This is a genomic window from Streptomyces sp. NPDC006655 (assembly GCF_040703965.1).
In the GTDB taxonomy this organism is placed as follows: Bacteria; Actinomycetota; Actinomycetes; order Streptomycetales; family Streptomycetaceae; genus Streptomyces.
Genome location: NZ_JBEYJU010000052.1, coordinates 1 through 57387, shown reverse-complemented (window position 1 = coordinate 57387; position 57387 = coordinate 1). Strand labels below are relative to the sequence as shown.

The window sequence follows — 57387 nt, the reverse complement described above, 5'->3', positions numbered from 1 at the left end:
TCGTCAGCGTTCTTGAAGGCGGCGAGCCCACCGTCATCACCAACGCCGAGGGTGCCCGGACCACGCCGTCCGTCGTCGCCTTCGCGAAGAACGGCGAGGTTCTGGTCGGCGAGGTCGCCAAGCGTCAGGCGGTCACCAACGTGGACCGGACCATCCGGTCCGTGAAGCGTCACATGGGCACCGACTGGAAGATCCAGCTGGACGGGAAGGACTTCAACCCCCAGCAGATCTCCGCGTTCATCCTGCAGAAGCTCAAGCGGGACGCCGAGGCCTACCTGGGCGAGAAGGTGACCGACGCGGTCATCACCGTCCCGGCCTACTTCAACGACTCCGAGCGCCAGGCGACGAAGGAGGCCGGCGAGATCGCGGGCCTGAACGTCCTGCGCATCGTCAACGAGCCGACCGCCGCCGCGCTGGCGTACGGCCTCGACAAGGACGACCAGACGATCCTCGTCTTCGACCTCGGTGGCGGCACCTTCGACGTGTCCCTCCTGGAGATCGGCGACGGCGTCGTCGAGGTGAAGGCCACCAACGGCGACAACCACCTCGGTGGTGACGACTGGGACCAGCGCGTCGTCGACTACCTGGTCAAGCAGTTCGCGGCCGGCCACGGCGTGGACCTGGGCAAGGACAAGATGGCCCTCCAGCGCCTCCGCGAGGCCGCCGAGAAGGCCAAGATCGAGCTGTCCTCCTCCACCGAGACCTCGATCAACCTGCCCTACATCACCGCCTCCGCCGAGGGCCCCCTGCACCTCGACGAGAAGCTCACCCGCGCCCAGTTCCAGCAGCTGACCGCGGACCTCCTGGAGCGCTGCAAGACCCCGTTCCACAACGTCATCAAGGACGCCGGCATCCAGCTCGGCGAGATCGACCACGTCGTCCTCGTCGGCGGTTCCACCCGCATGCCCGCCGTCGCCGAGCTCGTCAAGGAGCTGACCGGCGGCAAGGAGGCCAACAAGGGTGTGAACCCGGACGAGGTCGTCGCCATCGGCGCCTCGCTCCAGGCCGGTGTCCTCAAGGGTGAGGTCAAGGACGTCCTGCTCCTCGACGTGACCCCGCTGTCCCTCGGCATCGAGACCAAGGGCGGCATCATGACCAAGCTCATCGAGCGGAACACGACGATCCCGACCAAGCGGTCCGAGATCTTCACCACCGCCGAGGACAACCAGCCCTCCGTGCAGATCCAGGTCTACCAGGGCGAGCGCGAGATCGCGGCGTACAACAAGAAGCTCGGCATGTTCGAGCTGACCGGTCTGCCGCCGGCCCCGCGCGGTGTCCCGCAGATCGAGGTCTCCTTCGACATCGACGCCAACGGCATCATGCACGTGACCGCGAAGGACCTGGGCACGGGCAAGGAGCAGAAGATGACCGTCACCGGCGGCTCCTCGCTGCCGAAGGACGAGGTCGACCGGATGCGCCAGGAGGCCGAGCAGTACGCGGAGGAGGACCACCGCCGCCGCGAGGCCGCCGAGACCCGCAACCAGGGCGAGCAGCTCGTCTACCAGACCGAGAAGTTCCTCAAGGACAACGAGGACAAGGTCCCGGGCGAGATCAAGACGGAGGTCGAGGAGTCCCTCACCGAGCTGAAGGAGAAGCTCAAGGGCGAGGACACCGCCGAGATCCGTACCGCCACCGAGAAGGTCGCGGCCGTCTCCCAGAAGCTGGGCCAGGCCATGTACGCCGACGCCCAGGCCGCCGGTGCCGCGGCCGGCGGTGCCCCCGCCGGTGACGCAGCCGACGACGTGGTGGACGCCGAGATCGTCGACGACGAGCGCAAGGACGGTGCCGCGTGACGGAGGAGACCCCGGGCTTCGAGGAGAAGCCCGACGTCCCCTCCGGCGCCACCCCCGACGACGCCGAGCCGAAGGCCGCTCCCGCAGAGGGTGCGGCCCCGGCCGGGGACGCAAGCGCACAGTTGGCCGGCCTGACGGCACAGCTGGACCAGGTACGCACCGCGCTCTCCGAGCGCACCGCGGACCTCCAGCGTCTGCAGGCCGAGTACCAGAACTACCGCCGCCGCGTGGAGCGGGACCGGATCACGGTCCGGGAGATCGCCATCGCGAACCTCCTGACCGAACTCCTGCCCGTGCTCGACGACATCGGCCGCGCCCGGGAACACGGCGAGCTGGTCGGCGGTTTCAAGTCGGTGGCCGAGTCGCTGGAGACGGTCGCGGCGAAGATGGGCCTCCAGCAGTTCGGCAAGGAGGGCGAGCCCTTCGACCCGACGATCCACGAGGCGCTGATGCACAGTTACGCGCCGGACGTCACCGAGACGACGTGCGTGGCGATTCTGCAGCCCGGGTATCGCATCGGGGAGCGCACCATCCGCCCCGCGCGGGTGGCGGTCGCCGAACCGCAGCCGGGGGCGACGCCGGCGAAGGCCGAAGGAGCCGACGAGGCCCCGGCGGCCGGGGACGAGAAGAAGGACAACGGCCCTGAGGAGGGCTGACGTCGTAGCCATCGAAGTCGTGGACATTGACTGGAAGGAGGGGCGTCGGGGATGAGCACCAAGGACTTCATCGAGAAGGACTACTACAAGGTCCTCGGCGTCCCCAAGGACGCCACCGAGGCCGAGATCAAGAAGGCGTACCGGAAGCTCGCCCGCGAGTTCCACCCGGACGCCAACAAGGGCAACGCCAAGGCCGAGGAGCGCTTCAAGGAGATCTCCGAGGCGAACGACGTCCTCGGCGACCCCAAGAAGCGCAAGGAGTACGACGAGGCACGCGCCCTCTTCGGCAACGGCGGCTTCCGCCCCGGCCCGGGCGCGGGCGGCGGCAGCTTCAACTTCGACCTGGGCGACCTCTTCGGGGGTGGCGCCCAGGGCGGGGGCGGCTTCGGCGGCGGCGGCTTCAGTGACGTCCTGGGGGGCCTGTTCAACCGGGGCGGGGGCGCGGGCACGCGTACCCAGCCGAGGCGCGGCCAGGACATCGAGTCCGAGGTCACGCTCAGTTTCACGGAGGCCATCGAGGGCGCCACGGTCCCGCTGCGGATGTCCTCGCAGGCCCCCTGCAAGGCCTGTTCGGGCACCGGCGACGCGAACGGCACCCCCCGGGTGTGCCCGACCTGCGTCGGCACCGGACAGGTGGCGCGGGGATCCGGCGGCGGCTTCTCGCTCACCGACCCCTGCCCGGACTGCAAGGGTCGCGGCCTGATCGCGGAGAACCCCTGCCCCGACTGCAAGGGCAGCGGACGCGCCAAGTCGTCCCGGACCATGCAGGTCCGCATCCCCGCCGGGGTGACCGACGGCCAGCGCATCCGGCTGCGCGGCAAGGGCGCGCCGGGCGAGCGCGGCGGCCCGGCCGGTGACCTCTACGTCATGGTGCACGTCGACACCCACCCGGTGTTCGGCCGCAAGGAGGACAACCTGACGGTGACCGTCCCGGTGACCTTCACCGAGGCGGCCCTCGGCGGCGAGGTCAGGGTCCCGACCCTGGGCGGACCGCCGGTCACCCTGAAGCTGCCCCCGGGCACGCCCAACGGCCGCACCATGCGCGCCCGTGGCAAGGGCGCGGTCCGCAAGGACGGCACCCGCGGCGACCTCCTGGTCACCGTCGAGGTGAGTGTCCCCAAGGACCTGTCGGGGAAGGCTCGTGACGCGCTGGAGGCGTATCGCGAGGCGACCGCGGGCGAGGACCCGCGGGCCGAGCTGTTCGAGGCCGCGAAGGGAGCATGACGAGATGGACGGCCGTCGACGCAGTGACAGTTTTCGGGGACCTTATGAACTGACCGAGGAGACCCCGGTCTACGTCATCTCGGTGGCGGCCCAGCTCTCCGGGCTGCACCCGCAGACGCTGCGCCAGTACGACCGCCTCGGCCTGGTCTCCCCGGACCGCACGGCCGGGCGGGGCCGCCGTTACTCGGCCCGCGACATCGAACTGCTCCGCCAGGTGCAGGCGTTGTCGCAGGACGAGGGCATCAACCTGGCCGGCATCAAGCGCATCATCGAACTGGAGAACCAGGTCGTCGCGCTCCAGCAGCGCGTCGCCGAGCTCCAGGCGGCGGTGGACGGTGCGGCGGCCGCGATGCAGCAGCGGGAAGCGGCGGTGCACGCCTCGTACCGCCGTGACCTGGTGCCGTACCAGGAGGTGCAGCAGACCAGCGCGCTGGTGGTGTGGCGCCCGAAGAAGGCCAAGGACTGACCGCGACGCGCGTACGAAGGGGCCCGGAGGTGACCGCACCTCCGGGCCCCTTCGTGTCTTCCTGCGGCCGGCTGGCTGGCTTCGTTCGATCCTTTGGTCGTATCCGGGTGCGGGGGCGGCCGGTGCTGATCTTTGCCCGCCCGTGAACTCCCTTTGGATGGAGGGGGCGTAGAGAGCGGCTGGAGGCGGTTCCGCATAGTCTTCACAGGGTCAGCGGAGCGTGGTGTTGCGCACTCGTTAAGTAGTTTTGCTTGACGTCAGGTGTGGCGTACGCGTTGTCTTTTGAGACATCTGGGTCCTCAAGTGGCCCCGTGTCCGGAACGCACCTGAAGTGAGCCCCCGTATGCGTCGTATAGCCATGTTCGTGGCCGCGTCCACGATGACCCTCTCGCTCGCCGGCTGCGGCGTGCTCAACGCGACGGGATCGTCTGCCACCGCGACACCGACCAAGGGCAACGACATCACGGTGGGTGTGCTGATGCCGGACAAGATCAACACCCGGTACACCACCTTCGACTACCCGATCATGAAGTCGAAGATCGCCGAGCTCACGAACAACCAGGGCAAGGTCGACTACGAGAACGCCGCGTCCTCCGCCTCCGCGCAGGCGAAGCAGATGCAGAAGATGATCGACGACAAGGTCGACGTGATCATCCTGGACTCGGTCGACTCGCACGCCATCGCCGGCACGGTGAAGAAGGCCAAGGACGCCGGCATCCCGGTCATCGCCTACGACCGTCTCGCCGAGGGCCCCATCGACGCCTACGTCTCCTTCGACAACGAGCTCGTCGGCGAGGTGCAGGCCCGTACCCTCCTGGAGGGCCTCGGCTCGAACGTCGACACCTCCAACAAGGTCATCATGGTCAACGGCTCGCCGACCGACCCCAACGCCAAGCAGTTCAAGACCGGCGCCATGTCCGAGCTGAGCGGCAAGGTGACGATCGCGGACTCGTACGACACCAAGGACTGGGACCCGGTCATCGCCCAGCAGGAGGTCACCAGGGCGATCAACGCGATCGGCAAGGACAACATCGCCGCCGTCTACTCCGCCAACGACGCCATGGCGGCCGGCGTCGTCAAGGCCCTCAAGGCGGCCGGCATCACCAACATGCCGCCGATCACCGGCCAGGACGCGGACCTCGACGCCATCCACCGGATCCTCAGCGGCGACCAGTACATGACCGTCTACAAGCCGTACCCGGACGAGGCCGAGGCCGCCGCCGAGATGGCCGTCTACAAGGTGCAGGGCAAGGACATCCAGTTCGACGCGCTCACCCAGGACACCGTCGACAGCCCCACCACGAAGGGCATCCCGGCCCAGCTGGTGCAGGTCAACGCCGTCACGAAGAGCAAGATCAAGGACACCGTCGTCGCGGACGGCATCTACAAGATCTCGCAGATCTGCACCGCCGCGTACAAGACGGCGTGCGCCCAGGCCGGCCTCAAGTAGCGCTGCCGCGCTCGCGCCGGTCGGCAGCCGTCAACCCGCGCGCCACCGGCCGCAGGTGAACCGCGAAGGACCCCGGCCCCGCGAACCCGCGTCCGGTGGACGGTCGGGGAGTTCGTCGCGGCGGCGCGTGGGCGAGGGGCCCGCGGCGCGGTTGACCTGGTCGGGCGCGCCGCGGGCCGGAGCGGCCCGCCCGGCAACGCGCCACCCCCGTGGACGCGTTGCCGGGGCCCCGAGCCGAGCGGGGGAGCCGGATCGAGGCCCCGTCGGGTGCCGTCGGCACCCGGGGGAAGCGATCTCCACGATGCCGCCCGCACCCCCTGTCCACCACCGTCATCTTGTTGCAACGGGGTCCCCGGAGGCAGGCGGATAGTGGGGCATAACGTCGCATGACGGCGCCGGGTGTGCGAGGAGCCGTGTTGCGGAGCCGGTCAGGACCGCTCATAGTTGCGCTGCGGAAGAGGCAGCAAACCGGGGGTGGAATGGGCGATGGCCGGGCACGGGACGGAGGAGCATCCACACGGAGCCGACCGACTGTGCGCCGCCGGGGATCGCGTGTACTCCCGGGCCGTGCGCCGGGGCCGGGTGGCACGCACGGATGCCGACGCGGTGCCCTGTCTGCTGGAACTGGCGCTGCTGCACCCTGACCCCGACGACATGGCCTGGCTGGTGCCGACCTCCCCGCAGGAGGTCATGACCCGGCTGCTGCGCGGGGTCTACGACGAGGTGACGGACAGCCAGCGGCGCGTGGGCTCGGCGGTGGCGGCGTTCGAGTGGTACGCCGGGCTGGGGCGGCACCTGCCGGCCCTGACGGCCGCCGCCGACGGTACGGCGGCGATCCGCGTCCTCGACGGGCTGTCACGGATCCAGGCGGCCATGGACGAGGCGACGGAGGCCTGCACGACCGAGGTGCTCACCGTGCAGCCCGGCGGCATCCGCCGGGAGTCGGAGCTGACCGAGGGCCTGCACCGGGCGCTCGCCCTGCGCGGCCGCGGCGTGCGGATGCGCGACCTCTACACCCATGTCGCCCGGCACGGCCAGGGACTGCTCAACTACCTGGAGCTGATGGGCGACGCGGTGGAGGCCCGCACCCTCGACGAGGTCATCGACCGGCTGATCCTCTTCGACCGCACGGTCGCCTTCATCCCCGCGAACGCGGACCGCACGATGGCCCTGGAACTGCGCCACCCGGCCCTGGTCGAGTACTTCGGCACGGTCTTCGAACGCCTGTGGCGCCTGGCGATCCCGCTCACCGCCGCACTGCCCGACACCGGCATCGAGGGCATCTCGCACCGGGAGCAGTCCATCGCGGCGCTGCTCGCCGAGGGCCACCAGGATGCGGTGATCGCGGAACGCCTGGGCATCAGCGTCCGCACCTGCCGGGCCCACATCGCCCGTCTCTCGGAGACGCTGGGCGCGGCCAGCCGTACCCAACTGGGCGTGCGGATCGCGCAGGTGGGCCTGGACCGGCCGCCGGGCGGGGCGAGCGGGGGGCCGGACGCGGCGGGTGGGGCGCCGACCGCGATCAGGCTTCCCGGTCGAGGATCCCCGAGCGTCCGATGAGATAGCCGAGCTGGGCGCGGCTCTCGCTGCCGAGGGTCACGGCCAGCTTGGCGATGTGGTCGCGGGCGGTGCGCACGTTCATGCCGAGGCGTTCCGCGATGACGGCGTCGGTGTGGCCCTCCACGAGGAGGGCGGCGATCGCCCGCTGGCGCGGGGTGACGCCGTTGACGGTGGGGCGGTGCGCCACGTCCGGGTAGATGGGGGTGGCCAGCCGCCACAGCCGGTCGAAGGTGGTGACGAAGTACGTGAGCAGCGCCGGATGCCGGACCTCCAGGGCGAGCGAGCCCTCGGGGTCGGCGGGCACGAAGGCGACCGTGCGGTCGATGACGATCAGCCGGTCGGGCAGTTCGTCCAGGCCGCGGGCCTCGAAGTCGCCCCGTACCTCCTCGAAGACGCCGTACACCTCCGGCACATGGCGCAGGGTGTGCTGGTAGAGGGCGCGGATGCGGGCGCCCCGGTCGAGGAGCGCCTGGTCGCGGTTGCGGGCGGCCGCGGCGGCGGCCCGGCCGCGGGCGCCGGTGAGACCGGCGTGCGACTGGATGCAGAGCACCTCCCGACCCGCCTCGGCCATGGCGTCGGTGATGGCCTGGTTGATGCGGCGGGTGCCGGTGTGCAGGCGCAGCGTCGGGGTGCCGCTGTCCGCCGGGCTCGGCGCGTGGACCTTCGTCAGCGGCTCGAACAGCGCCACGAGCCGCTCCTCGCGCCGCCGTTCGTCGGCGATGCGGGCGGCGGCGGAGCGCAGCAGCCGGTGCAGGGCCGCGCCCGGGGGCTCGGGCTCCAGCCGGTCCAGGTCGTCGAGGGCCGGGTGGAGGAGGCCGAAGTCGGTCAGACACGGCGCGTCGGCGGCGTCCCGGGCACTCACGTACCCGACGCGCAGCGCGCGCTCGTACAGCTTCGCGCCGGCCGGGCACAACTCCTCGACCCCGTGCTCGCAGTGGGTCACCGGGTACCGTCCGCATGCGCGTGCGCGGTATGACGGGCGGCCGTCATCGCCCGCCGCCCTCCTCGGGGAGCTTGCTCTCCAGGATCCCCGACTGGGCGATCAGATAACCGAGTTGGGCGCGGCTGCCGCTGCCGAGCACCTGGGCCAGCTTGGCGATGTGGGCCCGGCAGGTGCGGACGTTCATGCCGAGCCGACGGGCGATGGCCTCGTCGACGTGGCCCTCGACGAGCAGCTTCGCGATCGAGTGCTGGATGTCGGTGATGCCGTCGGGAGCCGTCTCGTAGGGGGCGCCGGCGCTCAGCGGCACGGCCCGGGTCCACATGAACTCGAACACCTTGATGAGGTAGCGGACCAGACCGGGGTGGCGCAGTTCCAGAGCGACCTGCTGGTCCTCACGCGTGGGGATGAAGGCGACCGTCTCGTCACAGATGATCAGCCGCTCCACCAGCTCGTCTATGGAGCGGTACTCCACCTTGCCGTCGGCGAGCTGGGCCCCGTAGGCCAGCTTCTCCTGGCTGTAGCGGGCGGTGTGCTGGTACAGCGTCCGGATCCGCACGCCCCGGTCGATGAGGGGTCGGTCGCGTTCCAGCCCGCGCAGCATGCTGGCCTCGGAGATCCGGTCGCTGGGCTGGACGGTCAGCATCTCCGTGTGGCACTGGGCCGTTGCCAGGTTGAGCGCGGCGTTGATGCGCTCGCCGCCCTCCAGCACCGTGATGGAGCCTCCGCCCGTGGCCGGCTGGCCGCCGATGGACAGGAAGGGTTCGAAGACGCCGGCGATGTCGTTGGCCAGCCGACGGCGTTCGGTGATCTCCCGTTCCAGGGGGTTGAGGCGCTGGGCCAGGGCGATCGCCGGCGGCACCGGCCGCAGCAGGTTCGGGTCGTCGGGGTCGGGGTGCAGCAGGGCGGAGTCCACCAGGCAGGGCGCGGGTTCCGCGTCCGCGCGCGCGATGCCTCCGGCGCGCAGCGCGGCCGCATACAGGCGACTACCCTCCGTACACAGCTCGTTCATGGCATGGGGATGTGTCCCTTTTGAGTTGTTTGTTACCAAAACTCCACCCCCCAGGGTCCTGAACATGCAGGAACATGATGCACCGATTGTGTGGCCATGACGTGCCCGAATGAGCCATCGTCGTACCTGACGGGGGAAAAGGGGACCTTCAAGTGAGGACGAAGCCGAAGATGCGTAACAGACTGCTTCGCTCGGTACTTGTCGCCGCCTTGTCCGCCGTCGCAGCCTTCGGGGCGCTCAGTGGTTTTTCGGCCGCCGGCAAGAGTGAGGTACGTGCGAACAGCAGCTGGCCGGCGGTTGCCGTGAACTCCGAGACTGTCGGCGCTACTGATTCCGTGACCGATGGAGCCGGGAGCTGACGTGACCACCCCACCCGACGACCGATCCTTCCGCCGTGAGATGGCGACCGCGTACCGATCCGGCTGGCACTTCATCGACCTGGTCACCGCCATCCCCCACAGCGGTGACTCACTGATGGTGACCGTCTTCGGTGAGCCGGTCGTCGTCACGCGGGACGAGGACGAGGACGTGCGGGCGTACCGGTGCCTGCGCAAGCCGCGGGGTGCGCCACAGCCCGTGCGCTGTGCCGTCCGGTACGGAATGATTTTCGTGAACCTGGACCAACGGGACCACCGGCTGGCTGAGCCGGAGGTGCCGGACGTGAGGACCATCTCGGCCACCCCCCGCAGTGCCTGACGCGATTCCCCCGTCGTAAAAAGATCGCTCAGGTACTTCCCCCCGCAGCGGCGTCACCGTGACCTGAACACGGTGACGCCGCTGCAGTTTTGTGGGGACATTTCCTGGTGTCCGCCGTTTCCTGTCGCCCGTCACGGTGGCTGAAACCCGCCGGTGACCCCGTCTCTCCCCGCACCGTCACCGGAAGACCTCCCGCTCGCACCTTGAGTGGAATAGACTCAAGTTTGTGTACGTTGGCTGAGTCAGTACCGGGATCAGCATGGGGACGTAGGAGGAGAACGCGAACGTGGACGCCGAGCTGACCAACAGGAGCCGGGACGCGATCAACGCGGCCAGCAGCCGGGCCGTGACCGAGGGGCACCCGGACCTCACCCCTGCCCACCTGCTGCTGGCTCTGCTCCAGGGGCAGGACAACGAGAACATCACCGACCTGCTCGCCGCGGTCGACGCCGACCAGGCCGCTGTCCGTGCGGGCGCCGAGCGGGCCATCGCCGCGCTGCCAAGCGTGACCGGCTCCACGGTCGCGCCCCCGCAGCCCAACCGCGAACTGCTCGCGGTCATCGCCGACGCCGGCGAACGCGCCAAGGACCTCGGCGACGACTACCTCTCCACCGAGCACCTGCTCATCGGCATCGCCGCGAAGGGCGGCGCGGCCGGCGAGGTGCTCGACCGGCAGGGCGCCACCGCGAAGAAGCTGGCCGACGCCTTCCAGAAGGCGCGCGGCGGACGCCGGGTGACCACCGCCGACCCCGAGGGCCAGTACAAGGCGCTGGAGAAGTTCGGCACGGACTTCACGGCCGCCGCCCGGGACGGCAAGCTCGACCCGGTCATCGGCCGGGACACCGAGATCCGCCGCGTCGTCCAGGTGCTGTCCCGCCGCACCAAGAACAACCCCGTGCTCATCGGCGAACCCGGCGTCGGCAAGACCGCCGTGGTCGAGGGGCTCGCGCAGCGGATCGTGAAGGGGGACGTGCCGGAGTCCCTCAAGGACAAGCGGCTGGTGGCGCTGGACCTCGGAGCCATGGTCGCCGGGGCCAAGTACCGCGGCGAGTTCGAGGAGCGGCTGAAGACCGTCCTCGCCGAGATCAAGGACTCCGACGGCCAGATCATCACCTTCATCGACGAGCTGCACACCGTCGTCGGCGCCGGTGCGGGCGGCGACTCCGCCATGGACGCCGGCAACATGCTCAAGCCGATGCTGGCCCGTGGCGAACTGCGCATGGTCGGCGCCACCACCCTCGACGAGTACCGCGAACGCATCGAGAAGGACCCGGCGTTGGAGCGCCGCTTCCAGCAGGTGCTGGTCGCCGAGCCGACCGTCGAGGACACCATCGCCATCCTCCGTGGCCTGAAGGGCCGTTACGAGGCCCACCACAAGGTGCAGATCGCGGACTCGGCGCTGGTCGCCGCCGCGACCCTGTCCGACCGCTACATCACCTCCCGCTTCCTCCCCGACAAGGCGATCGACCTCGTGGACGAGGCCGCCTCCCGGCTCCGCATGGAGATCGACTCGTCCCCCGTCGAGATCGACGAACTCCAGCGCTCCGTCGACCGGTTGAAGATGGAGGAGCTCGCCCTGGAGAAGGAGACCGACCCGGCCTCCGTGGAACGCCTGGAGAAGCTGCGCCGCGACCTCGCCGACAAGGAGGAGGACCTGCGCGGCCTCAACGCCCGCTGGGAGCGCGAGAAGCAGTCCCTGAACCGGGTCGGCGAGCTGAAGGAGAAGCTCGACGCGCTGCGCGGCACCGCGGAACGCGCCCAGCGCGACGGCGACTTCGACACCGCCTCCAAGCTGCTGTACGGCGAGATCCCGCAGCTGGAGAAGGAGCTGGAGGCCGCCTCCGAGGCCGAGGAGGAGACGGCCAAGGACACCATGGTCAAGGACGAGGTCGGCTCCGACGACATCGCCGACGTGGTCGCCGCCTGGACCGGCATCCCGGCCGGCCGCCTGCTGGAGGGCGAGACCCAGAAGCTGCTCCGCATGGAGGACGAGCTGGGCCGCCGCCTGATCGGCCAGACCGAGGCCGTACGCGCGGTCTCCGACGCCGTCCGCCGCTCCCGCGCCGGCATCGCCGACCCCGACCGCCCCACCGGCTCCTTCCTCTTCCTCGGCCCGACCGGCGTCGGCAAGACCGAACTCGCCAAGGCGCTCGCCGACTTCCTCTTCGACGACGAGCGGGCGATGGTCCGCATCGACATGTCGGAGTACGGCGAGAAGCACAGCGTGGCCCGGCTGGTCGGCGCCCCGCCCGGATACGTCGGCTACGAGGAGGGCGGCCAGCTCACCGAGGCGGTCCGCCGCCGCCCGTACACCGTGGTCCTCCTGGACGAGGTGGAGAAGGCCCACCCCGAGGTCTTCGACATCCTCCTCCAGGTCCTCGACGACGGCCGCCTCACCGACGGCCAGGGCCGCACCGTCGACTTCCGCAACACCATCCTGGTCCTCACCTCGAACCTGGGCAGCCAGTACCTGGTCGACCCGGCGCTCAGCCCGGAGGAGAAGAAGGAGCAGGTCCTGGAGACGGTCCGCAGGTCCTTCAAGCCGGAGTTCCTGAACCGCCTGGACGACCTGGTGGTCTTCTCGGCCCTGGAGAAGGACGAGCTGGCCCGGATCGCCCAGCTCCAGATCGACCGCCTGGCACGCCGCCTCGCCGACCGCCGCCTCGCCCTGGAGGTCACGCCCGAGGCCCTGGCCTGGCTCGCCGACGAGGGCAACGACCCGGCGTACGGCGCCCGCCCGCTGCGCCGCCTGGTCCAGACCGCCATCGGCGACCGCCTGGCCAAGGAGATCCTCTCCGGCGAGGTCAAGGACGGCGACACGATCCGCGTGGACGCCTTCGGAGAGGGCCTCCTGGTGGGTCCGGCGACCGCCGAAGGCACGGCCGGGACGCCCGGCCGGGACACCGGAAAGACGCTCTGAGCTGAATTCCGCCAACGGGAGGTGAACCCGCCGGGGCGGGGGTTGCCACCCCCCTCCCCGGATGGGGGAGGATGGCGGGATCCGCATGAAGGGAAAAACACGGTGAGCATCGACCCGTCCTCGATTCCGAACTTCGGGGGCCAGCCCGAGCCGCAGCCCCAAGGACCGGCGGGCCCCGTCGTCCCGGATCAGGATCTTGTGAAGCAGCTCCTCGACCAGATGGAGCTCAAGTACGTCGTCGACGACGAGGGCGACCTCGCGGCGCCGTGGGAGCAGTTCCGTACGTACTTCATGTTCCGCGGTGAGGACGAGCAGGCGGTCTTCTCGGTGCGGACGTTCTACGACCGGCCGCACAAGATCGACGAGAAGCCGCAGCTCCTGGAGTCCATCGACGACTGGAACCGGCGGACCCTGTGGCCCAAGGTCTACACCCACACCCACGACGACGGCACCGTCCGTCTCATCGGTGAGGCGCAGATGCTGATCGGCACCGGCGTCGACATCAACCACTTCGTCTCGTCCACGGTCAGCTGGGTGCGGGCCGCCATCGAGTTCGACAAGTGGCTCGTCGAGCAGCTCGGCCTGGAGGAGGACGTCGACGGGGCCGAGAAGCCGGAAGACGGCGACGAGTAACCAGCGGACCTACAGCGGTGTGTGCGCGTACACGACGAGGTACGCGCCGTAGCCGAACGAGAGCCCGGCCAGGGCCGTGACCACCACCGTCGCGTGCCAGGGCCGGGCTCTCGCCGTGCGGACCAGCGCCCGTGCCGGCGGCAGCAGCAGCGGGAAGGCCGGGAGCAGGAAGCGCGGCTTCGACTCGAAGAAGCCCGAGCCGCCGAGCGTGATCAGGAGGAGCACGGCGGTGTAGGCGAGCAGCGGGAGCGGCGGGCGGTCCAGGGCCAGCAGGGCGTACAGGAGCACCCCGGCCGCCACGATCAGCAGGGCCATCGAGAAGACGAAGCGGTCGCCGTGCAGGAGCAGCGCGCGGGCGAAGCGCAGGGAGCCCCGGCCCAGGTCGAAGCGCGAGCCCCACCGGCGCTGCACCTCGAAGTAGCCGCCGAGCGGGTCGCCGGTGCGGCCGCCCACCCACAGGACGTAGGCCGCCCACCCGACCGGGGCGAGCGCCGCGCCCGTCCACAGCCTGTGGGTGACCCGGCCGCGGCGGCGGTGGAACTCGCAGCCGGCGGCGACGAGCACGGCCGCGGCGACCGCGAAGCCGTTGGGCCGGGACAGGCCGGCGAGGGCGGCCAGCGCGCCCGCCCACAGCCAGTTGCCGCCCAGCACCGCGTACAGGGACCAGGCGGCGAACGCGGTCAGCACCGGCTCCGTGTACGCCATCGACAGCACCACGGAGTGCGGGAGCAGGGCCCACAGCACGACCAGGGCGGTGCCGACCGCGCGGCCGTGCAGCCGGGTGCCCACCGCGTAGACGCCGGCCGCGGCGACGGCCGCCGCGGTCCAGGAGACCAGCAGCGCGGCCCCCGCCCCGCTGAGCGGGGTCACCGCCGTGAGGGTGCGGATCAGCGCCGGGTAGAGCGGGAAGAACGCCAGGTCGCTGTGGACGACACCGGACCCGAAGTGCAGGGTGCGGCCGTAGCCGTGGGCGGCGATGCCCAGGTACCAGGCCGAGTCCCAGGACCGGCCGAGGAGGGTCAGCGGATGCCCGCCGCCCGCCCACGCCACCAGCGCGAGCACGGCCATACCGGTGAGCCGGACCGCCGCGAACAGTCCCACGGCGACCCCGCCCGCCGTGACGAGGGACAGCCGGGTACCGGGCCGCTGGGCGACGGGCGGGGCGAGGGCGGTGCTGACGTGGCTCACATTCGCACCCTGCCGGGGGATCGCGGTGATGTGCGAGAAATGTGCGCCCGATGGGGTAGCGGCGCCCCTTCCGGACGGCTGCTAGCGTCCGGTTGCGTGGACGAGGGTGGGGACGTGGGTGTGGACGACAGCGTGAACGACGGCGTGAACGACAGCGTGTACGTGGGCAACGCGGGCAAGGACGCGGTACTGGACCGAGGGTGGCTCCTCGGGCACTTCAAGGACCCCGGCGATCCGCGCCACAGCGAGGCCGTGGAGATCAAATGGGGGGTGCACCCCCGCGGCGAGGAGCGGGCGCGGTGGGTGGAGGGCGAGCAGCGCACCGCCCTCCTGATACTCGTCAGCGGCCGCTTCCGCGTCGAGCTCCCCGGCCGCAGCGTGGTGCTGGCGGAGCAGGGCGACTACGTCGTGTGGGGGCGCGGGGTGGACCACTCCTGGCACGCGGAGGAGGACTCGGTGCTCCTGACGGTGCGCTGGCCGTCGGTACCCGGCTACGCGGTGCCGGAGGGTACGGCGTAGCAGCGTGCACGCCCGGAGCCCGAGGCAGAGGCCTGGTGACGAAGGTATGGCCGGCACGCCGGGCGCCGGCTACGACAGGTGCCGCAGCCGTTCCGCCGCCTCCTTGAGTACCTCCGTGCGCTTGCAGAACGCGAATCGTACGAACGGGGCGCCCGCCTTGCGGTGGTCGTAGAAGACCGCGTTGGGGATGGCGACGACCCCGGCGTGTTCCGGCAGGGCGCGGCAGAAGGCGAAGCCGTCGGTTTCTCCCAGGGGCGGATGTCGGTGGTGACGAAGTAGGTGCCGGCGGGCTGGAAGACCTTGAAGCCGGCGTCCGTCAGACCCGCCGCCAGCAGGTCCCGCTTGGCCAGCATGTCCTCGCGGAAGGCGGTGAAGTAGCTGTCGGCGAGGGCCGGCGCCTCGGCGACGGCGTACTGGAAGGGGCCGGAGGAGACGTACGTCAGGAACTGCTTCGCGGAGCGGACCGCCGAGACCAGCCCGCGGCCGCCGTCACCCAGCCGACACCTCGTCGGCCTACCTATTCCTATGTCGTGCGACAGGCCCCGTTGCGGATCCCCGGCACCGGCGGTGAGCGGGCCGCGCAACCTGCCCGGACCGGTCCCCCGACCGTACCGACGGGCTCGGTAACGCGGCACTGTCCGTCGTATCCTGACCACACACGGGAAGGAGCCGTCCATGAGCGTCGACGCGATCGTGCACACCGAGTTCCCCAAGGGGTACACGGTCCTGTTCGGGGCCGACGGAAAGGTGATCATAACCCCGCAGAGCGAAGAGCACTCCAGCACCATCAGGTCGATGCAGATCGACTCCGCTCTCGCCCTCGGCCGTCACGCGAAGGTCACCTCCGACGTCTACATCGACTTCCCCGCCGACGAGAACTCCGCCCCCGATCTGGCGATCCTGCGCGAGGACGCACGCAAGGAAGGCAAGCGCTACAGCTTCGAGGACGTCCTGCTGATCTCCGAGGTCGTCTCGACATCTTCCGCACGCAAGGACTACGACGACTGCACCGCGAAGTACGGCCGCTACGGAATCCCGATCTACCTGGTCGTGGACCCCTACGCCCAGGAAGTCGTCCTTCACACCCAGCCGACCGCCACCGGTTACATCGCGGCACACACCCACGCGTACGGCACGGGCAAGCTCCCCATCCCCCTGGCCGACGGCCGCACCTTCACCCTCGACCTCGACGAACTCCCGCGCCCGGAGCCCGAGGGGGACACCCGCTGACGAGGGACTCCCCGCCGGCCAGGCCCGTGCCGTCGGCACCGCCGTCGCCGGACGTGGTTGTTCCTGGTCGGGGCAGCAGCCGGCTGGGATGGCCTGGTCTCTCGTCGATCGGGCTCGGCCAGGGGGCGTGCCGTTCTGTGCCGTGAGTCCGTGCGACGAAGTCCGATTCGCCGCAAGGATGTTCGGAGCCGCGTTTGCTGGGGGCGCCAACCACCACGTACTGCCCTGGGGTAGCGGGCCCGCTCGTCCTCGGCCGAGTTGCCGGCCCCGGTTCGGCGATAGCGTGGCACGGCAACGGCTGCTGAAGACAGGTGGACGAGATTTCATGCGGATGCGGTTCGAACCCGAGGCCGAGGAGGAGTTCGAGGCGGCGCGTGGGCTGCTGGTCGACCGCCTGGTTCGGTGGGCCGGGGAGCAGGGGCTGCCGGTGGACGGGTACATGGCCGAGGCGGCGCTGGACTACCGGCACCTGGCGACTGCCGACGGCCGACTGGGGCTGTGGGAGTCGCGCCATGTGGAGGAGCTACTGCTCTCCTGGCTTCCCCAGCAGGTCACCGAGCTTCCCGGGGAGGAACGCACCGACGCGCCGGGCACACTGCGCACACTACTGCGCTATCTGCACGCCGCGCAGTTGGCGGACCCGCGCGGCCCCTCACTCCAGGATTCCCTTGCCGCGGTCGACAGGGTCGCGGAGCAGCATCTGGCGGCGATGACGGACCGCACTCGCTGGGGATTGGCGAAGTTCTGGGCGATGACGGCCGCGGAGCAGGGCGTGGACGTCCAGGACGAGGCGGCGTTTCAGCGCTTCGCGGACCGGGCGCAACGCGGGGAGGTCGCCTACGATCAGCAGGCTCTCGCCGCGATCATGGAACGGCGGCTGACCGGCCGCGTGCTGTCCGGCGTGGCCCGGGCCGAGCCGCAGCTGCCCGTGATGCTTCCCCCGGACGACGAACTGCGCCGACGGGCCGAGGCGTCGACGGCCGTCTCGCAGTTGCGCGGACTCGCCGAATGGGTGGGGCAGGGCGGCTGCCCGGTGACGGCGACGGGACGGCTGCGGCTGGCGGAGGCCCGCGAACTGGTGGACGTACTCGGCACCGGCGACAAGGCCGAGGCGGTGCGCTCCTCTGCCGACCTGCCGCGGCTGGGACTGCTGGTGGAGTGGGCGAAGAAGGCACGGCTGGTCCGGGTGGCCAAGGGGCGGTTGTACGCGGTGGCCAAGGCCCGGCCGGTGCTGGCCGACCCGCTCCAGCTGTGGCTGCGCGCCTTCGACGCGAGCTTCGAGCTGCGGCAGGCCCTGATCGGGGCACGCAGCGGCCGGCACATCGAGTCGATGCTCTTCGACGTCTACGAGGGAGTCCTGGATGACGTGCTGAACACGCTCTACAGCCTGCCGTACCCGATGCCCTGGCCGCGGCTGCGCGACACCGTACACCTGGCCTATCGGAGCTCCTTCCAGCTCGACGCCGGGTCGGACCTTCAGCACCGGATGTGGTTCGAGCACGCCGACCGGGACCTGCACGTGGTGCTCGACCTGCTGGACGACCTGGGCGCGATCGAGCGTGACCGTGGGATGGCCGATCCGGTGTTCCTCGACATCGATCCCTCCGATGCCGGTCCCGAACTGCTCGCGGACATGCCGCCGGAGCTCGCGGAGCTGCTGGGCGTCGCGGGGGCGGCAACGGACCCGGCGGCGCGGGAGCGTGCCGATGCCCGGCGGGAGGAGCTGACCGCCGGGCCGGTCGAGCTCATCCGTCTCACCGAGCTCGGTACCCGGGCCGTACGACAGCGGCTGCTGGCGGCCGGCAGGGACGCACCGTTGGTCGGTGAACTGGCCCAGGCGCCGGCGGCCGGCCTGCTGGGGGTGCTGGCCGAGGAGTACGACCCGGACGCCGCCCGCACGGAGCTGGCCGGCTGGATCACGTCCCGCGGCGAGCGGGAAGGTGCCCTGCGGCAACTGACCGACGCCGTAAGGACCATGACCTTCCGCACGCGCGCGCAGGCGATGCTCGACGTGCTGCTGGCGGCGTTGCCGGACGGTGAGGGCGAGCTGCTGCTGCGCACGCTGCGGCGAGACCCACAGTTGGCGCCGCTGGCGCTGAACGCGCTGGCGCACCGTGAGTTGCTGTCCCCAGAGGACATGACCGATGGAGAGTCTCTGCTGGTGCTCGCCGAGAGCCTGCTTCAGTTCGTGGAGTTGGCGGGCGGCGGAGAGGGCGCCGAGGAGACGCTGCGCGCCCAGGGCTCCCAGGCCAGGGACGCGGTTGCCGCCGCGTTGCACTCCGCGCACCCGGACCGGGTCGGACTCGACGAGCTCAGGCAGCTGGCGGCCCGGGCACTGGGTACCCACGGCGCCCGCGTCGGCCGCGCCCGGAAGGCACGGCGCTCCTCAGGCAAGAGCGGCCGCAGGCGGCGCCGCTGACCGGGCAACACCGCCTGCCCCCGGGCGCCGGGTGTGCCGGCACTGGCACGGAGCCGGGCGGAGGGAAACCGATGGGTCCCGGCGTCGTACGTCCTCGGTGGCGCGTTACCGTCGGGGTCGTGGTTGAGGGATGGGGCGAGGACGGGCTGCGGGCCCTGCGTGGCGCGCTGCACGCGCAGGACGGAGTGGCGTTGCCTGCGGCGTTGCGTCGTGGACCCGTGCGTGAGGTGCTGCAGCTGGCCGGCGATGGTGTGGCCGGGGCAGCGGCGCAGGGCCTGCCGGGGGCTGCGGAGATGGCGGCCTTGTTTCTCGGCGCGCTCCAGGAGCGCGGCTTCCGGGGCGATGAGGAACTGGGGACCGGTTGCGGGCGGCCACGGGAGACGCGGCGATCCCCTTCCTGCGCCCGCTCGCGGTCGATCTGGAGATGCTCGCCATGCTGCTGGAGGGCGACCAGGCCGAGTCCGGTGGCCGGATCGATCTGTCCACCGGGGAGTGCCGGCCTGCTTTCACCGATGAGCTGGGGCCTGGGCCCGAGGCCGAGGAGGACGACGATCCCGAGCGATGGCTGTACGAGCCGGCTCTGGGTTCCCGGGCCGGTTACCGGGACATGGAGCTGTTCATCGAAGAGGTCGAGGACGCCGCCCTTGCCGACCGGCTGCGGATCGCATCGGTGGGCGGGGAGCCTTCCGGCGCTTCAAGGACGTCCTCGCCGGTGACGAGCGCTCCTGGAGCCGGTACCACCGGTTCCGCGATGAGCGACAGCGCGGCCGGGGGACCGGTGGATCGCCGCGGTTCACCGGTCAGCTCTCGTAGTGGTAGCGGCACTGTGCGATCAGGACGGCGTCCTCGGTGGCCTTGTAGATCAGTCTGTGCTCGTCGTTGATACGGCGCGACCAGTAGCCCTGGAATCCGTGCTTGAGCGGTTCCGGTTTACCGATCCCCTCGTTGCCGTTCCGGGCGATGTCCGCGATGAGCGTGTTGATGCGCTTCAGGATCTTCCGGTCCTGTAGCTGCCACCACAGGTAGTCCTCCCAGGCGCGGGAGGAGAAGGTGATCTTCAACTCGGGGCCCTCATTCGTCGGTCGCCAGCTCGCGTACGGTGCCGCCGCCGTTCTCCAGCTCGTCGATGGAGGCGAGCAGGCGTCGGGCGTTGGCTGGGCTTCGCAGCAGGTACGCGGTCTCCTTCAGGGACTCGTAGTCCTCAAGGGAGACGATGACGACCGGCTCATGTCCGGCCCGGGTGATGACGACCTCCTCGCGGTCGTCGGTGACGGAGTTGAGCACCTCGGCGTACCGCGCGCGGGACTCGGAATATGTCATGGTCTTCACGATCAACCCTCCTTCGACGTACAAGAAATTGTACGTCTCGCTCTGTGGTGCGACAAGCGCAGGTACGACGGTCGGGAGCATGCGGCCTCCAATGCGGACGTTCCGGGCGGGTGGGGCGGGGCGGGCGACGGAGAATGCGAGGACCGACCTGCGGCAGCGGTCGGTGCGCGAGGGCTTTGCGAACCCTTTCCGCCGCATCCAGCAGCACCTCGGTGCGTGCGCAGAATGCGATCCGGACGCAGGGGGCGCCCGCTGCGGCAGGGAGCTTTTTGTCCGGCGCGCGGCGACGGCATCGACGTCACCGACAACGGCAGGTGCGCCGAGAAGGGGCCTGGGGTCGCCGACGCGGTGGCCGTCGCGAAGACGATCAGGATCTCGTCGTACTGCACCCGGTCGGTCGCCGCGGACGGGACACCCGGCACCCGGACCTGGCGGAAGTGGGACGGCCGCGGTTCGGGGCCGTACGCCACCGGGGACGGCCGCGCTGTGACGTTCACCGCCGCCACCGGGTGGCGGGGGTACAAGGGGATCTTCTGAGTGCTGACGAAAAACGCGCCACGGGGCTGGTCGACCTCGAACCCGGCTGCCCGCAGGCCGTTGCCGAGCAGGTCACGCTTGCGGCGGAGGCCGACGCCGAGTACGTCAGGTACTGCCCCGCCGTCAGGACGAGGGAGCCGAGCGGGCCGTTTGCCGTGCCCCGGCCCGCACCGTGTTCACGCACCCGCTCGCGTGCCGCGCGGCAGGCCCCGCCGAGGGAGGCCGGCGAGGTCGGTGGACCGGGCAGTCGCTCCACCCGGTCGTGCAGCTCCGCGTCAGCAGTCGCGCTCGTCCGTTCCCCGCGCCGCTCTACGACCTGCGACATCTACGCGCTGCGCCGTGATTCAGGCCGGGACCCTTGCCGGTGCGGCTGTCGGCCGTTACCCGGCCAGCGTCTTGAGCCGGATGGCGGCCTCCTCCAGCACCCCCGTGCGCTTGCAGAAGGCGAACCGTACGAAGGGCGCACCCTGCTCGCGGTGGTCGTAGAAGACCGCGTTGGGGATCGCGACCACCCCGCAGCGCTCGGGCAGCGCACGGCAGAAGGCGAAGCCGTCGCTTTCACCGAGGGGGCGGATGTCGGTGGTGATGAAGTACGTGCCGGCCGGGCGGAAGACCTTGAAGCCCGCCCGCTCCAGGCCGCCCGCGAGCAGATCCCGCTTGGCCAGCATGTCCGCGCGGAAGTCCGCGAAGTACGAGTCGGGCAGGCGCAGGGCCTCGGCCACGGCGTACTGGAAGGGCCCGGAGGCGACGTACGTCAGGAACTGCTTGGCCGAGCGGACCGCGGCCACCAGTTCCGGCGTCGAGGTCACCCAGCCGACCTTCCAGCCGGTGAAGGAGAAGGTCTTGCCGGCCGACCCGATGGTGACCGTGCGCCCGCGCATGCCGGGGAGGGTGGCGAGGGGGATGTGTTCCGCCTCGTCGTAGACCAGGTGCTCGTACACCTCGTCCGTCACCACCAGCAGGTCCCGCTCCACCGCCAGTTCGGCGATCGCGGTCAGCTCGGCGCGGGTGAGGACCGTGCCGGTCGGGTTGTGCGGGGTGTTGACCAGGAGGACCCGGGTGCGCGGGGTGACGGCGGCGCGCAGCTCGTCGAGGTCGAGGCGGAACGCGCCGCCGTCCGGGCGGAGCGTGACCGGCACCCGGGTGCCGCCGGCCATCGCGATGCAGGCCGCGTAGGAGTCGTAGTACGGCTCCAGGGCGACGACCTCGTCACCGGGCTCCACGAGGGCCAGCAGAGCGGCGGCGATCGCCTCCGTCGCCCCCGCCGTGACGAGCACCTCGGCGTCCGGGTCGTACGACAGTCCGTACCGGCGCTCCTGGTGCGCGGCGATCGCGCCGCGCAGCTCGGGGACGCCGGGGCCCGGCGGGTACTGGTTGCCGCGCCCCTCGCGCAGCGCGCGCACGGCGGCCTCCCTGACCTCCTCGGGACCGTCGGTGTCCGGGAACCCCTGGCCCAGGTTGATGGACCCGGTGCGCAGCGCCAGGGCGGACATCTCGGCGAAGATCGTGGTCCCGAACTCGGCGAGCCGGCGGTTCAGGAGCGGGCGTTCACTGGAGGTCATGCCGGTCATCCTGCGCCCAAGCTCTGGAGTTCCTCAACTCTGCTTTGGCTGGTGAGACGGCCGGGCATCCCAGGTTCACGCCGCGCTTCCGCGGCGGCCGGGGCGCCCACGGGGGTCGCCCCAGGGGGAAGAAAGCAGGTGACGCCATGGGCACCGTAGTCATCGTGGTGGTGGCCGCGATCGTCTGCCTGGCGATCGTCCGGGGGGCGGTCCGCAGGGGCGGGGCGGGCAAGGGGGCGGCGCGCGGCGGGGGCGGGTCCTCCGCGTACGACGGCTCGCGCAGCTGGTGGGCGGGGGACAGCGGGTCGTCCTCGTCGTCGCACGGCGGGCACAGCGGGCACGGGGGGCACGGCGGCGGGCACGGGGGGCATTCCTGCGGGGGTGGGCACTCCTCGTGCGGCGGTCACTCCTCCTGTGGAGGCGGCTCCTCGTGCGGAGGCGGGGGCGGCTGCGGCGGAGGCAACTGACCCGGGGAACCGGGAGGGGGACGGGGGAGGGGGAAACGGGGGACCGGGGCGTCCGGCGGGAGGGCGGGGGAGCCCTCCGCGGGCGCCCTGGCGCGCGCCGGGCGGAACATGGCGCACGACTGGTTGAACAGTTGAGCTGTGGAGCCCTCTGAGGGATGGAAACCCCACGAAGTTGGGTAAAAACGCTGTGGCAGCGGCACAGTTCATGATTCCCTCTAAATCACCAAAGCAGCGCCTCGGGCGTCCTGACGACACCCCTTCCCCGGCTGGGCCGGCCGGGCCGATCTCCCGGTGTCGACCGAGGTGCGCCGGACCACACTCCCCGTCTTTTGCGTGTTAGCGGAGCCGATCCATGCTCACGACCCTGAACACCTCCTACACCGATACGCGCGCGGCCGACCTCGCCTGGGCCCTGGGGCGTGAGCCGCTGCCCGCCCTGGCCACCCTCGACCTGGAACTGACGAGGGCGAAGCTGCAGCTGAGACTGCTCGGCGCGTCCCACCAGGTGCTCCTGGAGGAGGAGCGGGGCGGCTGTTCGGAGACGGTGGCGTGCATCCCGGGGTCCAGCACCCCCCTGCCGCTCGGAGTCGCCAAGCGCATCGGCGACTGGGAGTACGAGTTCGCGGCCCGCGTCGAGGTGCTGTCACCCGGCTCCTTCGCCGGCCGTGCCCAGGAACTGCTCGCGCTCGTCTCCGAGCACCCGCACGGCCTCGCCGGGGTCTTCCCGGGCAGCCCGCACGCGTTCACCGCGATGCTGGCGCAGCGGTACGAGGGGCAGGTGCACTGGCGGACCTGGCACGCCTACCCGCAGGACGGCCAGCTGGTGGCGACCCGGACCAGGGTCGGCGTCCGGGCTCCGGTGCCGCAGTCCATCGGTCGATGACATAAACCAACTGGGCGTCAAAGCCCGCGAGTTCCACACGTGTGGGTGACGAAGCGTACCGAGCGAGTGACGTAACGTCGCAGAGTGATCGAACCGCACGCACCCGCCCCTCCCGGCGCACCGCCGCCCTGGGGCACCCCCGCGCCGCTGCCCGTGCGGCCGGGGACGGGCCGCCTGCTGGTGCTGGCGTGCGTCTTCGTCTGCGCGGCCTGCGGGCTGGTGTACGAACTCGAACTCGTCGCCCTCGCCTCGTACCTGATCGGCGACTCGGTCACCCAGGCGTCCGTCGTGCTGTCCGTCATGGTCTTCGCGATGGGGATCGGCTCGCTCGGCGCGAAGCGGCTGCGCTGGCACGCGGCGGCCGGGTTCGCCGCGGTGGAGGCCGTGCTGGCGCTGGTCGGCGGGTGCAGCGCCATGGCGTTGTACGCCGTCTTCGCCTGGACCGGCGGCTGGGGCGGCCTGTGGACGGCCGGCCCACGCTGCCTGCTGGTCGCGTTCTCCCTCGTCATCGGGCTGCTCATCGGCGCCGAGGTGCCGCTGCTGATGGAGCTCATCCAGCGGATCCGCCGGCAGGACGCGGGCGGCGCGGTGGCCGACCTGTTCGCGGCGGACTACGTCGGCGCGCTGGTCGGCGGGCTGGCCTTCCCGTTCCTGCTGCTGCCGGTGCTCGGCCAGCTGACGGGCACCCTGCTCACCGGCACGGTCAACGTGGTGGCCGGGGCCTCCCTGGTCCTCGGCCTGTTCCGCCGCGACCTGTCCCGGCGGGCCCGCTGGACCCTGGTCGTCGCCAACCTCACCGTCCTCGGCGTCCTCGCCTCAGCCGCCGTCCTCGTCGACGACTTCGAACGGGCGGCACGGCACGCCGTCTACGGCGACGACGTCCGGGTCGCCCTCCAGACCGACGTCCAGGAGATCGTCCTCGCCGGCGGCACCCACGGGCGGCCCCTCGACCTCTTCCTCGACGGCCGGCTGCGGGTCGGCGGCCGGGACGAACGCCGGTACCACGAGGCGCTCGTCCACCCCGCGATGAACGGCCCGCACGCGCGCGTGCTGATCCTCGGCGGCGGTGACGGCATGGCCGCCCGGGAGGTGCTCCGCGAACCCGGCGTCCGGCGGGTCGACGTGGTGGAACTCGACGCCGGGCTGATCCGCCTGGCCCGCCACGACCCGGCCCTCGCCGCACTCAACGGCCACGCCTACGACGACCCCCGCGTCCACGTGGCCACCGCCGACGCCTTCCGCTGGCTGCGCGAGACACCGCGCTACGGCTACGACGTCGTCATCGCCGACCTGCCCGACCCCGGCATCACCGCCAGCGCCAAGCTGTACTCCGAGGAGTTCTACGGACTGGCCCGCCGCGTCCTCACCCCCGGCGGGCGCCTGGTCGTGCACGCCGGTCCGGTGCAGGCGCGCCCCCGCACCTTCTGGACGGTCGCGGCCACCCTGCGGGCCGCGGGCCTGGTCCCGGCCCCCTACCGCGTCCTCGGCCACGACGCGGGCTTCACCCCGGGCCCCGACCGCTCCGCGGGCGAGTCCAGGGCCCCGCACGACTGGGGTTTCCTCCTGGCGACCGCCGACGGCCGCGAACCCCGCCTGCGACTCCCCCCCGACGCGCCCCCCTTGCGAACCCTGACCCAACGCTCCCTGACCCAGGACGCCCTCCCCACCCCGACGACCTCCCTGCCACCCTCCACACTGGTGGATCCGGGCTATTGAACGGGGTCGGGCGCGGGGCCCGGTACTGGGAGAGGGACACTGGGACGACTGGGACGCGTGGTGCGGGGAAGTGTTCCGTCAACGTGGCGTCGGCCTGCCCCGGCGACGTGCCGTGCGTCGGGGAGGGTGTGGGGAGCCGACTCCTGGGTACGCTCAGACGCCATGGAGCACCAGGTGTACGTACCGGCCCCGAGCGCTCGGCTCAGGGAGGCGCTGGCCGACCCCGCACGGGTCGCCCGGGCGGTCCCCGGCCTCCAGCAGGACGCGGGCGCAGCCCCCGGCACGGGCCGCCTCAAGGTCCGGATCGGCAGCCACTCGATCACCTACCGGGGTGCCCTGCGCGTCACCCCCCACGACGACGGCTCCTACGCGGTCGACGGCGACGCCACCGAGGCGCGCGGCACGGGCACGGTGAAGCTGGCGCTCACCCTGCGCCTCGCGGACGTGGCGGAGGGCTGCGAGGTCACGGTGACCGGCACCGCCTCCGTCGGCGGCCGGGCCGCGGAACTGGCCGCGGAGGCGGTGGAGTCGGCGGCGGCGAGGCTGCTGAGCCGCTTCGTGGAGGGACTGGGGGAGGCGGAGCCCGAGGCCCCGGCCGGACCGGCGCGGTCCGTCCTCGATGTGGAGGTCCCCCCCTCGCCCCTGGCTCCCGAAGAGCCCGAAGTTTCCGAAGCCCCCGAACCCGGGGAATCGGCGGAGCCGGTGGAAGTGCCGATCGAGGAACCCCTCCCCGAGATCTTCGCCGAGGCGGCCCACGCCCGCCGGACGATGATCGGCCGCAGCGCGGAGGAGGTCGACCACGCACCCCCGAGAGGGCGGTACGCCCCGGTCCCGGTCCCGCAGACGGTGGCAGGGAGTTCGGCCCTGCGCTGGGCGGCCCCGGCGGCGGCACTGGCGCTGGCGTCGGCGATCGTGGTGACGAGGGCACTGCGCAAACGCCGGTGAATCAAGGCGGCCCGAAAGGGGCGCGGGGAACTGCGCGAGCAACCCCCACCCTCCCGCACTCGAAAGCCCACCCCCGCCCCCCAGTACTGTCATCCCGTGAGTAACGAAGACATCACGCTGACCGCAGGCGACGCGGAAGTCCGCATCCACCCCCGCAACGGCGGCCGCATCGCCGGCCTCAAGATCGGCTCCCTGGAACTCCTCCGCCAAGGCGACCGCTTCGGCTGCTTCCCGATGGTCCCCTGGTGCGGCCGGATCCGGGACGGCCGCTTCCTCGACGGCGCCACGCCCGTCCAGATGCCCCTCAACTCCCCGCCGCACGCCATCCACGGCACCGCCCGCGACGGCGCCTGGCGCACCGCGCGCGTCTCGGCGGACGAGGCCGTCATCACGTACGAACTCGTCGCCCCCTGGCCGCACCCCGCCCGCGTCACCCACGCCGTGCAGCTCACCGAGGACTCGCTGACGCTGACGATGGGCGTCGAGACGTACGACAACTCCTTCCCGGCGCAGATCGGCTGGCACCCCTGGTTCAACCGGAACCTCGGCGGCCAGGACGCCCAGGTCGACTTCGCCCCCGCCTGGCAGGAGGAGCGCGGCGCCGACCACCTGCCCACCGGCAACCGCATCGACCCGAAGCCCGGCCCCTGGGACGACTGCTTCGGCATGCCCGACGGCGTCGACGTCACCCTCACCTGGCCGGGGCAGCTGGCGCTCGAGGTCGCCTCCCGCGAGCAGTGGGTCGTCGTCTACGACGAGCAGGAGGCCGCCGTGTGCGTGGAGCCGCAGACCGGACCGCCGAACGGGCTCAACACGCTGCCGAGGCTCGTCACCCCGCTGGAGCCGCTGGAAGCGGCGACCACCTGGACGTGGACGCGGCTCTAAGCTGGTCGGCATGAGCGACGTACGTGCTGAGCTGCTGCAACAGATCAAGGACAAGGCCGTGGTGCGCGGCCGGGTGACCCTGTCGTCGGGGCTGGAGGCCGACTACTACGTCGACCTCCGCCGCGTCACCCTCGACGGTGAGGCGGCCCCGCTGGTCGGCCAGGTGCTGCTGGACCTGACCGCGGACCTGGAGTTCGACGCCGTCGGCGGGCTCACCATGGGCGCCGACCCGGTCGCCGGCGCCATGCTGCACGCGGCCGCCGCCCGGGGCCGTCGGCTGGACGCCTTCGTCGTGCGCAAGGCGGCCAAGGCGCACGGCATGCAGCGCCGGGTCGAGGGTCCGGAGATCAAGGGCCGGCGCGTCCTGGTCGTCGAGGACACCTCCACCACCGGCGGCTCCCCGCTCACCGCCGTCGAGGCCGTGCGCGAGGCCGGCGCCGAGGTGGTCGCCGTCGCCACCATCGTCGACCGGGCGACGGGCGCCGCCGAGAAGATCCAGGAGGGCGCCGGTGTGCCGTACCTCTTCGCCTTCTCGAAGGACGAACTGGGACTGGACTGACACGCCGGTTGACGCGTGGGATTGACCCGGATTTGACCGGCGCCGGGAGCATCGGTTCAGGTCTGGAAAGATGGGGCCGACGATGACGTCGCCCCCACACAGGTCTAGGTCAGGGCCGTAGAGAAACAGCATTACCCGACCCGCACACCCAAGGAGCGGACAGATGCCCATCGCAACCCCCGAGGTCTACAACGAGATGCTCGACCGGGCGAAGGCAGGCAAGTTCGCCTACCCGGCCATCAACGTCACCTCGACCCAGACCCTGCACGCGGCGCTGCGCGGCTTCGCGGAGGCGGAGAGCGACGGCATCGTCCAGATCTCGACCGGCGGCGCGGAGTTCCTGGGCGGCCAGTACAAGAAGGACATGGTCTCCGGCGCGGTCGCGCTCGCCGAGTTCGCGCACATCGTCGCCGAGAAGTACCCCGTCAACATCGCGCTGCACACCGACCACTGCCCGAAGGACAAGCTCGACGGGTACGTACGCCCGCTGCTCGCGATCTCCGAGGAGCGCGTGAAGAACGGCCGCAACCCGCTCTTCCAGTCGCACATGTGGGACGGCTCGGCCGAGACCCTCGCCGACAACCTCGCGATCGCGCAGGAGCTGCTGGAGCAGGCCCGCCGCGCCAACATCATCCTCGAGGTCGAGATCACCCCGACCGGTGGCGAGGAGGACGGCGTCTCCCACGAGATCAACGACTCCCTGTACACCACGGTCGACGACGCGATCCGCACGGCGGAGGCGCTCGGTCTCGGCGAGAAGGGCCGCTACCTGCTCGCCGCCTCCTTCGGCAACGTGCACGGCGTGTACAAGCCGGGCAACGTCGTGCTCCGCCCCGACCTGCTCAAGGAGCTGAACGACGGCGTGGCCGCGAAGTTCGGCAAGCAGTCGCCGTTCGACTTCGTCTTCCACGGCGGTTCCGGCTCCACCGAGCAGGAGATCCTGACCGCGCTGGAGAACGGCGTCGTGAAGATGAACCTCGACACCGACACCCAGTACGCCTTCACCCGCCCGGTCGCCGACCACATGTTCAAGAACTACGACGGCGTCCTGAAGGTCGACGGCGAGGTCGGCTCCAAGAAGACCTACGACCCGCGCACCTGGGGCAAGCTGGCCGAGGCGGGCATGGCCGCCCGGGTCGTCGAGGCCACGCAGAACCTGCGCTCCGCGGGCAACAAGATCAAGTAAACGGTGATCCAGGGGACCCGGCGCCTGTCTACGGCGCCGGGTCCGCTGTATACCTGGACCCATGCCCGACGTCCGGCTCGCCTCCCCGCAGGGCAAGTGGATCCTGCTCACCACGGTCCTCGGCTCCAGCATGGCCCTGCTGGACTCCACGGTCGTCAACGTCGCCCTGCCCCGCATCGGCGAGGACCTGGACGCGAGCCTGTCCGCGCTCCAGTGGACGGTCAACGCGTACATGCTGACGCTGGCCGGGCTCATCCTGCTCGGCGGCTCGCTCGGCGACCGGTACGGCCGCCGGAAGGTGTTCGTGACGGGCGTGGTCTGGTTCGCCGCCGCGTCCCTGATGTGCGGTCTGGCCCCCACCGACGCCGTGCTGATCGGCGCCCGTGCCTTCCAGGGCGTCGGCGGCGCGCTGCTGACCCCCGGCTCGCTCGCCCTCATCCAGGCCTCCTTCCACCCCGACGACCGGGCGCGGGCGGTCGGCCTGTGGTCGGGCTTCGGCGGTATCGGTGCGGCCGTCGGCCCGTTCCTGGGCGGCTGGCTGGTGGACGGCCCCGGCTGGCGCTGGGTCTTCCTCCTGAACGTCCCGCTGGCCCTGCTCTGCGTCCCGGTGGCCCTGCGCCATGTCCCGGAGTCCTCTGGGGGCACCTCCCGCTCGGAGAGTGGGGGACAGCGTGTGCACGGCCGCTTCGACGTCCTTGGCGCGGTGCTGGGCGCGCTCGCGCTCGGCCTGGTGACGTACGCGCTGATCGAGGGCGGGGTGACCGGCGTCGTGGTGGCCGTCGCGGGGGTCGGGACCGGGGTGGCGTTCGTACGGGTCGAGAAGCGCCGCCAGGACCCGATGCTGCCGCTGGACATCTTTTCCTCCCGCCAGTTCACGGCGGTCAACATCGTCACCCTGTGCGTGTACGCGGCCTTCAGCGGCTTCTTCTTCCTGACCGCGCTGCAGCTCCAGGTGGTGGCGGGTTACTCGGCCCTCGCCGCCGGTACGGCCCTGCTGCCGTCGACGGTCCTGATGCTGTTCCTCTCCGCCCGCTCGGGCGCCCTCGCGGACCGGATCGGCCCCCGGATCCCGCTCACCGTGGGCCCGCTGCTCTGCGCCGCGGCGATGCTGCTGATGCTCCGGGTGGGCGAGCACGCGAACTACCTGACGGACGTCCTGCCCGCGGTCCTCGTCATGGGCGCCGGCATGGTCACCCTGGTCGCCCCGCTCACCGCGACGGTCCTCGCCTCCGTGGACACCGCCCGCGCGGGCATCGCCAGCGGCATCAACAACGCGGCGGCCCGGGCGGCGGGACTGATCGCGGTGGCGGGACTGCCCCTGCTCGCCGGGATGGGCCCGGAGGCGTACCGGTCGGCGACCGCCTTCGACGCGGCCTTCGGCCGCGCGATGCCGATCTGCGCGGCCGTCCTGGTGCTGGGCTCCGTCCTGGCCTTCACCCTGGTACGCCGTCCCACCCCGGGCTGCCGCCGCCCGGAGTGCCGCACCCACGGCAACATCACGACCCCGCCGCTGGAGGCGGAGGGACTCACCTGACCGCGGTGCCCGCGGCCGCCTCCGACGCGCGGCGGCGAATCCCTCAGACTGGACCCATGAGCATCCACGAAAACCTCCTCGGCGGCCCGCCCCCCACCCACCTCCCCGACGAGCCCGCCCCGCGCGAGCTGCTGGCCCAGGGCACCGCTCCCGCGGACGTCGCCGCGAAGTACCCCACCTCCTCGCTCGCCTGGGCCCGGCTGGCCGACGACGCGTTCGAGCGCGGCTCGGTCGTCGAGTCGTACGCCTACGCCCGTACCGGCTACCACCGCGGCCTGGACGCGCTGCGGCGCAACGGCTGGAAGGGGCACGGCCCGGTGCCGTGGGAGCACGAGCCCAACCGCGGCTTCCTGCGGGCCCTGCACGCGCTCGCCCGCGCCGCGCAGGCGATCGGCGAGCAGGAGGAGTACGAGCGCTGCTCGCAGTTCCTGAAGGACTCCTCCCCGACCGCGGCGCAGACCCTCGGCTGAGTCATCCGTTCGGCGGTGTGGCCCGTCCCGCAGGGGGCGGGCCTTGCCGAGTGCGGGGTACGTTGCGCAAGATGCGGGTGGGGACCGGGGCCCCCGTGTCGGCATCGGCAGGGGCGGACCGCTACCCGGAGTACAACAGGAGACAGCGATGTCCCAAGAGGCTCTCGCAACGAACGAGCCCGAGACCCCGCATCTCGACTTCGCCGGCACGACGCCGTACGAGGACTACGTCAAGGCGGACGTGCTCACCCACCTCCAGCACACCCTCTCCGACGACCCCGGAGAGATGGTCTTCCTGGTCACGACCCAGGTCATGGAGCTGTGGTTCACCGTCATCGTCCACGAGTGGGAGACCGCAGCGGCGGCCCTGCGCGGCGACGACGTCCCCACCGCGATCGCCGCGCTGAAGCGTTCCACCCGTGAGCTGGAGGCGCTGAACGCCTCCTGGAAGCCGCTCGGCCAGCTCACCCCCGCCCAGTTCAACTCCTACCGCTCCGCCCTCGGCGAGGGCTCCGGCTTCCAGTCGGCGATGTACCGGCGGATGGAGTTCCTGCTCGGCGAGAAGTCCGCGTCCATGCTCGTCCCGCACCGCGGCGCGCCCCGCGTCCACGCGGAACTGGAGAAGGCCCTGCACGAGCCGAGCCTGTACGACGAGGCGGTACGGCTGCTCGCGCGCCGCGGCCACGCCGTCCCGGACGCGGTGCTGCACCGTGACGTCTCCGCGCGCTACGAGGCCGACGACGCCGTGGAGGCGGCCTGGACCGCCGTCTACTCCGGCTCCGAGGACGCCGAACTCGCCCGGCTCGGCGAGGCGTTGACCGACGTGGCCGAACTCGTCTGGCGCTGGCGCAACGACCACCTGGTCGCCACCCGCCGCGCGATGGGCGCCAAGCCCGGCACCGGCGGTTCGGCCGGCGTCGCCTGGCTGGAGAAGCGCGCCCGCAAGAACGTGTTCCCGGAGCTGTGGACGGCGAGGTCCCATGTCTGAGCTCGCGCTGAGGGCGGAAAAGCTGGACGCGGCGGACGAGTTGGCCGGGGTGCGCGAGCGCTTCGTCCTCGACACCGGGTCCGAGCACGCGGCCGGCGCCGCGGGCGTCTACCTCGACGGCAACTCCCTGGGCGCCCTGCCCGCGCACGTCCCCGGCCGGGTCGAGGACGTCGTACGACGGCAGTGGGGCGAACTGCGCATCCGGTCCTGGGACGAGAGCGGCTGGTGGACGGCGCCGGAGCGGATCGGCGACCGGATCGCCCCGCTGGTGGGCGCCGAAGCCGGGCAGATCGTGGTCGGCGACTCGACAAGTGTCAACGTGTTCAAGGCACTTGTGGGTGCGGTGCGGCTCGCGGGGGAGCGCCGTGACGAGATTCTCGTCGACGCGACCACCTTCCCCACCGACGGCTACATCGCCGAGTCCGCCGCCCGCCTGACGGGCCGCGTGCTGCGTCCGGTGACCCCGGCCGGGGTGCGCGACGCCCTCGGCGACCGCACCGCCGCCGTCCTCCTGAACCACGTGGACTACCGCACCGGCCGGCTGCACGACCTCCCGGCCCTCACCGCCGCGATCCACGCGGCCGGCGCCGTGGCCGTCTGGGACCTGTGCCACAGCGCGGGCGCGCTGCCGGTCGGCCTCGACGAGCACGGGGTGGACCTGGCGGTCGGCTGCACCTACAAGTACCTGAACGGCGGCCCGGGTTCACCGGCGTACCTGTACGTGCGGCGAGAGTTGCAGGACCGCTTCGACTCCCCGCTGCCGGGCTGGAACTCGCACGCCGAGCCGTTCGGCATGAGCCCGTCCTACGCACCCGCGCCGGGCGCGCTGCGCGGGCGGGTCGGCACCCCGGACATCCTCTCCATGCTGGCCCTGGAGGCGGCGCTGGAGGTCTGGGACGGGGTCGCGGTGGACGCCGTACGGGCCAAGTCCCTCGCCCTGACGGACTTCTTCCTGGAGTGCGTCGAGGCGTACCTGCCGGCGGGCCGCGTCGAGTGTCTGACCCCGGTGGCGCACGAGGAGCGCGGCAGCCAGATCGCGCTGCGCTGCGCCGACGCCGGGGACGTGATGGCACGGCTGATCGAGCGGGGTGTGGTCGGGGACTTCCGGCACCCCGACGTCCTCCGCTTCGGGTTCACCCCGCTGTACGTCGGCTTCGCCGACGTGGAGCGGGCGGCGCGGGTGCTGGGGCAGGTCGTCTGACGTACTGCGCGGGCTGAGCGGGTCGACATGGGGATACGGCGACCCGTGTCGCGGGGCCGGGACGGTACAGATCCGTTTAATCCTCACCGTGCGTGACATCCACGTGTCCGCGCACGTCATCGGCCTGATACCGTCCCGGCCAACGGCCGATCTCCCTCCCGGTCCGCCAACATCAATACGCCGCTGAGAGGTTGGAGCATGCCGGACGACGCCGCAGCAGAACGGGCCGCAGCCGAGGAGGAGTCGGCCTTCTCGCACCCGCACGTCGAGCCCGACGCCACAGCGGCCTACGGCGACCACCCCGACCAGGTGATCGACTTCTACGCCCCGCGCGCCGGCGGGCCGTCGGCCCCCCTGATCGTGGTCCTGCACGGCGGCGCCTGGCGGGCACCGTACGACCGCCGCCACGTCACCCCGTTCGCCGACTACCTGGCCCGGCGCGGCTTCGCCGTGGCCAACGTCGAGTACCGGCGCGGCGCGACGCTGCCCGCGCAGGGCGGTACGGCACCGGTCGCCGGGCGCTGGCCGGACACCTTCGACGACGTCGCCGCGGCCCTGGACGCGCTGCCCGCCCTGGCCCGCGAGGCGCTGCCGCAGGCGGACCTGCGCCGTACCGTCCTCACCGGCCACTCGGCGGGCGGGCACCTGGCCCTGTGGGCGGCGGCGCGGCACGTGCTGCCCGCCGACGCCCCGTGGCGCACCTCCGCCCCCGCTCCGCTCCGCGGGGTCGTGGCGCTGGCCCCGATCGCCGACTTCGCGATGGCGGAGAAGCTGGACGTCTGCGGCAACGCCGCGCTGCAACTCCTGGGAGGCGAAGCGAAGTTCGCTGACCGTCAGGGGTACGCGGACCCGGCGCTGCTCCTCCCCACCGGCATCGCGACCACCCTGGTCCAGGGCCGCACCGACACGGTCGTCCCCCAGGCGGTCGCCGAGTCCTACGCGGACGCGGCGGCCAGGGCGGGCGAGGTGGTGGGGCTGACGCTGCTGGAGGAGGTCGGGCACTTCCCGCTGATCGACCCGGCGGCGGACGCGTGCGCGGTGGTGACGGAGGAGATCGCCCAACTGGCCTACTGAACACGGGTGGGGTACCCCTCGGGGGCCGCCCCGGAGATACCCGTAGTACCTGAGAGCTACGCCGAGGAAGAGCTCCCGAGCGGGACGCGAACGACACACCCCGCTCCGTAACTTCCCGATCAGACCAGCCCGATACCCGGGCGAACTGAACGGGGAGGTCCGCGATGGGGAACGTGACGGGGAAGCTCACGCCCCGACGGGCACGGCGGAGGCAGGGCGTCGGCTATGTGCTCGGCTCGCTCCGCGACCGCGGGCAGCTGCGGAGCCGGGTGAGTGCCCTTCCGGTTCGGCCAGCTGCGGGCACGCGTGCCGCCAAGGGCGGCACAGGGGGGCGCAGCGGCACCCCGCGAGCGCGGGCGAGCGTAATCCCCCTCGCCGACGCATCGCCGACCAGCGAGCCCTACTCCACGGACTCCGGTTCGCCCCCGCGCTCGCCACCCGCGCCCGCACCCGTGCCTGCGCCCGCACCCGTGCCTGCGCCCGCACCCGTGCCTGCGCCCGCACCCGTGCCTGCGCCCGCACCCGCGTCCGCACCCCTCTCCAGAACCCGCCGCACCCTCCTCGCCGCCCTCCTCACCACCGCCGTGGTCCTCCCCCTCTCCGCGGCCGCCACCCCCCACATCCCCGCCCCACCCCCCGCCACGCTCCCCAACCCCCTCACCCCGACCGCCCTCGCCACCGTCTACGCGGCCAACCGCGCCGACGCGGCCGAGGCCGCCCGCATGGCCGCCGCCCACGGCGACACCTCGCGCGCCGCCGCCGACCGGGCCCTCGCCTCCCCGTCCCGTCACCTCCTCCACTTCGACGCCAGAGGCACCGGCCAGGTCACCGAGGTCCTCGGCGACCTGGCGCAGGCCACCCGTATCGCCGTCCTGGTCCCCGGCTCCGACACCACCCTGGACACCTACGCCCGCTTCCACACCGCCGCCGACTCCCTGTACCGGCGCCTGACCCACGAGCAGCCGCGCGCCCGCACCGCCGTCGTCGCCTGGCTCGGCTACCGCACCCCCGCCACGATCAGCACCACGGTCCTCACCCCCGGCCGGGCCGGCCAAGCGGCCCCGCACCTGCGGGAGTTCGTCCACGAGCTCGGCACCCTCACCGCCCGCCCCCGTCCCCGCCCTGACTCGAAGCCGCCGGCCGTCTCCCTCCTCTGCCACTCCTACGGCACGGTCGTCTGCGCCCGCGCCGCCCCCACCCTCACCGGTCTCGGCGTCACCGACATCGCCCTGGTCGGCAGCCCGGGCACCGGCGCCGACTCGGCCGCGGCCCTGCACACGTCGGCCCGCGTGTGGGCGGCCCGAGGCGCCGACGACTGGATCGCCGACGTGCCGCACGTGCGTGCCGGCCTCTTCGGCACGGACGTCGGCTTCGGCACCGACCCCGTGTCCCCGGCCTTCGGAGCCCGCGTCTTCGCGGCAGGACCCGGCGGTCACAGCGACTACTTCACCCCGGGCTCGGCCTCCCTGGCCAACCTCGCCCGGATCGTCCTCGGCGAGACTACGGAGGTCACCCGTGCGTAAGCCCCGGAAACCCGACGACCCACACCCCCAGCACGCGGTACGGCACGCCCCGCACGCCGCCCCGTACCTCCCGGGTGCCGTACGGCGGCTCGCCCACCGCGTGGACGCGGCCACCCCACCCGACCGGGACCGTGCCGTGGACGCCCTGCGCGCCTTCGCGGTGCTCGGTGTGGTGCTCGGCCACTGGCTGGTGACCGCGCTGGTGGCGGACGGCGGGGGGGCTGGGCACCAGCAGCCCCCTCCAGCACCTGCCCGTACTGGCCCCGGTCTCCTGGCTGTTCCAGACGCTCGCCGTGTTCTTCCTCGTCGGCGGTCATGTGGCGACCCGCAGTCACGCCACCGCCCAGGCGAACGGGACCCCTTACCGCCGCTGGCTGCGCTCCCGCCTCGCCCGCCTGTGCAAACCGGTCGCCGCCCTCCTCGCCCTGTGGACGGTCACGACCACCGCCTTCCTGGTGTCCGGCACCGACCTCGCCACCGTCCACACCCTTGTCAAACTCGCCCTGTCCCCGCTCTGGTTCCTCGTGGTGTTCGCGGCCCTGACAGCGGCCACCCCCCTGGTCGCCCGGCTCAACCCGCTGTGGCCGCTGGCCGTCGTACTCCATGTGGACCTGCTCCGCTTCGGTTTCGGCGCCCCGGCCGGGATCGGCTGGGTGAACCTGGCGGCGGGCTGGCTGGTGCCGTACACGCTGGGCGCCGCCTGGACCCGCGGCGAACTGGACCGCCCGCGTGCCGGTTGGGTACTGCTCATAGGCGGTACGGCGGCGACGGCCGTGCTGGTCGGCTTCGCCGGCTATCCGGCGGCGATGGTCGGCGTCCCGGGCGCCGCCGTCTCCAACCTCGACCCGCCCACCCTCGCCGCCGTAACCTTCGGCCTGGCGCAGTGCGGCCTCGCCCTGCTCCTGCGCGAGCGGCTGCGCCGTACGATGCGCCGTCCGCTCGCCTGGGTGGCGGTGGCCTTCGTGAACCTGTCCGCGATGACGATCTTCCTCTGGCACCAGACGGCCCTGATGGCGACCACGGCCACCGGTCTGCTGCTGGGCAGGCTCCCCGGTCTGCACACACCTCCGGACCATTTCGGCTGGGTCGGCGACCGTCTGCTGTGGCTCCCGGTGTTCGCCCTGGCGCTCGCCGTCTGCTGGGCGGCGTTCCACACGTACGAGCGCCCCGGCCCCGGCCCCCGCCCCCGCAAGCGACCCGGCCGTCCTCGTGTGGCCCGCACCCGCACCCTCGCCCACACCCGCGTCGCCCCGACCGGCGTCGTCATCCCTTCGCGCGTCGTGCGGACCCGCCGCTCGTCCGATCGGGCGACACCGACGGAGGCCCGCCGTGTCTAGGCTGACCGCTGTGACGGATACGGGGACCCGGCAGGCGGAGCGGCTCGACCACGTGCCGCGCTGGCTGCGGACACTCCATGACGACCTGTGGACCCTCCGGGCCGACCCGCTGCCCGCCTCCGGGTGGCCGCGCCGGCTGCCGCACGGTGTGCTGTGCGTGGCGGCGGTCGGCATCACGATCGGCGGCGTCGCGCAGCTCCAGCACGACGGGCACCTGGGCGCCGGTCTCGCCTCCTTGCTCGGCCTCGCCCCGGGCGCCGCCGTGCTCCTCGCGATGTGGCGGCCCGTCCCTGCCTGGTGGCTGTCGACGGGCGCCATGCTGGTGGCCGCCGTCACGCTGCACGGCCGGCTGGGCACGACACCGGTGGTGCTGTTCACCTGGCCCTGGACCGTGGCCGGGATGATCGCGCAGCTGCTGGTCCTGCTGCTGCTCACGCTGCGCGTCCGCGCCCGGGCGGCCGCCGAGGCACTGGGTCTGACCGTTCTGGTCACCTGGCTGCTCGACGGCGTCTGGGGCGCGCCGCCCCACCAGTCCACCTCGTTGATCACCGTCGTGCTGGCCACGGTCGTGGTGGCGCTCGGCACCGCGCTGCGCGGCCGCCGGGTGGCCCGCGCGGAGCTCAACCGCCAGACCACGCTCACCGCCGAGGAACGAGCCCGGCGCACCCTCCTGGAGGAGCGCAGCCGGATCGCGCGCGAGCTGCACGACGTGGTCGCTCACCACATGTCGGTGATCTCCATCCAGGCCCAGGTCGCCCCCCACCTCGTGGAGAACCCTTCGGACGAGCTCAGGGAGAACCTCGAAGGCATCCGGCACAACGCGCTGGAGGCGCTCACCGAACTGCGCAGAGTCCTGGGTGTGCTGCGTTCGGAGAGCCCCGACGCGGACGCGCCCGACGACGGCGGCGCCGGGCCGCACAGCCCGCAGCCGACCCTGGACCGGCTGGACGCGCTGGTCGAGAACACCCGGGCGGCCGGTCTCACCGTCACCACCCGGATCAACGGCGAGCGCCGTCCGATGCAGTCGGGCGTCGAGCTGTCGGCGTACCGGATCGTGCAGGAGGCACTGAGCAACGTGCTGCGGCACGCGCCGGGAGCCACCGCCCACGTCGAGATCGAGTACATCCCCTACGGTCTGCTGGTGTCCGTCGCCAACTCCCGTCCGGACCGGCCCGCTTCGCCGTCGCCCGGCGCCGGGCACGGCCTGCTCGGTATGCGCGAGCGGGCGGCGATGCTCGGCGGGTCACTGACCGCGGGCCCCGGGGCGGACGGTGGCTACCGGGTCTTCGCGGAGCTTCCGGCCACCGCTCCGGTCGCCGGCCTGGTGGCCGGCCGTACCCAGCACCCCGGCACCGGCGTACCCCGTGCCCTGCACCCGAAGGATGACCGCGCATGACGAACAGCAGTGGCGGCCCCATCCGCGTGGTCGTCGCCGACGACCAGCAGATGGTCCGGCAGGGCTTCACCGTGCTGCTGAACGCCCAGCCCGGTATCGAGGTGGTCGGGCAGGCGGTGGACGGACTGGACGCGGTCGCCAAGGTCGGTGAACTCACCCCGGACGTCGTCCTGATGGACATCCGCATGCCCGAACTCGGCGGGATCGAGGCGACCCGCCGCATCGTCGTCGAACACCCGCACATCAAGGTGCTGGTGCTCACCACCTTCGACCTCGACGAGTACGTGTACGAGGCGCTGCGGGCGGGTGCGTCCGGGTTCCTTCTCAAGGACGCGTCCGCGGCCAAACTGGCCGAGGCCGTGCAGGTGGTGGCGGCCGGGGACGCGCTGATCGCGCCCGTCATCACCCGGCGGCTGATCACCCGGTTCTCCCAGCTGGACGGGGGCGGGGTGCGGGCTCCGCTGAAGGCGCGCGTCGGCGACCTGACCGAACGGGAGACGGAGGTCCTGGCGTTGATCGCGCAGGGGCTGTCGAACGCGGAGATCGCGGAGCGGCTGGTGGTCGCCGAGCAGACCGTGAAGACGCATGTGGGCCGGATCCTGGTGAAACTGGGGCTCAGGGACCGCACGCAGGCGGCGGTGTTCGCGTACGAGTCGGGCCTGGTGCGCCCGGCGGGATACTGACGGGGCACTGGCCGGACGGCCCCCCGGCTGCGCGCCCCGTAGTACCTGAGAGGGACCCCGCAGGACCCTTCTCACTGGTGACGACGGTGACTCCCGCCGCCGCCTACCGTCGTGTACGTGACCGAGACCACCCACACGCACGCCCCCTCCCCGCAGCCGCCGGACGCCGTGTTCGAGCCGTACAAGTTGCGCAGCCCGGAGTTCCGGGCGGCGATGGACGCCCTGCGGGGGATGCGGCAGGACCTGCTCCAGGACGCCTTCGCCTACCGTCCGCTGCCCCGGGCGAGCACGGACGGCCCGTTCGCCCGCCGCCTCCCGGCCAGGCCCCGGGAGTACGCGGCCTGGGCGCCGCACGCCCTGATCGGGGCGGCCGGCCTTCTCGCGATGTTCATCGCCTCGAACAGCGTCGTCAACGGCGCGACGGTCAACCTGGTCCTCGGCCTGCTCGCCCTGGTCCCGGTCCTGCTGACCATGGTGCGGCCGGTCGGCGCGTTCTGGCTGTCGATGGCGGCGACCCCCGTCGCGGCCGTCGTGGGGGGCGACGACTGGGAAAGCCCGTGGCCCTGGCTGGACGGCAGCTTCGCCTGCCACCTGTTCGTGCTCACCGTGGTGGCGATACGCACCAGGCCGCGCACGGCGGCGTGGATGTGGCTGCTGACAGCGCTGTACGGCGCGATGGCGCAGACGGTCCACAGTGGCGGTTACTACGGGTCCGACACCGCGACGCTGCTGTTCCTGTCCGCGCTGTCCCTGCTGGGCGTCACCGTCTGGCACATCCGCAGCGCGGCCCGGCGGGAGATGACCGTCCAACGGACGGTGACCGCACACGAGCGGTCCCGGCGCACCCTCCTGGAGGAGCGCACGACGATCGCCCGTGAACTGCACGACGTGGTCGCCCACCACATGTCCGTCGTCGCCATCCAAGCCGAGGCGGCCCCCTACCGCGTCGAGAACCCGCCGCCGGAACTGGAGAAGGCGTTCGTCACGATCCGGGAGAACGCGGTGGCGGCGCTCACCGAACTGCGCCGGGTGCTGGGCGTGGTCAGAGCCGAGGACTACGAGGCGCCGGACGCCCCGCAGCCGACCCTCGCCGACCTGGACGGGCTGTTGGCGAATGTGCGGGAGGCGGGTCTGGACGTCGAGAAGACGATGACGGGCAAGGTGCGGGAACTGCCGCAGGGCGTGGAGCTGTCGGCGTACCGGATCGTCCAGGAGGCGCTGAGCAACACCCTGCGGCACGCGCCGGGGGCGGCCGCCCGGGTCGAGGTCGCCTATGTGCTCGGCGGCCTGGGCCTGCGCGTGGTCAACGACCCGCCGCCGCGGACCGCCCTGCTCAAGCCGTCCCCCGGCGCCGGTCACGGCATCACGGGCATGCGGGAACGCGTCTCGATGCTGAACGGCGAGATGACGGCGGCCGGCACGGCCGAAGGAGGCTACGAGGTGACGGTGTTCCTGCCCGTCGCGGCCGCCCCGGAAGGTGACGCATGACCATCCGGGTACTGATCGCCGACGACCAGATGATGGTGCGCGAGGGCTTCTCGGTCCTGCTCAACGCGATGCCGGACATCGAGGTCGCCGGCGAGGCGGTCAACGGCCGCGAGGCGGTGGACCGGGTCCGTGAACTCTCCCCCGACGTGGTGCTGATGGACATCCGGATGCCCGAGCTGAACGGCATCGAGGCGACCCGGGAGATCGTGGCGGCCGACAGCACGGCCAAGGTGCTGGTCCTGACCACCTTCGACCTGGACGAGTACGTGTACCAGGCGCTGCGCGCGGGAGCCTCCGGCTTTCTCCTCAAGGACGCCTCCGCCCGCCAGTTGGCCGACGGGGTGCGGGTGGTGGCGGCGGGCGAGGCCCTGCTGGCCCCTTCGGTCACCAAGCGGCTGATCACGGAGTTCTCCCGGCTCTCCGGCACCCCGCGGCTGATGTCCACGGCCCAGGCGGCGTACGGCGATCTCACCGACCGGGAGACGGAGGTGCTGATCCTGATCGCGCAGGGCCTGTCCAACGCGGAGATGGCCGAGCGTCTGGTGGTGGCCGAGTCCACGATCAAGACCCATGTCAGCCGCGTCCTGGTGAAGCTGGGCCTCAGGGACCGCACGCAGGCGGCGGTGTTCGCGTACGAGGCCCGGCTGGTGACGCCGGGCTAGTCGCCGCCCGTGCCACGAGCACAGTTGATATTGCGATTCGGTCGCGAGCGGTACAGGCGTGTGCACGGTGTGCTCAAGTTGTGTTTGGATGGTGAAGGGAATCAGCCAGTTGGCTTGTTCCGCTCTCCGTGCACTCCCTCCCGCTCGCATGCCCGCGTTGCCGGGGGGAGGTGTTGCCGTCCCTGCTTCGCGTGAAGAAAGTTGCCGCGATGACCGCTGACGTGTCCGAATTCCACTATGGCCTGGTCACCCCGATCGCCGCCTACCTCATGGCCTGCCTCGGTGCGGTGCTGGCGCTGCGCTGCACGACCCGCTCGCTCGGCCGCGGGCGCGGGGAGAAACGATTCGGCTGGCTCGCTCTGGGCGCGGTCTCCCTCGGCTGCGGCATCTGGACCATGCACTTCATCGCGATGATCGGGTTCAGTGTGGACGGTGCCCTGGTGAGCTACGACACCGGCCGGACCCTGTTGAGCCTCTTCGTCGCCATCGCGGTCGTCGCCATGGGCGTCTTCCTCGTCGGCTACCGGGGTGCGGGCCCCGTCACCCTGGGCGCCGCGGGCGTCCTCACCGGACTCGGCGTGGCCGCGATGCACTACCTCGGCATGACGGCGATGAACACCGGCGGAACCGTGCACTACGACCCCACGGTCGTCGCCGTCTCCGTGGTGATCGCCGTGGTCGCCGCGACCGCCGCGCTCTGGGCGGCGGTGTCGATCAGCGCGGTCTGGGCGACCGTCGGCGCCAGCCTGGTGATGGGCGCGGCCGTGTCGACCATGCACTACACCGGCATGGCCGCGGTGAGCGTCCACCTCACCCAGATGCACTCCGGCAGCCAGTCCTCCACGAGCCTGCTCGCCTTCCTCCTGGTCATGCTGGCCGGCCCGGTGGCGGCCCTGATCCTGGCCGCGGCGGTCGTCATGTTCGACCCTGAGGTGGTGGGCGGCCGGCGCGACCTGACCGCCCCGGACACCCCGGCCCCCGCCTTCCCCATGCCTCAGCAGCCGTGGCCCCCCACGGACCGCCCACAACCCCTCGCGGACCGGCGCTACATGCCCTGAGGAGGGCGGTAAGGGGGCAGGGCGTCCCGCTCTGCGCGGCAGCCCTCCAGGTGGGCCGTTCGTGAGGAACCGTCAAGACCGGTGGATGGGAGCCGCGCCGACCCATTGGTGGTAGGCGGCTACGTCGACGTTGCTGCCGCACACGATGGTGACGACGTGTCGGCCGGCGAAGCGGTCACGGTCTTCGAGGACCGCAGCGATGCCGAGCGCGGCTGACGGTTCGACGACGAGACCGGCGTGGTCGAGGAGCATCCGCATACCGGCGATGATCGATGCTTCCTGGACCAGGACGGCGTCGTCGGCGACCAGGAGGAGGTCGTCCAGGACAGCCGCAATGGGACGTCGGCCGGCGACGCCGTCAGCGATGGTGTCGGTCGAGTCGGTGGTGACGACACGCCGCCGGCGCCACGAGTGGGTCAGCGCCGGTGCGCCGAGCGGCTGGACGCAGATCACCTCGACTTCGGGTGCCAGTGCTTTCATCACGTGACCCACGCCGGTGGCCAGCGCCCCGCCACCGAGAGCAATCAGGACCGTGTCGAACGACACCGGTGCGTCGACCAGTTCCAGACCGATGGTCGCCGCACCCTCGCACGTCTCGATGTCCAGGCTGTCCTCGACCAGCCGGATGCCGTCGTACCGTGCGATGGCCGCCGCCCGCTCGCGGGCCGCCTCGTGGTCGCCGTCCACCAGCTCCAACGTGGCGTCCGACGCGCGGATGCGATCAAGTTTGGCCCGAGTGGCGAAGCGGGATGCCACGACGGTGACGTCGAGCCCCCGGCCGCGGCCGGACCACGCGAGGGCTTGGCCGAGGTTGCCCGCGCTCGCGCACACCGCGGCTCGCGAGGCATGACCGGCGAGCAGGTCGGCGACCACCTCGGTGCCGCGGGCCTTGAAGCTGCGGACCGGGTTCGCCGTTTCGAGCTTGATGCTCACCGCGCACCCGAGGCCGGGTTCCAGCGCCTCGCAGCGGTACAGCGGAGTGTCGAGAAAGACCGGGTCGATCACCCGGCGAGCGGCCCGGATCCGAGCGGTGTCGAGACGCGTCCCCTGCACGGCACACCAGCGTAGCGCCGCCCGTGCGTCGGCAAGGTCACACACGTACGTGCCTCGGTTTCCGCACCGCGACAGTTGCCGCCCCGCGGGCACCTCAAGGCCGTGTCGGGCGGGTGGGCTCCGAGGCCCCTGGTCAGGAGGGGGACGGTCGGTCTAACGTCCGTCCATGGCAGCCTTCGACCCCTGGGACCCGGACTTCCTGGCCGACCCGTACCCCTCCTACGCCGAACTCCGCGCCCGGGGCCGGGTGCGGTACTTCGAGCCCACGAACCAGTGGCTCGTCCCGCACCACGCCGACGTCTCGGCGTTGCTGCGGGACCGGCGGCTGGGGCGGACGTACCAGCACCGGTTCACGCACGAGGAGTTCGGGCGGACCGCGCCGCCGCCGGAGCACGAGCCGTTCCACACGCTCAACGACCACGGCATGCTCGACCTCGAACCGCCGGACCACACCCGCATCCGCCGCCTGGTGTCGAAGGCGTTCACCCCGCGCACGGTCGAGCGGCTCAAGCCGTACGTCACCCGACTCGCCGCCGAACTGGTCGACTCGTTGGTGCACAAGGGCGGTGGGGACCTCCTCACCGACGTCGCGGAGCCGTTGCCGGTCGCCGTCATCGCCGAGATGCTCGGCATCCCGGAGGAGGACCGTGCCCCGCTGCGGCCCTGGTCGGCGGACATCTGCGGGATGTACGAGCTGAACCCGCCGCAGGAGACGGCGGCGCGGGCGGTGCGGGCTTCGGTCGAGTTCTCCGCGTACCTGCGGGAGCTGATCGCCGAGCGGCGCAGGCGGCCCGGCGACGACCTGATCTCCGGACTGATCGAGGCGCACGACGAGGACGACCGGCTCACCGAGCAGGAGATGATCTCCACCGCGGTCCTGCTCCTCAACGCCGGGCACGAGGCGACCGTCAACGCCACGGTCAACGGCTGGTACGCGCTGTTCCGCAACCCCGCCCAGCTCGCCGCCCTGCGCGCCGACCACTCCCTGGTCCCCACCGCGATCGAGGAGCTGATGCGCTACGACACCCCGCTCCAGCTCTTCGAACGCTGGGTGCTCGACGAGATCGAGGTCGACGGGACGACGATCCCGCGCGGCGCCGAGATCGCCCTGCTCTTCGGCTCCGCCAACCACGACCCCGCCGTGTTCGAGAGCCCCGGGCGACTCGACCTCACCCGCCGGGACAACCCGCACATCTCCTTCAGCGCCGGCATCCACTACTGCATCGGCGCCCCCCTCGCCCGTATCGAACTGGCCGCCTCCATGACGGCCCTGCTGGAACGGGCGCCGACCCTGAGCCTGGCGGCGGAGCCGGAGCGCAAGCCCAACTTCGTGATCCGGGGGCTGGAGGGGCTCGCCGTCACGGTCTGAACCGGTGGACCGGGGTCGCCCGTACGGCGGGCGCGGCGGCGGTCAGGTCGTCAGGTCACGTCGGTGGAGCGCTGCCAGGCCGCAGGCGGTCGAGGTGGTGGCCAGGGCGAGCAGGGTCAGCAGTGGGGGTCCGCTGAGGTGGCCGCCCGGCAGCTTGGGGAGGTGGCCGAAGGGGGAGAGGTCGAGGACGGCCTGGGGGATGTTCAGCGCCGGGCCCACCCAGCCGACGAGCAGGACGGCCGCCGTCACGCCCCAGGCGGCCGGGGCGAGGCGGGGCGCGACGCCGTACAGCAGCACCGTCACCCCGCCGATCACCCACACGGCCGGGAGCTGGACCAGGCAGGCGGCCAGGACGGCGCCCGGCCGCCCGCCGTAGCCGACGGCCAGGCCGAGGCCCGCCAGGAGCATGATCAGGGCGGAGCCGCCGAAGGCGGCCGTCAGATGGCCGGCCGCCCAGCGCGGCCGGCTCACCGGGGCGGCCAGGAGGGGTTCGGCGCGGCCCGAGGTCTCCTCGCCGTGCAGGCGGAGCACCGACGCGACGACGTACAGGGTGGCGACCAGGCCCAGGATGCCGGTCATCGAAGCGAGGAACGCGTCGGTGATCCCGTTGTGCCCGCCCATCCGCTCCAAGACCTCGCGGGTGTTCCCGTTGTCCCCCACCAGGTCGGCCGCGCCCCGCGCCAGGCCGCCGAAGACCACGCCCGCCAGGAGGAAGCCGAGCGACCAGCCGAGCACGGCGCCCCGCTGGAGCCGCCGGGCGAGCGCGGCGGCGGAGCCGAGGCGCCCGGTGGCCGGCCCCGGCCGGGACGGGAAGAAGCTCATGCCGAGGTCCCGGCGGCCCGCCAGACCGTACGCGAGCGCGCCCTGGGCCACCACCGCCGCCGCGAAGAGCAGCAGCACCCACCAGCGTTCGGCGGCGAACGGGCGCAGGTTCTCCAGCCAGCCCAGCGGCGAGAGCCAGGTCCACGGCGACGAGCCGTCCGCCCGCGCCGAGTCGCCCGCCGCCCGCAGGGCGAACGCCGCGCCCAGGACCGCCGCCGTGAGTCCCCGTGCCAGTCTCGCGCTCTCCGTCAGCTGTGCCGCGACCGCCGCGGTGGTCGCGAACACCATGCCGACGGCGCCGAGGCCGAGCCCGAGGGACAGGGCACCGGCCACCCCCTGCGTCGCCAGACCCGCCGTGATCAGCAGCGCGAGGACGGCGTCGGCGGCCCCCGCCGCGAGCAGGGCCGCGGTCAGCGGCGCCCGGCGGCCCACCGCACCCGACGCCAGCAGTTCCGCACGGCCGGTCTCCTCCTCGTCGCGGGTGTGCCGTACGACGACGAGCAGGCTGGTGACGGCCGCGAGCAGCCCGGCGTAGACACCCACCCGCCAGGCGGTCAGCGCGCCGAGCGAGGTGTCGTGGAGCGGCCCGATCAGGGCGCGGAACGAAGCGTTGGTCTGCACCTGCCTGACCAGGTCGGCGCGTTCGGCGGCGGTGCCGTAGAGGCCGCGCAGGGTGTTCGGCATGGAGAGGACCATCAGCGCGTTCACCGCGAGCCACACCGGGGTCGTCACCCGGTCGCGGCGCAGCGCGAGGCGCAGCAGGGTGCCGGTGCCGGCGAGGGTGCTCATGCCTGTGCCTGGTAGTGGCGGAGGAACAGCTCTTCGAGGGTGGGGGGAGTGGAGGTCAGGGACCGCACGCCGGACTCGCCGAGCGAGCGCAGTACGGCCGTGAGGTGGTCGGCGTCGACCTGGAGCCGGACCCGGTGGCCCCGCACGTCGAGGTCGTGGACGCCCGGCAGGTGCGCCAGGCCGTTGGGGGGACCGGCCAGTTCGGCGGTCACGCTGGTACGGGTGAGGTGGCGCAGGTCGGCCAGGGAGCCGGACTCGACGGTGCGGCCCGCGCGGATGATGCTGACGCGGTCGCAGAGTTCCTCGACCTCGCTGAGGATGTGGGACGACAGCAGCACGGTCCTGCCCCGGTCCCGTTCCTCCGCCACGCAGTGCTGGAAGACCTCCTCCATCAGGGGGTCGAGTCCGAACGTCGGTTCGTCGAGGATCAGCAGGTCGACGTCGGAGGCGAAGGCGGCGACCAGGGCGACCTTCTGACGGTTGCCCTTCGAGTAGGTGCGGCCCTTCTTCGTCGGGTCCAGCTCGAAGCGGTCGACGAGCTCGCTGCGGCGGCGCGCGTCCAGGCCCCCGCGCAGGCGGCCGTACAGGTCGATGACCTCGCCTCCCGAGAGGTTCCGCCACAGGGTGACGTCCCCGGGGACGTAGGCGATCCGGCGGTGCACCTCCACGGCGTCCGTCCAGGGGTCGCGGCCGAGGATCTGGGCGGCGCCGGAGTCGGCGCGCAGCAGGCCGAGCAGGACCCGGATCGCGGTGGACTTCCCGGCGCCGTTGGGGCCGAGGAAGCCGTGCACCTCACCGGCCTCGACGGTCAGGTCGAGGCCGGTGAGGGCGGGGGTGCGGCCGAAGGACTTGTGGAGTCCGGCGACCGTGATGGCCTTCGTCATGCTTCAGAACGTACGCTTGCTTCAGAAATTTGTGAAGTTAAGGAAGTGTGCAAACCGACGCTAGGCTGGCGACCATGACTACGGATGCGGCGGGACGCGACCAGGGACGCGACGGAGGACGCGACAGGGAGGCCGTCTCGAAGTTCGTGGAGAGCTTCGCGGCGCAGCTCGTCGAGGCAGGGATGCAGCGCATGCCGGCGCGCATCTTCGCCGCCCTGCTGTCCTCCGACTCCGGCACCCTGACCTCGGCGGAACTCGGCGAACTGCTTCAGGTCAGCCCGGCCGCGGTGTCCGGCGGAGTGCGCTACCTGGCGCAGCAGCACATGGTCGCGCGGGAGCGGGAACCGGGCTCGCGGCGGGAGCGGTACCGGGTGCACAGCAACCAGTGGTACGAGGCCCTCACCAACCGGGAGGCCGTGATCAAGCGGTGGGAGGGCGCGCTCAGGGAGGGCGTGCACAGCCTCGGCGCGGACACCCCCGCGGGCCGTCGGATGGCCGAGACGCTCGCGTTCTTCGAGTTCGTGGACGGGGAGATCGCGCAGATGATGGAACGGTGGCGAGTGCGCCGGGACGAACTGTTCGGCGGCACCGGAACGTCCGGCCCGGCGCCCCGTCAAGGCCGGGGCTGAATCCCAGGATCCTGATCCTCGGTCAAGTGGTCCCGCAGCCGCGCGTGCCGGAACTGGTACACCGCCCCGGCCCGCCGCAGCGCCCGGCGCTCGCAGGCGTCCTCCAGGAACGTGACCAGCCGCCAGGGCAGCCGCCCCGTCAGCGGCAGCCAGATCCGGGCCAGCGCGATCCACTGTCCCCACGCCGTCAGACAGAGCCCGTACCCGAGGCCACCCCCGAACGCCCCCTCGACACCGAAGACGAGACCCAGCTGGAGGCTGCGCAGCGGGGTCTCGGTGAAGCTGCCGCCGAACCAGGCGATGAAGCCGAACACGAGCGCCCAGACGGCGATGTGGGCGTGGACGTTCCTGCGGTTCATCCGCAGCAGGTCCACGCAGCTGGCGGACCTGTCCACGTCGACGGGCGCCTCCAGCCAGGCCGTGACCGCCAGCACGAGACCGGTCCCGATCCCGAAGATGAGCGGCAACTGGGCCGCGGACACCAGCCCGCCGCCGAGCCCGTCGTCGAGCCCCAGCCACGGCACGACGGACCGGTCCACGGCGACGATCGCGACCGCACCCGCCAGCGCGACCAGGGAACCGACGGCGATCCTGCTCGACAGCCCGTCCCGCAGCCGCCGTACGGCGTCCCGGCGCAGCGTGATCTCGATCGGGGACGGCTTCAGGGCGTCGTTGCCGCTGGCCCGGTGGTAGACGAAGCCGCACGCCGCGCCCAGCAGCAACCCGTGCAGGGTGCCCACGACCAGCCCGCGCCGGACGGCGAACCCGAGCCCGTGCGAGGTGGCGACCAGGTCGACGGGGATGTTCCCGACGGCGGTGACGAAGGCGAAGGACAGCCCGGCGAGGAACGCGATCACCGCGGTGCGCTGCCGCAGCGGCAACGTCGTGCCCAGTTCCCACCAGGCCAGGTTCGGGGTCGGCGTCCTGCGCTCTTTCAGGTCGTGGGCGAGGTAGGCGAGCCAGCGCCGGGCGCGCCGGGCGTGCGACGGACGCGGGTACACCGAAGGGAGGAACGCGGCGAGCAGGTGCCGTTCGACGCGGTCCGCGGTCGGGAAGTCCGCGCTGTCCAGCAACGTGTCCGGACCGCTCGCACCGCTCCCGCCGCGCTCGCCGTGGACGGCGGCGGCCAGGGCGACCATCAGCGGGGTGGACAGCGCCTTGCGCAGCGGGCCGTCGGGGTTGTCCCGCATCTCGGCCAGCACCGGGTCCCAGCCGGCGGCGGCGCCCTGCGGGCCGCTGAACCGCAGGTACCGCACCGAGTCGTCCGGGGGGAGGTCCGCCAGCACCACGACGGCGGCACCCTGCAAGCCCGTGGTGCCCCGCACCGCCTCCTCGTACTCGTCGTAGCGGCTGGTGAGGACGTACGGCAGCCAGGTGGCCGAGAGCTTCTTGCGCGCGTCGTCACGCAGACCTTCGGGGATCTCGTCGAAGCCGTCCAGGACGGGCAGGACCAGCCGCTCGCCCACCAGCCGCTCGGCCAGGGTCATCCCCCCGTCGCCGTGGGCGGCGGCCAGCCAGGGCCGGTCGCGGCTCAACTGCTCGCCCAGCCAGTGGGTCAGCTCCACCTCGGCCGGGTTCCACGACCCGAGGCTGAAGATCTCCGAGACCGGCGCGCCGGCGGAGCGCTGCTCCAGCCATCGCAGGACGAACTGGGCTCCCAGCACGCTCTTCCCCGAGCCGGCCCGGCCCAGCACCACCAGCCGGCCCGTCGGGATCCGCTCGTACACCTCGGCGATCTCGTCCAGGTGGCCGGTCAGGTCCTGTTCGGGGCCCTCGCCCCAGACGAGTTCCGGGTGGTCCGTGGCCAACTCCTCGTCGTCCGGGGGTGTCCAGCGCACCTGGATCCGCCGGCGGTCCCCGATGCCGAGCTGGGCCTGCTCCTCGCGGCGGCGCAGCAGGATGCTCGCGGCCAGTTCGTCCTGCGGGGGCCTGCCGGTGCCGAAGTTCACCACGCCGATGGACCTGGCGACGACCTGGGTCCCGCCGCCGTGCTGGTGCGCGTTGATGACGTCGGGTCCGCGCTGCTCGCCGTCGCCCGTCGCGCGCTCAGCCATCGTCACCCCGGCGCCGCCGGAACCACAACGCGCTGCCGAACGCGGCCCCGGCCACGACCAGCACCGCGACCGCCGCGCGCAGCGGGACGGGGACGGCGGTGCGGTCCTGCGCGCGGGTGCGGTCGTGGGAGTCGGCCTCGGGGCGGGCGAAGGTCGGCGCACCGCCGCCGGCGGCGGCCGACGCGGACGGGGAGGGCGGTGCCGACGCCGAACCGCCCGGGGTGCCGGAGTCCCCGGGCCCGGGCCCACGGGAGCCCGTGCCCCGCGACGAACCCTGAGCCGCACCGTCCCCGGCCCCTTCTCCAGAACCGCCGCCTGCCCCCGAACCCGAACCAGGACCGGCCCCGGCGCCTGCCCCCGAACCCGAACCAGGACCGGCCCCGGCGCCCGCCCCCGAACCCGAACCGGAACCCGGACCGGTCCCGGCCCCCGCCCCGGTCCCTGCCCCCGCCCCGGTCCCGGCTCCCGTCCCCGACCCACCCCCTGCCACCGACCCACCCGACCCAGCCCCTGCGCCCGACCCCGACCCTGCCCCTCCCGCTGCTCCCGACCCCGCCCCCGTCGGCGCGGGTGACGGCTCCGCCGGCCGGATCCGGAACGACGACAGCACCCTGTCCTGGTCCGGGTCCACGTCGCACGACGCGTTCACCGTGCCCGCCACCGTCTCGCTGCCGTCCGCCTTCCGCGGCGTCACCCGCAACTCGATGTCCCCCGCGACGATCCTCGCGGTGCCCGCCTGCGTGAAGGTGAGCGACGGCGCGGTCCCGTGCGCCGGGACGGTCATCGCCCCGGACGCCGGGATCTGGGTCACCGGCACGTCCATCGGCACGGTGACGTCCACGTCCCCCTGCGGTGCGGCCACGACGGCGTGCACCTTCGCCGTGCCTGCGAGGCTCCTCGCCCCGATCGTCCGCAGTCCCCCCGGGACGAGTCCGCCGACCGTCGCCGACGCGTCCACCGGCAGCCGCGGAGTGGGCCGGCCGACCACATGGGTGTCGGAGACGTCCCACGCGACCGATCCGGTCATGGCCTGCCCGCCGAGCAGCCCGAAATCGCAGGTGTACCGGAAGGCGCGGGGAGCGGCCGCCGGGCTCGCGGCTCCGGGTGCGGCTCCCGGTGCCACGACGAGGACGGCCCCGGTGACCCATGCGGCGGCCGTGCGTCCGGCCCGTAATGCACCTGGCATATACGCACCGTACGTATCCGGATGCACCACGTCAGCCTGCGCGGCGGAACCTTCACGGCGCTTCCACGAACCGCCGCGGTCCGCGTGCGCCTACGCCGGCACCGTCAGCCCCCACGCCCCCTCGAGCACCCGCCACGTCCGGCGTCGTACCGGCCCCGCCACCCCCGCGTCGGCCCGGTACCGGAAGTCCGCGCCGACCACCGTGACCGTCCGGCCCGACGCGCGTAGCGGAGTCGCCGCGGCGCCCACCGACAGCGGGCGCACCTCCACCTCGGCCACCCCGCGCGCCCCCGGGGTCACGGACACGCCCTCCACCGGCTGGTCCAGGTCCACCACCGTCCGCCCGTCGACCTCCACCCGCAGCCGCGCCGGCCCCGGCCGGGACACGACCGGGGCCGGACGGGCGGACAGCGAGCGTACGAGGGTCTGGTACGGCCGCAACCACGGACGTATCGCGATCTCCGGCGACGGATCCGGCACCTCGGGCCCGGCCGCCACCGGCGGGATGCGCAGCGCGCCCAGTACCACCCCGTCGCTGTCGTCGACCAGGAGGTCCATCCGGCGCTCCACCCCGTCCAGCACCGCCCGCGCCGCCGCCACGGCACCGGCGGGCACCCCGAGGGTGTGCGCCACGCTCTGCGCGCCCCCGACCGGGACCACCGAGAGCACACATCCGGCCAGCTCCCGGCGGCGGTGCAGCAGGGTCACCGCACGGACCAGGGCACCGTCGTCGCCGATGACCACCGGCCGCCGCGCGCCCCGGCGGGACAGCGCGCGGGCGAATTCCTCAGGGCCGTCCGGGATGCACACCTTCGTGGTCGCACCCGCGCTGAGCACGTCTTTCGCGATCCGGACGGATTCGTTGTCCGTTTCCCTGGCCGCCGGATCGATGATCACCAGCAGCTGATCGGACGTCGCGAAAGTCGCCACCTCGGTCCTGCCTCGCTTCCTCGGGTAGCATCACTGTGCAAGAGCCCCTTGCGCTATTGCGCCAGGGGCTTCGTCTATTCCGGGGCATCCGGTCCGACGGTTGTGCGGCCAACGACGGTCGCGGTGGTACGCGGCGCTGAACATTACGCGCACGCCCCTGACCTTGGACATGCCCCGCCCGGAAGGGGTGTACGCGCGTGCCCGCACTTGTGCTGCTCGGTGCTCAGTGGGGTGACGAAGGCAAGGGAAAGGCGACGGACCTGCTAGGCGGTTCCGTCGACTACGTGGTGCGATACCAGGGCGGCAACAACGCCGGCCACACGGTCGTCGTGGGCGACCAGAAGTATGCGCTCCACCTCCTCCCTTCCGGAATCCTCTCGCCCACGTGTGTCCCGGTCATCGGCAACGGTGTCGTCGTCGACCCGTCGGTCCTGCTCTCCGAGCTGAGCGGTCTGAACGAGCGTGGCGTCGACACGTCCAAGCTCCTGATCAGCGGTAACGCGCACATCATCACGCCGTACCACGTGACCGTCGACAAGGTGACGGAACGCTTCCTCGGGAAGCGGAAGATCGGGACCACCGGGCGCGGCATCGGCCCGACCTACGCCGACAAGATCAACCGCGTGGGCATCCGGGTCCAGGACCTGTACGACGAGTCGATCCTGACCCAGAAGGTCGAGGCGGCCCTCGACGTCAAGAACCAGCTCCTCACCAAGCTGTACAACCGGCGCGCGATCGGCGTCGAGCAGGTCGTCGAGGAGCTGCTGGGCTACGCGGAGAAGCTCGCTCCGTACGTCGCCGACACGGTCCTCGTCCTCAACCAGGCGCTGGAGGACGACAAGGTGGTCCTCTTCGAGGGCGGCCAGGGCACGCTCCTCGACATCGACCACGGCACGTACCCCTTCGTGACCTCGTCCAACCCGACCGCCGGCGGTGCCTGCACCGGCTCCGGCGTCGGCCCGACGAAGATCAGCCGGGTCATCGGCATCCTCAAGGCGTACACGACCCGGGTCGGCGCGGGCCCGTTCCCGACCGAGCTGTTCGACGAGGACGGCGACGCGCTGCGCCGGATCGGCGGCGAGCGCGGTGTGACCACCGGCCGGGACCGCCGCTGCGGCTGGTTCGACGCGGTCATCGCCCGTTACGCGACCCGGGTGAACGGCCTGACCGACTTCTTCCTCACCAAGCTCGACGTCCTCACCGGCTGGGAGCAGATCCCGGTCTGCGTCGCGTACGAGATCGACGGCAAGCGCGTCGAGGAACTCCCCTACTCCCAGACCGACTTCCACCACGCGAAGCCGGTCTACGAGACCCTGCCCGGCTGGTCCGAGGACATCACCAAGGCCAAGTCCTTCGCGGACCTGCCGAAGAACGCCCAGAACTACGTCAAGGCGCTGGAGGAGATGTCCGGCGCCCCGATCTCCGCGATCGGCGTGGGTCCGGGCCGCGACGAGACGATCGAGATCAACTCGTTCCTGTAGGACTCGGGTGCGCAGCGCACGTGCGCGGCTCGGGTGCGCGGCTCCTCTTGGGCCGGTCTTGGGAATCCTTGACCGGCCCTTGGGCTGCTCGTGGTTACGCCGGTAACGGGCGAACGCCAGCATCTACGCGGGTAGTTCCGCCGCGCCGCCCGTCCGACCGTGCCTTTCGAGCCCAGGAGACCTGAATGCCCGCCCATCCCCTGAACCGCCGTGAGTTCGTGCAGAAGTCGGCCGTGACAGGCGCCGCGGTCGCGGTCGCCGGGACGCTCGGCACCGGCACCGCGCAGGCTGCCCCGCACAAGCCCGAGTGCAAGCCCCTCACCTGGAGCTTCTCCATCCTGGGCACCACGGACCTGCACAGCCACGTCTTCAACTGGGACTACTACAAGAACGCGGCGCCCGTGGACTCCAAGGGCAACACCTACGGCATCGCCCGGATCGCCACCCTGGTGAAGAACATCCGCGAGGAGCTGGGCGCGGACCGGGTGCTGCTCGTCGACGCCGGCGACATCATCCAGGGCACCTCGCTCGCCTCCTACTTCGCGAGCGTCGACCCGATCACCGGCAAGGACGGCAAGCGCGGCCCGAAGCACCCCATGGCGATCGCCATGAACGAGATGCGCTACGACGCGGCCGCCCTCGGCAACCACGAGTTCAACTACGGCATCGAGGTCGTCCGCACCTTCGAGAAGCAGTGCGACTTCCCGCTGCTCGGCGCCAACGCCCTGGACGCCAAGACCCTCAAGCCCGCCTTCCAGCCCTACACCGTCAAGTGCGTCAAGGTCCCGCACGGCCCGGACATCAAGGTCGGCATCCTCGGTCTCACCAACCCGGGCATCGCCCTGTGGGACAAGGACAACGTCTCCGGGAAGATGGCCTTCACGGGCCTGGTCGAGCAGGCGAAGAAGTACGTGCCGCGGCTGCGCGCCCTCGGCTGCGACGTCGTCTTCCTCACCGACCACTCGGGCCTGGACGGCTCGACCTCGTGGGGCGACGAACTCCCCTACGTGGAGAACGCGTCGAACCTGGTCGCCGAGCAGGTGCCCGGCATCGACGCGATCCTCGTCGGTCACACCCACGTCGACGTGCCGACGTACACGGTGAAGAACGCGGAGACGGGCGAGGACGTCCTGCTCTCCGAGCCGTACTGCTACGGCTACCGCCTCTCCCGCTTCGACTTCGAGCTGGAGCACGTGCACGGCTCCTGGAAGATCACCAAGAAGACCGCCACCACCCTGAACAGCAACACCGTCACCGAGGACCCGCGGATCACCGAACTCCTCACCGCGGACCACAACCTGGTGGTCAAGTACGTCAACACCGCGATCGGCACCTGTACCGCGGCGATGACGACGGCGGAGGCCTGCTGGAAGGACGTCCCCGCCATCGACTTCATCCAGCAGGTCCAGATGGACGCGGTGAAGGCGGGCCTGTCGGCGGCGGACGCCGCGCTCCCGCTGATCTCGGTGGCCGCGTGCTTCAGCCGTACGGCCACCATCCCGGCCGGTGACGTGACGATCCGCGACGTCGCGGGCCTCTACGTCTACGAGAACACCCTGTACGGCAAGAAGCTCACCGGCGCCCAGCTCAAGGACTACCTGGAGTACGCGGCGAAGTACTACCACCAGGTCCCGGCCGGCACTGCGGTGGACACCGCCACCCTCACCAACGCCAACAGCTTCTGGGACTACATGTACGACATGGCGGCCGGCGTCGACTACGAGATCGACATCGCGGCGCCCGAGGGCTCGCGCATCAAGAACCTGTCCTACCAGGGCACCGCGGTCGCCGACGACCAGGTCTTCGTCGTCGCCGTCAACAACTACCGCGCCAACGGCGGCTCCGGCTACCCGCACATCGCGTCCGCCGAGATCGCCTACAGCTCCACCAACCAGGTCCGCGACCTGATGATCGCCTACGCCACGGCCAAGGGCACCATCGACCCGTCGACCTTCGCGGCCACCAACTGGAAGCTGACCCAGAACGGCACGCCGGTCTTCTCGTAGACCGGCACGGGCCGCAGAGGGCGAGTTCACGAACCCCGCGAACTCGCCCTCAGCCCAACTGCTGCACCGTGCCGTACCATCCGGCGCGCAGGGTCGCGGCGCTACCCAGGGAGGTGGCGCCGGGCGGGACGAGTAGGACGGGGAGCGGTGGCGGGTGAAGTCGTGGGGCTGCTTGGGGCGGCGTCAGCGTCCACTGCCGACTGCTGATTCGACGCTCTCCGGCGGGTAGCTCTCGCGGAAAGTGAACGCGGACGGTCCGGGGCCCTGTGCGCGCACCATCGCGACCCGCTCCAACGCCTCGGCGACGCTCGGGCGATGGCCGGCCGGAACCCACCACAGGGCCTGGTGGGCCTCGGCCATCCGGCTGAACCATTCGCGGCGGCGGCTCAGTACACGCAGGTGATCGGTGTGGTAGGTGAAGTCCCGCAGGGCTTCGACCGACTCCCAGACCGAGCAGTTGATCAGAAGCAGGTCGTCGTTCTGGTCGGGGCGGACGCCGGTCGCGTCCGCCCCCTCGTCGTCGACCATGCGCCACACGAATCCGGGGCTGCGGTCGGCGAGCTCGTTGATCTCCGGTTGCAGGGCGACGAAGTCGGCCAACTCGGGGCCGTCCAGCGGGGCGATGATGCGGCCGACGTTGACTTGCGCGAGGTGAAAGCCAGTCATGGGTCCAGCATGGCCGGACCCGGCTTCTATAGTCAATGACTTTAGTTTTTAGAGAGCGCCACGCAGCACCCGCCAGGACACGGGTCCATCGTCGGCGACCACTGCTCGGACGCCAGACCTTCGAGGAGTGCGAGGTTCATGCCGCAGACCAGGGCGGGGAACTCCCCGGCCAGCGCGTGGAAGGGGCAGTTGTGCAGCCGCAGCGTCTCCCCGTCCCAGAAGGGCTGGTAGCCGCGGTCCCGCAACACCTCGACCAGGTCGTCGGCCCCCGCGTCCGGGTCCGCCGCGCCCGCGGCCTTCGCCGCGGCCTGCAACTCCCGGTCCAGGCCCGCGTTCTCCACCACCTCGGCGAGCAGCCGGCCGGCCGCGTCGTAGGACCGCGGCGGGACGGACACGGAGTGCTCGCCCTCGGCACGCCGGTACACCTTCGCCGGCCGCCCCGCCCCCGGGCCGGTGCGCCCGGAGAGCCGCTGGAACGACACGTCCAGCAGCCCCGCCTCGACCAGCTTGTCCAGGTGGAAGGCGGCCAACGACCGGGTCACCCCGACGGCTTCCGCGGCCGCGTCGCGCCCCACCGCGCCCGGTGTGGCGGCGACGTGCCGGTAGAGCCGACGCCGCACGGGATCGCCCAGTACGCCCAGCACCGCGAACGCGTCATCCTCAGCAGTCACCCTTCGAGTCTATGACCAACGGGAGTACGCAAAACAACGGCGCCGACTGCGGTGGCAGGTCTGGTCGCGCCGGTTGAGTAGCCGTACTCAGGCGGGAGTGTGCGGGCGGGGGCGACATTGGGGGCATGAGCTTTCCGCCGCCCTCGTACCCGCAGCCGTACCCGCCGTCCTACGGTCCCGGGTTCCCGCCGCCGCCCCCTTCGCCGGGTCGGCCCGCAAGGGTGGGCTTCGCCGTGGCGGCGGGGCTGCTGCTCGCGGCCGCGGTCGCGGTCACCGGGCTGCTGTTCTTCGGCATGATCTTCGCCAGTGACAGCTGCGGTACCTCGGCCGGAACCGCGCGGTTCTGCGACGACTCCGGCGCCTGGATGCTGGTGGCCATGTTCGGGCCGACGGTCGCGCTGGCCGCCGCGGTGGTCACGGTCGTGCTCGGGGTGGTGTGCGCCCGCCGGCCCTGGACGTCCCTGGCCCTGGGCGTGCTCGTCTACGCGACCGGCCCGGCGCTCGCCCTGTTCACCGTCTTCGGCTAGGGCCCTTCTGATGGATCTCCGCGGCGTCGCGGCGTTCGGCACGCACGCTCGACGCACGGGGTGGCGGGCCAGGTGGCTCCGCCACATGACCCGCCACCCCGCACGCCGATCGCACGCACCGAACGCCGCTC

Annotated in this window: 50 protein-coding genes and 2 pseudogenes (1 of these 52 only partly in view); 37 read left to right on the top strand and 15 right to left on the bottom strand. The window is 71.9% G+C overall.

Going from position 1 to position 57387, the window contains the following annotated elements:
• The 6 genes from dnaK to AB0958_RS27255 all read left to right on the top strand — a co-directional run.
• Positions 1-1793 carry the 3' portion of a molecular chaperone DnaK gene (gene dnaK, locus AB0958_RS27280; RefSeq protein ID WP_358979045.1) on the top strand. The gene continues 43 nt to the left of window position 1, outside the view, so 1793 of the gene's 1836 nt are visible here — the last part of the coding sequence; its start codon lies off the left edge, out of view; it ends in the stop codon at positions 1791-1793.
• The gene (grpE, locus tag AB0958_RS27275) at positions 1790-2449 is read left to right on the top strand and encodes a nucleotide exchange factor GrpE (protein ID WP_366893100.1); all 660 of its coding nucleotides are present in this window, start codon (positions 1790-1792) and stop codon (positions 2447-2449) included. Before dnaK ends, grpE begins: the two co-directional genes overlap by 4 nt.
• Positions 2450-2500: 51 nt before the next feature.
• Positions 2501-3673 carry a molecular chaperone DnaJ gene (gene dnaJ / locus AB0958_RS27270; protein WP_366893099.1) on the top strand — a complete coding sequence of 391 codons (1173 nt, stop codon included), beginning with the start codon at positions 2501-2503 and terminating at the stop codon, positions 3671-3673.
• 4 nt (positions 3674-3677) lie between these two features.
• Positions 3678-4139: a helix-turn-helix domain-containing protein gene (locus AB0958_RS27265; RefSeq protein WP_358979040.1), complete on the top strand. Its 462-nt coding sequence runs from the start codon at positions 3678-3680 to the stop codon at positions 4137-4139.
• A 343-nt stretch (positions 4140-4482) separates the two neighbouring features.
• Entirely contained in the window at positions 4483-5589 is a 1107-nt protein-coding gene (locus AB0958_RS27260) for a substrate-binding domain-containing protein (protein WP_366893098.1), read from the top strand.
• Between the two features lie 486 nt (positions 5590-6075).
• Positions 6076-7149: a helix-turn-helix transcriptional regulator gene (locus AB0958_RS27255; protein ID WP_366893097.1), complete on the top strand. Its 1074-nt coding sequence runs from the start codon at positions 6076-6078 to the stop codon at positions 7147-7149.
• On the opposite strand, the gene AB0958_RS27250 is transcribed toward AB0958_RS27255, so the two are convergent.
• Positions 7112-8092: a helix-turn-helix transcriptional regulator gene (locus AB0958_RS27250; RefSeq protein ID WP_366893096.1), complete on the bottom strand. Its 981-nt coding sequence runs from the start codon at positions 8090-8092 to the stop codon at positions 7112-7114. The genes AB0958_RS27255 and AB0958_RS27250 overlap by 38 nt on opposite strands.
• Positions 8093-8135: 43 nt before the next feature.
• Complete coding sequence (locus tag AB0958_RS27245) at positions 8136-9101, bottom strand: helix-turn-helix transcriptional regulator (protein WP_366893095.1); 966 nt, start codon at positions 9099-9101, stop codon at positions 8136-8138.
• 399 nt (positions 9102-9500) lie between these two features.
• Here AB0958_RS27245 and AB0958_RS27240 point away from each other — a divergent pair, with 399 nt between their 5' ends.
• From AB0958_RS27240 to AB0958_RS27230, 3 genes are all read left to right on the top strand, one after another.
• Positions 9501-9797, top strand: a complete 297-nt coding sequence (locus tag AB0958_RS27240; RefSeq protein ID WP_046730465.1) for a (2Fe-2S)-binding protein — start codon at positions 9501-9503, stop codon at positions 9795-9797.
• Positions 9798-10083: 286 nt separating this feature from the next.
• Positions 10084-12717 (top strand): ATP-dependent chaperone ClpB, encoded by a 2634-nt coding sequence (gene clpB, locus AB0958_RS27235; RefSeq protein ID WP_366893094.1) that lies wholly within the window; start codon positions 10084-10086, stop codon positions 12715-12717.
• A 102-nt stretch (positions 12718-12819) separates the two neighbouring features.
• Entirely contained in the window at positions 12820-13350 is a 531-nt protein-coding gene (locus AB0958_RS27230; protein ID WP_358979029.1) for a YbjN domain-containing protein, read from the top strand.
• A gap of 9 nt (positions 13351-13359) precedes the next feature.
• Here AB0958_RS27230 and AB0958_RS27225 read toward each other — a convergent pair whose 3' ends face one another.
• Positions 13360-14538, bottom strand: a complete 1179-nt coding sequence (locus tag AB0958_RS27225) for a hypothetical protein (RefSeq protein ID WP_366893093.1) — start codon at positions 14536-14538, stop codon at positions 13360-13362.
• A 144-nt stretch (positions 14539-14682) separates the two neighbouring features.
• Between AB0958_RS27225 and AB0958_RS27220 the strand changes: the two genes are divergently transcribed.
• Positions 14683-15057, top strand: coding sequence for a signal peptidase I (locus AB0958_RS27220; RefSeq protein ID WP_366893102.1), 375 nt, complete (start codon positions 14683-14685; stop codon positions 15055-15057).
• Positions 15058-15126: 69 nt separating this feature from the next.
• On the opposite strand, the pseudogene AB0958_RS27215 reads toward AB0958_RS27220, so the two are convergent.
• Positions 15127-15559 (bottom strand): annotated as a pseudogene (locus AB0958_RS27215) (aminotransferase class I/II-fold pyridoxal phosphate-dependent enzyme); the annotation flags it as partial.
• 173 nt (positions 15560-15732) lie between these two features.
• Here AB0958_RS27215 and AB0958_RS27210 point away from each other — a divergent pair.
• Positions 15733-16287: a Uma2 family endonuclease gene (locus tag AB0958_RS27210; RefSeq protein ID WP_366893092.1), complete on the top strand. Its 555-nt coding sequence runs from the start codon at positions 15733-15735 to the stop codon at positions 16285-16287.
• A gap of 331 nt (positions 16288-16618) precedes the next feature.
• Positions 16619-18706, top strand: a complete 2088-nt coding sequence (locus AB0958_RS27205) for a hypothetical protein (RefSeq protein WP_366893091.1) — start codon at positions 16619-16621, stop codon at positions 18704-18706.
• An 800-nt stretch (positions 18707-19506) separates the two neighbouring features.
• Here the strand turns inward: AB0958_RS27205 and AB0958_RS27200 are convergent.
• Positions 19507-19767, bottom strand: coding sequence for a Txe/YoeB family addiction module toxin (locus AB0958_RS27200; RefSeq protein ID WP_046730454.1), 261 nt, complete (start codon positions 19765-19767; stop codon positions 19507-19509).
• 10 nt (positions 19768-19777) lie between these two features.
• Entirely contained in the window at positions 19778-20035 is a 258-nt protein-coding gene (locus tag AB0958_RS27195; protein WP_037676836.1) for a type II toxin-antitoxin system Phd/YefM family antitoxin, read from the bottom strand.
• Between the two features lie 225 nt (positions 20036-20260).
• Here AB0958_RS27195 and AB0958_RS27190 point away from each other — a divergent pair, with 225 nt between their 5' ends.
• Positions 20261-20572, top strand: a complete 312-nt coding sequence (locus AB0958_RS27190) for a hypothetical protein (protein WP_366893090.1) — start codon at positions 20261-20263, stop codon at positions 20570-20572.
• Positions 20573-20952: 380 nt separating this feature from the next.
• Here the strand turns inward: AB0958_RS27190 and AB0958_RS27185 are convergent, their stop codons facing one another.
• Positions 20953-22143, bottom strand: a complete 1191-nt coding sequence (locus AB0958_RS27185; protein WP_366893089.1) for a pyridoxal phosphate-dependent aminotransferase — start codon at positions 22141-22143, stop codon at positions 20953-20955.
• A gap of 137 nt (positions 22144-22280) precedes the next feature.
• Here AB0958_RS27185 and AB0958_RS27180 point away from each other — a divergent pair, with 137 nt between their 5' ends.
• The 19 genes and pseudogenes from AB0958_RS27180 to AB0958_RS27090 all read left to right on the top strand — a co-directional run bounded on the left by AB0958_RS27180 (position 22281) and on the right by AB0958_RS27090 (position 42189).
• Entirely contained in the window at positions 22281-22601 is a 321-nt protein-coding gene (locus tag AB0958_RS27180) for a hypothetical protein (RefSeq protein WP_366893088.1), read from the top strand.
• A gap of 352 nt (positions 22602-22953) precedes the next feature.
• Entirely contained in the window at positions 22954-23484 is a 531-nt protein-coding gene (locus AB0958_RS27175) for a DUF2617 family protein (RefSeq protein ID WP_366893087.1), read from the top strand.
• A gap of 84 nt (positions 23485-23568) precedes the next feature.
• Positions 23569-25200, top strand: coding sequence for a polyamine aminopropyltransferase (locus tag AB0958_RS27170; protein WP_366893086.1), 1632 nt, complete (start codon positions 23569-23571; stop codon positions 25198-25200).
• A gap of 162 nt (positions 25201-25362) precedes the next feature.
• The gene (locus AB0958_RS27165; RefSeq protein ID WP_366893085.1) at positions 25363-26145 is read left to right on the top strand and encodes an SRPBCC domain-containing protein; all 783 of its coding nucleotides are present in this window, start codon (positions 25363-25365) and stop codon (positions 26143-26145) included.
• Positions 26146-26241: 96 nt separating this feature from the next.
• Positions 26242-27030 (top strand): aldose 1-epimerase, encoded by a 789-nt coding sequence (locus AB0958_RS27160; protein ID WP_366893084.1) that lies wholly within the window; start codon positions 26242-26244, stop codon positions 27028-27030.
• A 10-nt stretch (positions 27031-27040) separates the two neighbouring features.
• Positions 27041-27589, top strand: a complete 549-nt coding sequence (gene pyrE / locus AB0958_RS27155; RefSeq protein WP_366893082.1) for an orotate phosphoribosyltransferase — start codon at positions 27041-27043, stop codon at positions 27587-27589.
• A 163-nt stretch (positions 27590-27752) separates the two neighbouring features.
• Complete coding sequence (gene fbaA, locus AB0958_RS27150; RefSeq protein ID WP_366893081.1) at positions 27753-28775, top strand: class II fructose-bisphosphate aldolase; 1023 nt, start codon at positions 27753-27755, stop codon at positions 28773-28775.
• 61 nt (positions 28776-28836) lie between these two features.
• Complete coding sequence (locus AB0958_RS27145; protein WP_366893080.1) at positions 28837-30309, top strand: MFS transporter; 1473 nt, start codon at positions 28837-28839, stop codon at positions 30307-30309.
• A 56-nt stretch (positions 30310-30365) separates the two neighbouring features.
• Complete coding sequence (locus AB0958_RS27140) at positions 30366-30779, top strand: DUF3151 domain-containing protein (protein WP_366893079.1); 414 nt, start codon at positions 30366-30368, stop codon at positions 30777-30779.
• Between the two features lie 148 nt (positions 30780-30927).
• Positions 30928-31767: a tryptophan 2,3-dioxygenase family protein gene (locus AB0958_RS27135; protein ID WP_366893078.1), complete on the top strand. Its 840-nt coding sequence runs from the start codon at positions 30928-30930 to the stop codon at positions 31765-31767.
• On the top strand, positions 31760-32968 hold the full coding sequence (gene kynU, locus AB0958_RS27130; RefSeq protein ID WP_366893077.1) for a kynureninase: 1209 nt from the start codon (positions 31760-31762) through the stop codon (positions 32966-32968). The genes AB0958_RS27135 and kynU overlap by 8 nt, the downstream gene beginning before the upstream one ends.
• 198 nt (positions 32969-33166) lie before the next feature.
• Entirely contained in the window at positions 33167-34042 is an 876-nt protein-coding gene (locus AB0958_RS27125) for an alpha/beta hydrolase (protein WP_366893075.1), read from the top strand.
• Positions 34043-34548: 506 nt separating this feature from the next.
• Positions 34549-35565, top strand: coding sequence for an alpha/beta hydrolase (locus AB0958_RS27120; RefSeq protein ID WP_366893074.1), 1017 nt, complete (start codon positions 34549-34551; stop codon positions 35563-35565).
• Between the two features lie 100 nt (positions 35566-35665).
• Positions 35666-36902: pseudogene (locus tag AB0958_RS27115) on the top strand (acyltransferase).
• A gap of 10 nt (positions 36903-36912) precedes the next feature.
• Complete coding sequence (locus tag AB0958_RS27110) at positions 36913-38298, top strand: sensor histidine kinase (protein WP_366893073.1); 1386 nt, start codon at positions 36913-36915, stop codon at positions 38296-38298.
• Entirely contained in the window at positions 38295-38981 is a 687-nt protein-coding gene (locus AB0958_RS27105; protein ID WP_366893072.1) for a response regulator transcription factor, read from the top strand. Before AB0958_RS27110 ends, AB0958_RS27105 begins: the two co-directional genes overlap by 4 nt.
• Before the next feature lie 117 nt (positions 38982-39098).
• Positions 39099-40469 carry a histidine kinase gene (locus AB0958_RS27100; protein ID WP_366893071.1) on the top strand — a complete coding sequence of 457 codons (1371 nt, stop codon included), beginning with the start codon at positions 39099-39101 and terminating at the stop codon, positions 40467-40469.
• Positions 40466-41131: a response regulator transcription factor gene (locus AB0958_RS27095; protein ID WP_358978997.1), complete on the top strand. Its 666-nt coding sequence runs from the start codon at positions 40466-40468 to the stop codon at positions 41129-41131. Before AB0958_RS27100 ends, AB0958_RS27095 begins: the two co-directional genes overlap by 4 nt.
• 209 nt (positions 41132-41340) lie before the next feature.
• Positions 41341-42189, top strand: coding sequence for an MHYT domain-containing protein (locus AB0958_RS27090; protein WP_366893070.1), 849 nt, complete (start codon positions 41341-41343; stop codon positions 42187-42189).
• Between the two features lie 72 nt (positions 42190-42261).
• Here AB0958_RS27090 and AB0958_RS27085 read toward each other — a convergent pair whose 3' ends face one another.
• Positions 42262-43242, bottom strand: a complete 981-nt coding sequence (locus tag AB0958_RS27085; RefSeq protein ID WP_366893069.1) for a pyridoxal-phosphate dependent enzyme — start codon at positions 43240-43242, stop codon at positions 42262-42264.
• A 166-nt stretch (positions 43243-43408) separates the two neighbouring features.
• Here AB0958_RS27085 and AB0958_RS27080 point away from each other — a divergent pair, with 166 nt between their 5' ends.
• A complete protein-coding gene (locus AB0958_RS27080; protein ID WP_366893068.1) occupies positions 43409-44611 on the top strand; it encodes a cytochrome P450 in 1203 nt (400 codons plus the stop codon).
• Positions 44612-44653: 42 nt separating this feature from the next.
• On the opposite strand, the gene AB0958_RS27075 is transcribed toward AB0958_RS27080, so the two are convergent.
• Both AB0958_RS27075 and AB0958_RS27070 read right to left on the bottom strand, forming a co-directional pair.
• Positions 44654-46222 carry an ABC transporter permease gene (locus AB0958_RS27075; RefSeq protein WP_366893067.1) on the bottom strand — a complete coding sequence of 523 codons (1569 nt, stop codon included), beginning with the start codon at positions 46220-46222 and terminating at the stop codon, positions 44654-44656.
• Complete coding sequence (locus AB0958_RS27070) at positions 46219-47106, bottom strand: ABC transporter ATP-binding protein (RefSeq protein WP_366893066.1); 888 nt, start codon at positions 47104-47106, stop codon at positions 46219-46221. The genes AB0958_RS27075 and AB0958_RS27070 overlap by 4 nt, the downstream gene beginning before the upstream one ends.
• A gap of 74 nt (positions 47107-47180) precedes the next feature.
• Here AB0958_RS27070 and AB0958_RS27065 point away from each other — a divergent pair, with 74 nt between their 5' ends.
• Positions 47181-47735, top strand: a complete 555-nt coding sequence (locus tag AB0958_RS27065) for a MarR family transcriptional regulator (protein ID WP_366893065.1) — start codon at positions 47181-47183, stop codon at positions 47733-47735.
• On the opposite strand, the gene AB0958_RS27060 is transcribed toward AB0958_RS27065, so the two are convergent.
• The 3 genes from AB0958_RS27060 to AB0958_RS27050 all read right to left on the bottom strand — a co-directional run bounded on the left by AB0958_RS27060 (position 47720) and on the right by AB0958_RS27050 (position 51905).
• Positions 47720-49789 (bottom strand): NACHT domain-containing protein, encoded by a 2070-nt coding sequence (locus tag AB0958_RS27060; protein ID WP_366893064.1) that lies wholly within the window; start codon positions 49787-49789, stop codon positions 47720-47722. The genes AB0958_RS27065 and AB0958_RS27060 overlap by 16 nt on opposite strands.
• Positions 49782-50975 (bottom strand): DUF6801 domain-containing protein, encoded by a 1194-nt coding sequence (locus tag AB0958_RS27055; RefSeq protein ID WP_366893063.1) that lies wholly within the window; start codon positions 50973-50975, stop codon positions 49782-49784. Before AB0958_RS27055 ends, AB0958_RS27060 begins: the two co-directional genes overlap by 8 nt.
• Before the next feature lie 90 nt (positions 50976-51065).
• On the bottom strand, positions 51066-51905 hold the full coding sequence (locus AB0958_RS27050) for a diacylglycerol kinase family protein (protein WP_366893062.1): 840 nt from the start codon (positions 51903-51905) through the stop codon (positions 51066-51068).
• Between the two features lie 197 nt (positions 51906-52102).
• Here AB0958_RS27050 and AB0958_RS27045 point away from each other — a divergent pair, with 197 nt between their 5' ends.
• A complete protein-coding gene (locus AB0958_RS27045; RefSeq protein ID WP_358978978.1) occupies positions 52103-53386 on the top strand; it encodes an adenylosuccinate synthase in 1284 nt (427 codons plus the stop codon).
• A 185-nt stretch (positions 53387-53571) separates the two neighbouring features.
• On the top strand, positions 53572-55392 hold the full coding sequence (locus AB0958_RS27040; RefSeq protein WP_366893061.1) for a 5'-nucleotidase C-terminal domain-containing protein: 1821 nt from the start codon (positions 53572-53574) through the stop codon (positions 55390-55392).
• Positions 55393-55575: 183 nt separating this feature from the next.
• Here the strand turns inward: AB0958_RS27040 and AB0958_RS27035 are convergent, their stop codons facing one another.
• Positions 55576-56058, bottom strand: coding sequence for a DUF3291 domain-containing protein (locus AB0958_RS27035; protein ID WP_366893060.1), 483 nt, complete (start codon positions 56056-56058; stop codon positions 55576-55578).
• 41 nt (positions 56059-56099) lie between these two features.
• The gene (locus AB0958_RS27030) at positions 56100-56729 is read right to left on the bottom strand and encodes a helix-turn-helix domain-containing protein (RefSeq protein ID WP_366893059.1); all 630 of its coding nucleotides are present in this window, start codon (positions 56727-56729) and stop codon (positions 56100-56102) included.
• Positions 56730-56854: 125 nt separating this feature from the next.
• Between AB0958_RS27030 and AB0958_RS27025 the strand changes: the two genes are divergently transcribed.
• The gene (locus AB0958_RS27025) at positions 56855-57256 is read left to right on the top strand and encodes a hypothetical protein (RefSeq protein ID WP_366893058.1); all 402 of its coding nucleotides are present in this window, start codon (positions 56855-56857) and stop codon (positions 57254-57256) included.
• The last annotated feature ends 131 nt before the right edge of the window (positions 57257-57387 follow it).

Bases quoted from the DNA above. Each gene is read 5' to 3' on its own strand.
- dnaJ (WP_366893099.1), top strand. From the start codon at position 2,501: ATGAGCACCAAGGACTTCATCGAGAAGGACTACTACAAGGTCCTCGGC.
- AB0958_RS27265 (WP_358979040.1), top strand. From the start codon at position 3,678: ATGGACGGCCGTCGACGCAGTGACAGTTTTCGGGGACCTTATGAACTG.
- AB0958_RS27260 (WP_366893098.1), top strand. From the start codon at position 4,483: ATGCGTCGTATAGCCATGTTCGTGGCCGCGTCCACGATGACCCTCTCG.
- AB0958_RS27255 (WP_366893097.1), top strand. From the start codon at position 6,076: ATGGCCGGGCACGGGACGGAGGAGCATCCACACGGAGCCGACCGACTG.
- AB0958_RS27245 (WP_366893095.1), bottom strand. From the start codon at position 9,101: ATGAACGAGCTGTGTACGGAGGGTAGTCGCCTGTATGCGGCCGCGCTG.
- AB0958_RS27240 (WP_046730465.1), top strand. From the start codon at position 9,501: ATGGCGACCGCGTACCGATCCGGCTGGCACTTCATCGACCTGGTCACC.
- AB0958_RS27210 (WP_366893092.1), top strand. From the start codon at position 15,733: ATGAGCGTCGACGCGATCGTGCACACCGAGTTCCCCAAGGGGTACACG.
- AB0958_RS27205 (WP_366893091.1), top strand. From the start codon at position 16,619: ATGCGGTTCGAACCCGAGGCCGAGGAGGAGTTCGAGGCGGCGCGTGGG.
- AB0958_RS27190 (WP_366893090.1), top strand. From the start codon at position 20,261: ATGCGATCCGGACGCAGGGGGCGCCCGCTGCGGCAGGGAGCTTTTTGT.
- AB0958_RS27185 (WP_366893089.1), bottom strand. From the start codon at position 22,143: ATGACCGGCATGACCTCCAGTGAACGCCCGCTCCTGAACCGCCGGCTC.
- AB0958_RS27180 (WP_366893088.1), top strand. From the start codon at position 22,281: ATGGGCACCGTAGTCATCGTGGTGGTGGCCGCGATCGTCTGCCTGGCG.
- AB0958_RS27175 (WP_366893087.1), top strand. From the start codon at position 22,954: ATGCTCACGACCCTGAACACCTCCTACACCGATACGCGCGCGGCCGAC.
- AB0958_RS27165 (WP_366893085.1), top strand. From the start codon at position 25,363: ATGGAGCACCAGGTGTACGTACCGGCCCCGAGCGCTCGGCTCAGGGAG.
- pyrE (WP_366893082.1), top strand. From the start codon at position 27,041: ATGAGCGACGTACGTGCTGAGCTGCTGCAACAGATCAAGGACAAGGCC.
- fbaA (WP_366893081.1), top strand. From the start codon at position 27,753: ATGCCCATCGCAACCCCCGAGGTCTACAACGAGATGCTCGACCGGGCG.
- AB0958_RS27145 (WP_366893080.1), top strand. From the start codon at position 28,837: ATGCCCGACGTCCGGCTCGCCTCCCCGCAGGGCAAGTGGATCCTGCTC.
- AB0958_RS27140 (WP_366893079.1), top strand. From the start codon at position 30,366: ATGAGCATCCACGAAAACCTCCTCGGCGGCCCGCCCCCCACCCACCTC.
- AB0958_RS27135 (WP_366893078.1), top strand. From the start codon at position 30,928: ATGTCCCAAGAGGCTCTCGCAACGAACGAGCCCGAGACCCCGCATCTC.
- kynU (WP_366893077.1), top strand. From the start codon at position 31,760: ATGTCTGAGCTCGCGCTGAGGGCGGAAAAGCTGGACGCGGCGGACGAG.
- AB0958_RS27125 (WP_366893075.1), top strand. From the start codon at position 33,167: ATGCCGGACGACGCCGCAGCAGAACGGGCCGCAGCCGAGGAGGAGTCG.
- AB0958_RS27105 (WP_366893072.1), top strand. From the start codon at position 38,295: ATGACGAACAGCAGTGGCGGCCCCATCCGCGTGGTCGTCGCCGACGAC.
- AB0958_RS27095 (WP_358978997.1), top strand. From the start codon at position 40,466: ATGACCATCCGGGTACTGATCGCCGACGACCAGATGATGGTGCGCGAG.
- AB0958_RS27090 (WP_366893070.1), top strand. From the start codon at position 41,341: ATGACCGCTGACGTGTCCGAATTCCACTATGGCCTGGTCACCCCGATC.
- AB0958_RS27080 (WP_366893068.1), top strand. From the start codon at position 43,409: ATGGCAGCCTTCGACCCCTGGGACCCGGACTTCCTGGCCGACCCGTAC.
- AB0958_RS27075 (WP_366893067.1), bottom strand. From the start codon at position 46,222: ATGAGCACCCTCGCCGGCACCGGCACCCTGCTGCGCCTCGCGCTGCGC.
- AB0958_RS27070 (WP_366893066.1), bottom strand. From the start codon at position 47,106: ATGACGAAGGCCATCACGGTCGCCGGACTCCACAAGTCCTTCGGCCGC.
- AB0958_RS27065 (WP_366893065.1), top strand. From the start codon at position 47,181: ATGACTACGGATGCGGCGGGACGCGACCAGGGACGCGACGGAGGACGC.
- AB0958_RS27060 (WP_366893064.1), bottom strand. From the start codon at position 49,789: ATGGCTGAGCGCGCGACGGGCGACGGCGAGCAGCGCGGACCCGACGTC.
- AB0958_RS27055 (WP_366893063.1), bottom strand. From the start codon at position 50,975: ATGCCAGGTGCATTACGGGCCGGACGCACGGCCGCCGCATGGGTCACC.
- AB0958_RS27040 (WP_366893061.1), top strand. From the start codon at position 53,572: ATGCCCGCCCATCCCCTGAACCGCCGTGAGTTCGTGCAGAAGTCGGCC.
- AB0958_RS27035 (WP_366893060.1), bottom strand. From the start codon at position 56,058: ATGACTGGCTTTCACCTCGCGCAAGTCAACGTCGGCCGCATCATCGCC.
- AB0958_RS27025 (WP_366893058.1), top strand. From the start codon at position 56,855: ATGAGCTTTCCGCCGCCCTCGTACCCGCAGCCGTACCCGCCGTCCTAC.